Source organism: Halomonas terrestris (assembly GCF_049166755.1).
Lineage (GTDB): Bacteria > Pseudomonadota > Gammaproteobacteria > Pseudomonadales > Halomonadaceae > Halomonas.
Window position 1 is genome coordinate 55,914 of sequence record NZ_JBMHFZ010000019.1, and the last position, 47,912, is coordinate 103,825.

Below are 47,912 nucleotides of genomic sequence, written 5' to 3' on the forward strand. Positions count from 1 at the left end.
AGCTGTGGGCCATGGTGCCGTTGAGCGTCAGGTCGTGGCGCAGGCCCCCGAGCACGTTGCTGGTCCCGGCGAGTCCGGCGGTCCGATAGGCGCGTACCCCGCGCACCGCGGCGTCGACACCGTGCATGCGGCGCATGCCGAAGTCCACCACCGGCCGTCCCCGGGCCGCCATCACGATGCGCACCGCCTTGGAGGCCAGCACCGTCTCGAGCTGCACCATATTCATGATCAGGCTCTCCAGCAACTGAGCCTCGGCGATGGGGGCGTCCACCTCCAGCAGTGGTTCGTTCTCGAACACCGGCGTGCCCTCGGGCAGGGTCCAGATGTCGCCAGTGAAGCGCCAGCCGGCGAGCCAGTCGAGGAAGGCGTCGTCGAATTTCCCGGTGTCCGCCAGCCGCGCAAGCGCCGACGTCGTGAAGCGGAGCCGGCTGGCCAGGGCGGCGGCGTGCTGCTGGCCGCAGGCGAGCATGAAGCGCCGGGTCGGCGGCAGCTTGCGGAAGTAGAGGCTGAAAGTGGCCCGCTCCTGCATCTGCTCCTTCCAGTAGGCCTGGAGCATGGTGAGCTGGTAGAGGTCGGTGAGCAGTGCCAGGTCGCTATCATCCACCTGGACGGGAACCGGATCGCTCATGACTGGACCTCGATGCCGGCAGCCTCGAATTCCGCCCGGCAGTCCTCGGCGGCCCCGGGATCCACCGCCGCGCTCAGGTGTTCCAGCAGCAGGGTGTCGAAGCCGGCCTGGCGCGCCTCCAGTGCCGTGGCCCTGACGCAGACGTCCAGGGCCAGCCCGCAGACGATCACCCGCTGGATGTCCTTCTCCTTCAGGTACTCGGCCAGCCCGGTGTCGTCGAAGGCGGAGTAGGCATCGCGGTCGAAGGCCGTGGCCTTGCTGACCCGTATGGTGTCCTCGGGCAGGGTGAGGTCCGGATGGAAGGCGGCACCGCGGGTATCCTGCACGCAGTGGACCGGCCAGGGGCCCCCGCGGTGCTCGAAGCTGACATGGTCGATGGGGTGCCAGTCGCGGGAGGCGACGACCAGGGAACCGGCTCGCCGGGCCGCGTCGACCTCCGCGTTGATGCCCGGCACCAGGGCGGCACCACCGGCCACCGCCAGGGCGCCGCCCTCGCAGAAGTCATTCTGCAGGTCGATGACCAGCAGGGCGTCGTGGGGACCATAGTTGACTCGGGTCGTCATCATGCACCTCCAGGAGGTCGATGGGTCTCACTCCCAGCCTATAGCCTGCATTGCCTTTCTTGTAGGGATGCGATCAAGGTGGCGGAGATTCAATAGCCCGCGCCGGGATCGACGGTGTCCACCGGCTCGCCGGCCTCGAAGGCACGCAGTGTCTCGGCCACCTGGTCCAGGGCCTCCCCGAGCGGGGTGGGGCCGGCCATGTGAGGCGTGACCCAGACCCGTGGGTGAGACCACAGCGGGCTGTCGGCCGGCAGCGGCTCCGTGGGGAAGGCATCGAGGATGGCGCCGCGCAGGCGACCCTCGCTCTCGCCCTCGCCCAGGGCAGCCAGCAGGGCCTGCTCATCGATCAGGGTGCCGCGGCCGGGGTTGATCAGGCTGGCCCCCTCCGGCAGTGCGGCCAGTGCCCGCTCATCGATGAGGTGGCGGGTCTCGCGGGTATCGGGCAGCAGCAGCACCAGGGTTCGCACCCGACCCAGCAGGGCGTCGAGCCCGGCATCACCGTGGTGACAGCTGATGGTGTCGAGCGACTTGGGCGAGCGGCTCCAGCCATGCACCGGGAAGCCGTCGGCGGCGATCGTGGCAGCCACCCTGGCGCCGATGGCACCGAGCCCGAGGACGCCGACCGGCCAGTCGCGCTTGTCGGTCACGGCATGCTCGCGCCACGCCCGGTGCGCCTGCTGACGACGGTAGCGGTCGAAGTCGCGCTGGAAGTGCAGGATGCCGTAGCGCACGTAGTCGCCGATCAGTTCGGCCATGCCGGCATCACGCAGCTTGACGATGGGGACGCCCTCCGGCAGGCCGGGATTGCCCAGCAGGGCATCGACACCGGCCCCCAGGTTGACGATGCCCTTGAGCCGCGTCTGTTCGCGCAGCAACTCGGCGGGGGGCTTCCATGCCGCCAGGTAGTCCACATCTCGACGCGCCTCGGCCGGGGCATCGCTGGTGATGATCTCGGCCCCCGGCAGGCGTTCGGCCAGGGCGTCGCGCCACGTCTCGGCGTCGTCGATATGGAGCAATACGCGCATGTCGGGTCCTTCTGGTGGGTCGTTGCGTCAGTACACGATCTGCATCATGGGTGGTGGGGCCTCGTCGAGCAAGCCGGCCAGCCGGGTCAGCCCCTCGTCGAGCCGGGCGATGTCCGGCTCGGCCCCGAGGCTGACGCGAATGCGCCGCGGCGCCGGGGTCTGCTCCACCATGAAGGGGGCCGCCGTGGTGATGGCCAGCCCTTCCTGTTCGGCATGCTGCTGCAGTTCCTCGGCGCGCCAGGCGCCGGGCAGGGTGATCCACAGGTGCAGGCTGCTGGGGCGCGAGACGAAGGGGTGGTGGCCCAGCAGGCGGTGGGCGAGGCGCTGGCGCTCGCCGAGCAGTTCGCGTTGCTCGCCGGCGAGGGCTTCGACGCTGCCGTCGGCCAGCCACAGGTGGGCGAGCTCGAAGGTCAGCGGGGTGGCCATCCAGGTGGTGGCGCGCATCCGCGGCAGGGTGTGGTGAAGCTGGCCGCGGGGCACCGTCAGGTAGCCCGCTCGCAGCCCCGGCACCGTGACCTTGGTCAGGCTGGTGACATGGAAGCCGAAGTGGGGAATCCGCGCGGTCAGTGGGGTCAGCCCCGGCGCTTCCAGCAGGGCATGGACGTCATCCTCGATCAACCATACGCCATGTCGCTCGAGCACCTCGGCCACGGCATCGCGCCTGGCCTCGCCCATGGTGGCGCCCGTGGGGTTGAGCTGGGTGGGGGTCAGGCAGACGGCACGCGGCTTGAAGCGGCGGCAGGCTATGTCCAGCGCTTCGGGGATCACGCCTTCGTCGTCGATGGTCACGCCGCGCAGCTGGAAACCCAGGGTGCGCGACAGGGCGATCAGGCCATGGTCGGTGAGCGCCTCGGTCAGCACGAGGTCACCGTGCTGGACCACCGTGGAGATCGCCAGCATCAGACCGTGGGCGGCACCGTTGCAGAGGATCAGGTCGTCGACATCGCCCGGCACCCCGAGGCGAGTGGCGAGCCAGGTGCTGGCGCGTTCACGCTGGTGCGGCAGCCCGGCGATCGGCCTGTTGGCGGTGATCACCCCGGGGCTGGCATGCTCCGCCAGCTCGGCCAACGCCTGGCGGAAGCGGAGGTGATGGCCCGGCGGGCAGACCGGGTGGGCGATGGAAAGGTCGATCAGGGGGTGCTCCTGGCGTGGTTCATGACCACGCAGGTAGGCCGACTCCCGGGCATCGTCCAGGGCGTTGATCCAGGTGCCACTGCCGATGCGGGCCTGGACCAGACCCATCTTCTCGGCCTGGGCATAGGCTCGCGACACGGTCTGTACACTGACGCCCAGGGACTCGGCCAGCTGGCGATGGGGAGGCAGCCGAGTGCCAGGTGTGAGGTCTCCCTGGCGGATCGCTTCCGACAGCGCCCGTGCGATGGCCAGGTATTTGGGGCCTGCGTCGGTCAGGTAGGGAGTCAGATCGATTGTCATGATGCAATAAAGCCTTTGACCGCCAGCCAATGAGTGGTGCTAGTATCCGCTCTAGCGGCATTGACTGGCAATTGTCATGCATTGGATTGCAGCTAATCATGACAATTATCATGACGGCATAGCAAGTCTTGCCAGTGCCCGCCCCCCGCGGCCCGGCCCTTCTGGTGGAGACGGCCGGTTATTGGTGATGAGATTCGATGGCGAGTGGCCCATGATCCAGGTTTCCCTGCCTTTCACTCGTGAGGAGTATGCAAGTCGCCTGTGGAAGGTGCGTGCCGAGATGGCCAGCCGTGGCATCGACGTGTTGATCGTCAGCGACCCCTCCAACATGGCCTGGCTGACCGGCTACGACGGCTGGTCCTTCTACGTGCACCAGTGCGTGCTGGTCGGCCTGGAGGGTGAGCCGGTGTGGTACGGCCGACGGATGGATGCCAACGGAGCCCTGCGCACCTGCTGGATCGATCCGGACAACATCACCTACTACCCGGATTACTACGTGCAGAATCCGGACATGCATCCCATGGACTACCTCGCCCAGACCATCCTGCCCGATCGCGGCTGGCACGAGGGTGTGGTGGGCATGGAGATGGACAACTACTACTTCACGGCCAAGGCCTACCAGAGCCTGCTGCGCGAGTTGCCCCACGCGCGCTTCATGGACGCCAACTCCCTGGTCAACTGGTGCCGGGCCATCAAGTCCCCCCAGGAGATCGAGTACATGCGGGTGGCGGCGAAGATCGTCGAGGGCATGCACACGCGGATCCTTGAGGTGATCGAGCCGGGCCTGCCCAAGAGCAAGCTGGTCTCGGAGATCTACCGGGTCGGCATCGAGGGCTGGCGCGACGATCAGGGCAGGATCTACGGCGGCGACTATCCCGCCATCGTGCCCATGCTGCCCACCGGCAGTGATGCCGCCGCCCCCCACCTGACCTGGGATGACACGCCGTTCCGCGAGGGCGAGGGTACCTTCTTCGAGATCGCCGGGGTCTTCAAGCGCTACCATGCGCCGATGTCGCGGACGGTCTTCCTGGGCAGGCCGCCCCAGGAGTTCGTGCGCGCCGAGTCGGCGCTGCTCGAGGGCATCGAGAACGGCCTGGAGGTGGCCAGGCCCGGCAACCGTACCGCGGACATCGCCATGGCGTTGGGTGCGGCCATGGACAAGTACGGCTTCGACCGCGGCGGCGCCCGCTGTGGCTACCCCATCGGCATCAGCTACCCGCCGGACTGGGGCGAGCGCACCATGAGCCTGCGCCCCTCGGACGAGACCATCCTGCAGCCGGGCATGACCTTCCACTTCATGCCGGGCCTGTGGGAGGACGACTGGGGCCTGGAAATCACCGAGAGCATCCTGATCACCGAGACCGGTTGCGAGACCCTGGCCAACTTCCCGCGCCAGCTCTTCGTGCGCTGAGAGAAAGCGGCAACGGCCACAGCGAGGGGCGCCGGGGATAGGCCGGAAGGGAGGTCCTATGCCATGGATGGCATCGGTAGCGCCCAGGGATGGGTTCACAGCGCCTCCCTGATGGTCCGACACATCGGGGCCTATCGCCGGAACAGCCCCGAGCGTTTGTCGGCAAACACAGAACAAGGAGTTTCCAACCATGACCAAGCGTCCCAGCCCCATCAGCGCCACCGTCGATTTCGCCGCCGACGGCGTCCAGCACGGCTTCCTCAAGCTGCCCATCTCCACCGACGAGTCGGCCTGGGGGGCGGTGATGATCCCCGTCACCGTGGTGAAGAACGGCGAGGGGCCCACGGCCCTGCTCACCGGCGGCAACCATGGCGACGAGTACGAGGGCATCACCGCGCTGCTGAAGCTCTCGACCTCGCTCGAGGCCGAGGATGTGCAGGGCCGGGTGATCATCGTACCCATGATGAACGTGCCGGCGGCCATGGCCGGCAAGCGCACCTCGCCCATGGACGGCGGCAACCTCAACCGCAGCTTCCCCGGCGACCCGGACGGTACCGTGACAGAGAAGATCGCCGACTACTTCACGCGGGTGATGGTGCCGATGTGCGACGTGGTGCTCGACCTGCACTCCGGCGGGCGCACCCTGGACATCATCCCCTTCGCCGCCTCCCACGTGCTCGATGACCCGGAGCAGCAGCGCCAGGCCCTGGAGGGTGCCAAGGCCTTCGGCGCCCCCTATGCCATGATGATGTTCGAGCTCGACGCCGCGGCGCTGTTCGACACCGCGGTGGAGAGCCAGGGCAAGGTCTTCGTCGCCACCGAGCTGGGCGGCGGCGGTACCTCCACCCCGGAGAGCCTGGCCATCACCGAGCGCGGTATCCGCAACTTCCTGATCCACTACGGGCTGGTCGACGGCGAGGTGGAGATGCCCGAGGCGCCCCAGGTCTACCTCGACATGCCCGATGCCAGCTGCTACGTGCAGAGCGAGCACAGCGGCCTGCTCGAGCTGACCCTGGCACTCGGCGACAGGGTCGAGAAGGGGCAGGTGATTGCCCGGGTCCATGACATGACCCGCAGCGGCGCCGCGCCGGTGGAGTATCGCGCCGGGCGCGACGGGATCCTGGCCGCGCGGCGTTTCCCGGCGCAGGTCAACATGGGAGACACCATTGCGGTGATCGCCGAAGTCGTCGATTCGCTGGGCTGAACGGGCCCGCCACATTCAGGAACAGGAAACGCATGAAGCTCGATCGCTATGACCTGAAGATTCTCGAGATCCTCTCCCGGGATGGACGCATCACCAAGTCGAAGCTGGCCGAGGCGATCAATCTCTCGGTCAGTCCCTGCTGGGAGCGGGTACGGCGGCTGGAAAAGGCCGGTATCATCGAGGGGTACAGCGCCAGGATCAATGCCGATGTCCTCCTGCGGCGCACGCCGGTATGGGTGCAGATCGAACTCAAGGCTCACAACGCCGAGAGCTTCGCCCGTTTCGAGGCGCTGGTCCAGGAGACACCGGAAGTCACCGAATGCGTGGCGGTAGGGGGTGGGGTGGACTACCTGATCAAGGTCGAGGCAGAGTCCATCGACGCCTACCAGCGGCTCATCGATGCCTGGCTGACCGGTGATGTCGGCATCGAGCGCTACTTCACCTATATCGTCACCAAGTCGGTGAAACGCCCCTCGCCGGGTTTCGACCCCGGCGACTTCGCGTGAGGCCATGGGCCCACGGGGCCATCCCCGTGGTGGATCTGGCCAGCGAAACCCCAGCGTTGATTTCACGTCGACGGATTCTGTCTTAAGCTTGAGCGTGAGGGTTGAGCATCGGCTCACCCATGCCGGGCGATCCCGCCGGCGTGCTTCCCGATGGTGCCGGCCATGTTTGTTGGATAGTTGACAGCGCCCTGGAAGTGTTCGAGATCGCCTGACGCAGAGAGATGCCCATGTCCTATTTCACGATTGCCGGGGTTCAGATGTATGCGCTGCACCACGGCGACAATACCGAGGCCATGCGCCACCGGATCGACGTGCTGATGAGCCGTTTCCCCCAGGTGCAGATGGTCGTCTTCAGCGAGCTGATGCCCATGGGGGCCTCGCCGCACCATGCAGAGCCGATGCCCAGCAACGCCGAGGCGCTGTTCTGCCAGATCGCCGAGCAGCACCGCATCTGGCTGGTTCCGGGCTCGATGTTCGAGCAGGAGGGTGACCGGGTCTACAACACCCTCTCGGTGATCAATCCCCACGGCCAGGTCGTGGCCCGCTACCGCAAGATGTTCCCCTTCCGTCCCTACGAGGCCGGGGTGGAGAGCGGCAGCGAGTTCGTCGCCTTCGATGTGCCCAACGTGGGGCGCTTCGGGGTGTCGATCTGCTACGACATGTGGTTTCCCGAGACCACCCGGACCCTGGCCGCCATGGGGGCCGAGGTGATCCTGCACCCCACCATGACCGACACCATCGACCGCGACATCGAACTTTCCATCGCCCGTACCAATGCCGCGGTCAACCAGTGCTACTTCTTCGACATCAACGGCGCCGGCGCCATCGGCAACGGCCGTTCCATCGTGGTCGGCCCCTCGGGTGACGTCATTCACCAGGCCGGTACCGGCGAGGAGGTCATGCCCATCGAGGTCGACCTCAACCGGGTGCGTCGCGAGCGCGAGACCGGGCTACGCGGCCTCGGCCAGCCGTTGAAGAGTTTTCGTGACCGTCGTGTCGACTTCTCGGTGTACCGCCACGAGACCGGATCGACCCCCTTCCTCGATACCCTGGGGCCACTGGCCAAGCCGGTTCGCGCCGACGTCGAGGAGTACTGACCCCGCCGCGGGCGGCGCAGCCGACGAGGAGATCCCATGCTGGAGCGCTTGTTGCGGGCCCTGCGCCGCCTGATCCGCCCGCCCGGAACAGGAGACAGCCAAGAGGAGAGCTTGCGTGCCGCGCCCCGTGATGTGGTGCCGGCCCCAGTCGAGCCCGTTTCCGCCACCGATGGAGCGACCCCGATGAGCAGAATAACAACCATTGCCGATGTTCGCCGCCACTTCCGCAACAACAAGGAGCCCATCTACTTCATCTCGGCCACCAACTTCAATCTGCTGGGTATCGGCGATTGGGTGGGGACCTTCCGTCACATCAACTACATCGACTGCTTCGACGGCCAGCAGCGCAACGTCTTCGTGCCCAGGGAGAAGTTTCCCCGGGACTTCGAGAGCATCGAGGACATCAACAACTACCTGCTCGAGCACAAGGAGGTCATCGACTTCATCCAGTCGAGGGCCTCTGGCGACAACGCCGGCACCGCCGCCTTCCTGATGTTCGACGAGCACACCGAGGAGGTGTGCCGACAGCTGGGGCTCAAGGTCGCCTTCCCGCCGGCGGCCTTGAGAAACCGCATGGACAACAAGATCGAGACGGTGCGCATCGGCAACAAGGCCGGCGTGCCCAGCGTGCCCAACGTGCTGGCCAGGGTGGGCAGCTACCAGGAACTGCTGGAGGTGAGCCAGGAGCTCGGCAGCGACCTGGTGGTGCAGACCGCCTTCGGCGACTCCGGCCACACCACCTTCTTCATCGCCAGCGAGGACGACTACTACAAGCACGCCGAGGAGATCGAGGCCGAGCCCGAGGTCAAGATCATGAAGCGCATCAACTGCCGCGGCTCGGCCATCGAGGCTTGTGCTACCCGCTGCGGCACCGTGGTGGGGCCCTTGATGACCGAGCTGGTGGGCTTCAAGTCGTTGACCCCCTACAAGGGGGGCTGGTGCGGCAACGAGATGTTCGCCGGCGCCTTCACCCAGGAGATTCGCGACAAGGCCCGGGAGTACACCTTCAAGTTCGGCGAGGCGCTGCGCGAGGAGGGCTATCGCGGCTACTTCGAGCTCGACTTCCTGATCGACATGGACAACGGCGAGGTCTATCTCGGCGAGCTCAACCCCCGTGTCACCGGGGCCAGCTCGCTGACCAACGTGGCGGCCTTCGCCCACTCCGATATCCCACTGTTCCTCTTCCACCTGCTGGAGTTCTCCGACGTCGACTTCGAGCTGGACATCGAGGAGATCAACGAGCGCTGGTCGCACCCCGACAGCGTCGACAGCTGGAGCCAGCTGGTGATCAAGCACACCGACGAGAGCGTCGACCTGCTGACCCAGGCCCCGCGCACCGGGGTGTGGAAGATGGCCGCCGACGGCAGCGTTGCCTACGACCACTACAGTTACCACCCCCACGCCGCCGAGAACGAGCAGGAGGCCTTCTTCCTGCGCATCAGCGGTGCCGGCGACTTCCGCTACGAGGGCGCCGACCTCGGCATCCTGATCACCCGCGGCCGGCTGATGGACGACGACTTCCAGCTCACCGAACGCGCCAAGGCCTGGATCGAGGGCATTCACGGCCAGTATGCCGGGCAGTCGCTGCAGGACCCGGTGGTGGAAGAGGTCGCCGTCAGCCATGCCGTCGGTGGTGGCAACTTCAAGATTCTCTGAGCGGGGATGCAGCCCCGCCGGCCGATGGCGGCGGGGCGGAGTGTGCCATGGACAAGACACTGGTATTTCACACCGTGCGCGAGTCGGCGCCGGGGCCCAAGTGGCGGTCGCTGTTCGACTACCACTGGCCGGCCTACGAGCAGTGGTACCTGAGCGAGGGAGAGCGCGAGCGGCCGGCGTATCTCGCCTGCTACAACGCCCTGCGTCGCCACATGCCGGAGCTGGTGGACACCTACAAGGCGCTCTGCGAGCTGGCCGGTGGCGGCGACCTGGCGGCGCGCCTGCTCAGCCTCTATCGGCCGCCGCCCTACATCACCGGCTGTTCCCAGGCGGTGCTGGCGCGGCCTTCGTCCACCGTGCTGGCGCGCAACTACGACTACCCGCCGGAGCTGTGCGAGGGCACCATCCTCTACAGCCACTGGAACGAGCGCCGCGTGATCGCCATGTCCGACTGCCTGTGGGGCGTGCTCGACGGCCTGAACGACCGGGGGCTCGCCGTCTCGCTGGCCTTCGGGGGGCGCAAGGTGGTGGGCGACGGCTTCGGCGCGCCGATCATCCTGCGCTATATCCTGGAGTTCTGCGACACGGTGCCCGAGGCCGCCGAGGTGCTGGCCCGGGTGCCGACCCACATGGCCTACAACATCACCGTGGCCGACTCGGCCGGGCGCTACATCACGGCGATGATCGCCCCGGATCGTCGCGCCAGCATCCGCCGGGTGGCGGTGGCTACCAATCACCAGAAGAAGATCGAGTGGTATGCCCACGCCCTGGCCTCCGAGACCCTGATCCGCGAGCGCCAGCTGTCGATCCTGGTGGACGACGAGGCCACCACCGAGGGACGGCTGATCTCGGCGTTCCTCTCGCCGCCGCTGTTCCGCCACGACTACCAGCGCGGCCTGGGCACCGTCTACACCGCGGTCTATCGCCCCCGGTCCGGCCGCGCCCAGTTCCATTGGCCCTGCAAGTGGCTGGACCTTTCCTTCGACGACTTTCCCGAGGAGCGACTGGCGATCCGTTACGGTTCGCGACATCTGACTACCGGCTGAGGACGGTGACGCCGTGGCAGGGCACCGACCACCAGCATCATCGAGAACAACACCAGGAGGCGGGTGTCGTCATGCAAGAGACAAGCTATACGGAAACTCCCTACACGGCGCTGGGTTTCTACCACAAGATCTCCCAGTTGCGCGCCGACACCTGGAACGCGTTGAAGCGTGACCTCGGCATCCTGGTGCGACTGGGTGACGAGGGCCGGGCCAAGAACCTGGTCAAGGCCATCGACGTCAAGCTGACCCGGCTGGAGATCATCGAGGACTACCACGCCTTTCCCTCCAAGGAGGACTTTCGACACCTCTGGTCGCTGTTCGACCGCGAGGAGTACGTGCTGCTGGAGAAGGTGGTCAAGCGCCTGGTGCGGGCACTGATCAGCGAGTCCTATCGCCGCCGCCACGTCGACCTGAGCGAGACCGATGCCGATGCCGAGGACCTGGAGACCCTCGATGCCCTGGCCCAGCTCAGGCGCGGCCACCCGGCCTCCAACAGCTCGGCCCAGCCCTACTTCGAGCTGTTGATCGTCGACAACCTCTCGGCCCAGGAGGAGGAGGTCGTCCGCGAGGCCTTCCACAACATGCGGCGTCCCGAGGACCGCTTCGTCTACGACGTGGTCACGGTCAGGAGCTTCGAGGATGCCCTGATCGCGGTGCTGGTCAATCCCAATATCCAGGCCTGCCTGATCCGCTACGAGTTCCCCTACAAGTCGAAGTACAACCTGAGTGCCCTGCGCAACTACCTCGAGGGGCTGTCGGAGAAGGAGCTCGAGAACCAGACCGAGGCAGAGCGCAGTATCCTGCTGAGCTCGATGATCCACGAGCTGCGCCCCGAGATCGACCAGTTCCTGGTCACCAGCGGCGACGTCGAGGCCACGGCGAGCCGCGACATCCGCTACTTCAACCGCATCTTCTACCGCGAGACCGACTACATCGAGCAGCACCACACCATCCTGCGGGCCATCGACAACCGCTACCGCACCCCCTTCATCGATGCCCTGCGGGAGTACAGCAAGAAGCCCACCGGCGTCTTCCACGCCATGCCGATCTCCCGGGGCAAGTCGGTGACCCGCTCGCACTGGGCGGGACAGATGATCGACTTCTACGGCATCAACATCTTCCTCGCCGAGACCTCGGCCACCTCCGGCGGGCTCGACTCCCTGCTGCAGCCTTACGGGCCGATCAAGAAGGCCCAGGAGTATGCCGCCCGTGCCTTCGGCGCCCGCCAGAGCTTCTTCGTCACCAACGGCACCTCGACGGCCAACAAGATCGTGGTGCAGGCGCTGGTCAAGCCGCGGGACATCGTGCTGATCGACCGCGACTGCCACAAGTCGCACCACTACGGCATGGTGCTGGCCGGGGCCCATGTCAGCTACCTCGACTCCTACCCGCTGAACGATTACTCGATGTATGGGGCGGTGCCGCTGAGGGAGATCAAGAAGACGCTGCTCGAGTACAGGCGGGCTGGCCAGTTGCACAAGGTCAAGATGCTGCTGCTGACCAACTGTACCTTCGACGGTGTGGTCTACAACGTGCGGCGGGTGATGGAGGAGTGCCTGGCGATCAAGCCCGACCTGGTGTTCCTGTGGGACGAGGCGTGGTTCGCCTTCGCTTCCTTCAACCCCACCTACCGGCCGCGGACCGCCATGCATGCCGCCCGTACGCTGCGGGACCGCTACCGTAGCGAGGCCTACCGCGAGGAGTACGATGCCTGGAAGGCCGAGTTCGACGCACTGGACCCGGACGACGATGCCACCTGGCTCGACCGTCGCCTGCTGCCCGACCCCGACGCGGTGCGCATCCGCACCTACGCCACCCACTCCACCCACAAGACCCTGACCTCGCTGCGCCAGGGCTCGATGATCCATGTCTGGGATCAGGACTTCCGTCAGCGGGTGGAGGCGCCGTTCCACGAGGCCTACATGACCCACACCTCCACCTCGCCCAACTACCAGATCGTCGCTTCGCTGGACGTGGGCCGCATGCAGGCCGAGATGGAGGGCTTCGAGCTGGTGCATGCCCAGGTCGAGGCGGCGCTGTCGCTGCGCGAGCAGCTTTACAGCCACCCGCTGCTGCAGAAATACTTCCGGGTGTTGAAGAACAAGGACATGGTGCCGGCGGAGTACCGCGAATCCGGCGTCGAGTCCTACTACGACTCGGTCACGGGCTGGAACAAGATGGAGGAAGCCTGGGCCCGGGACGAGTTCGTGGTCGACCCCAGCCGCATCACCATTGCCATCGGCACCACCGGAATCGATGGCGATACCTTCAAGAACGAATACCTGATGAACAAGTACGGTATCCAGATCAACAAGACCTCGCGCAACACCGTACTGTTCATGACCAACATCGGTACCACCCGGGGCTCCATCGCCTATCTGCTGGATGTGCTGATCAAGCTGGCCAAGGAGTTCGATAACCTCTGGGAGGACAGCAGCCGGCCGGAGCGCAAGATCATCGAGAACCGCGTCCACTCCCTGACCCAGGAGCTGCCGCCGCTGCCCGATTTCAGCCGCTTTCACGATGCGTTTCGCCCCGATGTAGAGAGCGCCACGCCGGAGGGGGACATTCGCCGGGCCTATTTCCTCAGCTACGACGAGGAGAATACCGAGTACCTGCGCTTTGACAACGGCGAACTGCAGGCGCAGATGCGTGGCGGGCGCGAGGCGGTCTCGGCGAGCTTCGTGATTCCCTATCCGCCGGGCTTCCCGGTGCTGGTGCCTGGGCAGGTGGTCAGCGAGCAGATCCTCGCCTTCCTGCAGGCGCTGGACGTCACCGAGATCCACGGCTACCGACCGGAGCTGGGGCTGCTGGTGTTCACCGAGGCGGCCCTGGCCAGCCAGGATGAGGGCTGACCCCGCTCCGGCGGCCCTGGCGGCGGTGCCGCAGAAAAAACGGCAACTTCCCGGACGAGGACAAAAATTCCTGCCGCCGACGGCGGCGTTATCGGAAAGTCCCGACCCACGACCTCCCTTACCATGATGCCATCGAGCGGCCTTCGGGCCGCCGGTCGTTTTCGTCATCACCGGCACGCATCGATGCCGGTGTGCAAGGGGAGGTCCCGCATGAAACTGTCCAAGACACTGACCAAGGCCCTGGATGATCCGCGTCTGTTCCGCCAGTACGCCTATGTCGACGGCAAGTGGACACATGGCGACGGTGGCCGCGAGGAGACCGTGTTCGACCCGGCCACCGGTGAGGCGATCGGGCATATCCCCTGGCTCGAACCCGGGCAGATCCTCGAGGCCGTGGACGCCGCCGAGGCGGCCTTCGTGCACTGGCGGGCCCTGCGTGTCGACGAGCGCTGCGAGCGCCTGCTGGCCTGGTACGACCTGCTGCAGGCCAACCGCGAGGACCTGGCCACGATCATGACCCTGGAGCAGGGCAAGCCGCTGCCCGACGCCCGCGGCGAGGTGGAGTACGGCGCCAGCTTCGTGCGCTGGTTCGCCGAGGAGGGCAAGCGCACCTTCGGCGAGACCATCCCCAGCCATATTCCCAATGCGGCGCTGGGCACCATCAAGGAGCCGGTGGGCATCGCCGCCCTGATCACCCCGTGGAACTTCCCGCTGGCGATGATCACCCGCAAGGCCGCCGCCGCCATGGCGGCCGGCTGCACGGTGATCGTCAAGCCCGCCGGCGAGACCCCCTTCTCGGCCCTGGCGCTGGCCGAACTGGCCGAGCGTGCCGGGATCCCGGCGGGGGTGTTCAACGTGGTACTGGGCGACCCCCCGGAGGTGTCGCGCATCCTGTGCGGCGAGGACCGGGTCAAGGCGCTCTCCTTCACCGGCTCCACCCGGGTGGGCCGCCTGCTGCTGGAGCAGTGCGCCAACACGGTGAAGCGTGTTTCCCTCGAATTGGGCGGGAATGCCCCCTTCATCGTCGGGCCGGACATGGACCCCCGGGAGGCGGCCTTCGCCGCGGTGGCGGCCAAGTTCCAGACCGCCGGACAGGACTGCCTGGCCGCGGACCGCATCCTGGTCCACGAGTCGATCCACGACGAGTTCGTCGGGCACTTCGCCGAGCGCATGGCGGCGCTCACCGTGGGCAACGGCCTGGAGAGCGAGATCGACCTGGGGCCACTGATCCACCGCCAGGCGGTGGAGAAGGCCGCGGCCATCGTCGACGATGCCATCTCCAAGGGCGCCACCCTGGTGGCCGGCGACCAGACCCTGGCGCCGGGCCCGAACTTCTTCATGCCCACCCTGCTCACCGGGGTGACCCACGACATGAAGATCTGGCACGAGGAGAGCTTCGCCCCGGTGGCCGGCATCACCGCCTATGCGGACGATGACCAGGTCATCGAGATGGCCAACGACACCGAGTACGGCCTGGCGGCCTATATCTACACCCACGACATCCGCCGCATCTGGAAGATCATGCGGGCGCTGGAGTTCGGCATGGTCAGCGTCAACTCGGTGAAGATGACCGGCCCGCCGGTGCCCTTCGGCGGCGTCAAGCACTCCGGCCTCGGCCGCGAGGGCGGGGTGACCGGCATCGACGAGTATCTGGAGACGAAGTACTACTGCCTGGGGGCCCTGGGCTCCGTATCGGGTAGTTGAGCTTGCTGCGCTCCGGCCTGGCAGCCGCGGGGCCGGGATGGGCCATCGAGCGATATCTACCCAAGGGCGCTGGGGCAAGCGTAGCGGCGCGCGGCGATCGACAGGGATGTCGATCGAGGACCGGCAAGAGGGACCTTGTTCCGGTCCGACGCGCAAGCCGCAAGCGTGGCCCCAGGGTTTCGTCCTTGGGCATCGCGAGAGGGCTCATACCGGCTCCAGGCAGCGACATACGAATTTGAATATCTTCCCGCTGCGGCGGGGTCCTGGAGAAGAGAGAACACGATGAGCCAGCAGCACAAGGAATTGATCGACCGCGACCGCAAGGTCACCTTCCACGCCTCCACCCACCTGCGTGACTTCGCCCATGGCGATGCGCCGGGCCGCGTGATCACCGGCGGCAAGGGCATCACCATCCGTGACAAGGACGGCCGCGAGTTCATCGACGGCTTCGCCGGGCTCTACTGCGTCAATATCGGCTACGGACGTACCGAGGTGGCCGAGGCCATCTACCAGCAGGCCCTGGAGCTCTCCTACTACCACACCTATGTGGGCCACTCCAACGAGCCGCAGATCGCGCTCTCCGAGAGGATCCTCGAGCTCGCCGGCCCCGGCATGTCCAAGGTCTACTACGGCCTGGGCGGCAGTGACGCCAACGAGACCCAGCTCAAGATCGTGCGCTACTACAACAACGTGCTGGGGCGTCCGCAGAAGAAGAAGGTGATCTCGCGCATGCGCGGCTACCACGGCTCGGGCCTGGCCACCGGCTCGCTGACCGGGCTCAAGGCATTCCACGACCAGTTCGACCTGCCCATGGCCGGCATCCTGCATACCGAGGCGCCGTACTACTACCACCGCGCCGCCGAGCAGGAGGGCATGACCGAGCGGGAGTTCTCGCAGCATTGCGCCGGCAAGCTCGAGGAGATGATCCTGGCCGAGGGCCCGGAGACCGTGGCCGCCTTCATCGGGGAGCCGGTGCTGGGCACCGGCGGCATCGTGCCGCCCCCGGAGGGTTACTGGGAGGCGATCCAGGCGGTGCTGGCGAGGTACGACGTGCTGCTGATCGCCGACGAGGTGGTGTGCGGCTTCGGTCGCATCGGCGCCGACTTCGGCAGCCACTTCTACGGCATCAAGCCTGACCTGATCACCGTGGCCAAGGGCCTGACCAGCGCCTACCAGCCGCTCTCCGGCGTGATCGTCGGCGACCGCGTCTGGCAGGTGCTGGAGCAGGGCACCGGCGAGTACGGCCCCATCGGCCACGGCTGGACCTACTCCGGCCACGCCCTGGGCTGCGCAGCGGCCCTGGCCAACCTGGCGATCATCGAGCGCGAGGGGCTGACCGGGAATGCCGCCCAGACCGGCGCCTACCTCCAGCAGGCCATGGCCAAGGCGTTCGGCGACCACCCCATCGTCGGCAACGTGCGCGGCGTGGGGATGCTGGCGGCCCTGGAGTTCTCCGCCGACCCGGAGAGGCGCGAGCACTTCGACCCGGCCCTGAAGGTCGGCCCGCGCATCGCGGCCGCGTTGCTGGAGGAGAACCTGATCGCCCGGGCCATGCCCCAGGGCGACATCCTCGGCTTCGCGCCGCCGCTGATCACCACCCGCGACGAGGTGGACGAGATCGTCGCCAGGGCCCGCCGTGGGGTGGACAAGGTGGCCGACGCGCTGGTGCGCGAGGGCGCCATCCAGGTCGCCTGAAACGCTTGACAGGCATGACCATCGCCGCGGGCCAGTCCCGCGGCGATGCCGTTTGACGGGAGGTGCCGATGTCGGATCCCGAACATGGCGTTTCGCTGAACGCCATCTACCAGGCCCGCCGGCGTATTGCCGGCCAGGTGGTGCGTACGCCGCTCGTCCGCTCGCCTGCACTGTCACGGCGCTTCGAGGCCGAGATTCTCCTCAAGCTGGAGACCTGCCAGCCCACCGGCGCCTTCAAGCTGCGCGGTGCCACCAACATGATCGCCGCGCTGATCGAGCGGCATGGCCGGGAATCCCTGGCCGCCGGTGTGACCACGGCCTCCACCGGCAACCATGGCCGGGCGGTGGCCTATGCGGCCGCACGCCTCGGCGTGCCGGCGGTGATCTGCCTCTCGCGGCTGGTGCCGCAGAACAAGGTGGCCGCGATCGAAGCCCTGGGGGCCGAGGTCAGGCGCGTCGGCCGGAGCCAGGACGAGGCCTTCAGCGAGGTGGAGCGGCTGGTGGGCGAGCAGGGCATGACGCCCATCCCGCCCTTCGACGACCCCTGGATCGCCGCGGGCCAGGGCACCATCGGCCTGGAACTGATGGAGGAGGAACCGGAGCTGGACAGGGTCATCGTCGGGCTCTCGGGGGGCGGGCTGCTCGGCGGCATCGGCGCGGCGGTGAAGGCGATCCGCCCGGCGACCCGCGTCACCGGGGTGAGCCTGTCGCAGGGGGCGGCCATGTCGGCGAGCCTGCAGGCCGGCCGCCCGGTCGAAGTGGAGGAGGTCGAGAGCCTCGCCGACTCGCTGGGGGGCGGCATCGGGCGCGGCAACCGTTGTACCCTGGCCCTGGTGCGCGAGGTGATGGACGATCACCTGCAGGTCTCGGAAGCCGCCATCGCCCGTGCCATGGTCGACATCCTCGAGCACGAGAAGTTGCTGGTGGAAGGGGCCGCGGCGGTGGGCCTCGCCGCCCTGGCCGAGCATGGCCTCGACGTGCGTGGTCAGACGATTGCCCTCATCCTGTCTGGCAACGGGGTGTCCCTGGCGACCTTTGACCAGGCGCGCCGTCTGGCAGGACGATAAGCTGCGGGCCCTGTTCTTCCCTCTTCCGTCTGGAGGTTCTCATGCAGCTCTATCATCGGGACGTCATCTCGCAGGCCGTGAAGATCGATCATGACGCCATGGCCGCGGTGGAGGCGGGGTTCGTCGCCCTGGGGCGCGGCGAGGTCGTCCAGCCGCCGATCCTCTCCATGGCCATCGAGGAGTCCAACGGCGAGGTGGACGTCAAGACCGCCCATATCCGCGGCGCCGAGCGCTTCGCCATCAAGATCAGCCCCGGCTTCTTCGACAACCCGAAGCTCGGCCTGCCCAGCCTCGGTGGCCTGATGCTGGTGTTCTCGGCGAAGACCGGCCAGCTCGATGCCCTGTTCCTCGACGAGGGGTATCTCACCATGGTGCGCACGGCGCTGGCCGGTGCCATTGCCGCCAGGTATCTCGCCCGGCAGGACAGTCGACGCGTGACGGTGCTGGGGGCGGGCGAACAGGCCGAGTGTCAGGTCGAGGCGCTGTGCCTGGTATGCGATATCGATACTATCGATGTCTGGGCGCGTCGCCCGGTCGCCGCCGAGGCCTATGCCGAGCGCATGCGCACTCGTGGCTTCAGGGTCGAGGTGCACGGTAGCGTCCATGCGGCCTGTGAACGAGCCGACATCATCGTCACCACCACGCCATCGCGACATCCCATCCTGCATGCCCGCGATCTTCCCGAGGGCGTCCACGTGACCGCCATAGGCTCCGACAGCCCCGAGAAGCGCGAGCTCGACGAGTCGGTGCTGACCCGTGCCGACGCCTTCGTCTGCGACACCCGCGCCCAGAGCGAGAGCAACGGCGAACTCAAGGCGCTGGGCGGCAAGGAGGCCCCCTTCAAGGTGCACGAGCTGGGCCGCGTGATCGCCGAAGGCCAGCGACTGCGCCTGTCGGATGCCACCATCACGGTGTGCGACCTGACCGGCACCGGGGTGCAGGATACCGCGATTGCCGGCTTTGCCTTGTCGCGGCTGGCGGACGACTGAGGGACCGCGGGCAAGGGATCCAGTGGTCAAGGGGCCTTCGGTCCCCGTGCGGTGCGGGTCGACTGGCCACCGTTTCCCTGCCTTTCGGACGGCGTCGAAGGGCTGCCCGCCGGCTGCGGAGAAGCGCTCGGTCGGAACCACACGGCGGCCAGGGCCACCAGCAGGACGGCCGGCAGCATGGCGAGGTTGAGGGCCTCCCAGCCGAGGCGGTGCAGCAGTGCCCCCGACATCAGCGAACCCAGGGCCACCAGGGAGAAGATGATCAGGTCATTGATGCCCTGAACCTTGCCGCGTTCGGCTTCGGAGTGGACGGTGGAGAGCAGGGCGCTGCCGCCCACGAACAGGAAGTTCCAGCCGATGCCCAGCAGCACCAGCGCCACCCAGAAGTGCGCCAGGTCGGTGCCGAGGTTGGCCACCAGGGCCGTGCCGGTGAACAGCAGGGCGCCGGTCAGCAGGATGCGCGGGACGCCGAAGCGGACGATCAGGCTGCCGGTGACGAAGGAGGGGGCGAACATGCCCAGCACGTGCCACTGCATGATGAAGGCGACCTGGCCCATGTCGAAGCCCCGGGCGCGCATGGCCAGCGGGGTGGCGGTCATTACCAGCACCATGATGGCGTAGCCCATCGCGCCGGCCAGCACCGCCACCACGAAGCCCGGCCGTGCGGCGATGGTGGCCATGGGGCGAGCGCTGTCGCCGGGCCGGGGCTCGCCGCTGGCGGGCACCCTGAGCCGGCTCAGCAGGGCGATGGCCAGCAGGGCCAGCAGCGCGATCACCAGGTAGGGGCCGCCGGATGGCACCCCGGCGATCAGGCCGGTGGCGGCGCTGGCGTTCCAGGGGCCTAGGAAGGCGGCGGCCACGCCGCCGGCCATGACGAAGGAGATGGCCCGGCTGCGAAAGGCAGGGCTCGCCACGTCCGCGGCGGCGAAGCGGTAGTACATGGCGAAGCCCTGGTAGAGCCCCAGCAGCAGGTTGCCGGCGCAGAACAGCCAGAAGGACCCCAGCGCCACGGCGCCGAAGCTCAGCAGGCCACCGGCCACGCCACCCAGGCTCGCGCCGGTGATGAAGCCGCGGCGCCGGCCCACGCGCTTCATGTAGAGCGAGGCCGGCAGGGTGGAGACCACCGTGCCCAGCATCATCATGGCGATCGGCAGCGTGGCCAGGCCCGGGTCGGGGCTCAGCTGCTGGCCGACCACGCCGCTCAGCGTCATGACGGTGATCGAGGCCACCATGAACAGCACCTGGCTGGTCACCAGGATGGCCACGTTGCGTCTTTCCCGGCGTGCCGGCTCCATGGGCAAGTCTCTCCTTGGGGGATGGGGGCCACAGGGGTACAGGGTTCAGGATACCAGCATCTTGCCGGCCTGCCCGGCGGCGCCAGCCCCGCCACACCGAGCGCTGGAGGGAAGCAGCTCAGCGCGACCGGCAGCGGGCCGATGACCCGATGCGCAGCAGGGGCCCCGCTGCCGCTCTGGTTCGAGCCGGGAACCGGCAGGATGGCAGGCCAGCGAGATCATCCGGTTGCCATCGTCATGTCTAGCCGATCTGCAGCTCTGCCTTCATCGAGTCCCGGGAGGAAACGAAGGCGGAGCCGACCAGATAGGCCACCGTCAGCGGGCATACGCGTCCTACGATCATCATCATCATGACGATCACCTGGCCCCAGCCGGAAAGCTCCGTCGTCAAGCCCCGTGTCAGGCCAACGGTGCCCAGGGCGGATGTGGCTTCGAAGGCGATCGTCAGCAGATCGGCGTCCTCGGTGATGGACAGGGCCAGGGTGCCCATGAAGATGCCGAGGACGGCCATCACCGTGACCGCAAGCGCCTTGAGCAGGGTGGTCGTATCGATGGCATGCGAGAAGAGCGTGGGTTCGCGCCGGCGCCGAATGTAGGTCCAGGTGGCGGCGAGCAGGACGAACAGGGTGGCGACCTTGATGCCGCTGCCGGTGCCGTTGGCCCCCGCCCCGATGAACATCAGCAGCATCAGCACCAGGCTGGTGGGCTGGGTGAGGTCGCCGATGTCGAGGCTGTGGAAACCCGCGGTTCTCGGTGTCGTCGCCTGGAGCCAGGAGGCCCAGAGCCGATCGGGAAGGCCGGGCAGTGCTGCCAGGGTGGCCGGATTATCCGACTCCAGCATGTAGATCATGGCAGCGCCCATGAGGCTCAACACGGCGGTGCCGAGGAGCACGACCTTGGCATTGATGTCCAGTCGCCGGCTGTGGCGATAGTCGAGAATCCCCATGATCACGATGAACCCCAGGCCTCCGATGAGGTAGAGGGCGGGAATCACCGTATTGATGACCGGGTTTCCGGTGTATGCCATGAGGCTGTCGGGGGAAAGGGTGAAACCGGCATTGTTGAAGGCGGAAACGGTGTGAAAGATGGACCACCAGAGCCCCTGGAGCCAGCCATGCTCGGGCACCCAGACCAGCGCCAGGGGGATCAGGGCGATGCCCTCCACGACCAGCGCCATCCTGACCACCACCTTGGCGGTGCGCATGACGTCCCGAGGGTGGGTCTCGTTGTAGGCGCCGCTGGCGACCAGGGCCCGTCGGCTCCCGATGCGCCCGCCGAGTGACAGCAATGCCAGTACGGCGAAGGTCATGAGTCCCAGGCCGCCCGCCTGCATCAATACGAGAATGACGGCCTCGCCCCAGATGCTGAAGGAGGGGCCGGTCTCGATGACGACCAGGCCGGTGACGGTTACCGCCGAGGTGGCCGTGAACAGGGCCTCGCCCCACGAGATGGGGGCGGTTACGGAGAGCGGCAGCTTGAGCAGTGCCGTTCCCGCGAGGATCAGGACCACGAACCCAGCGGCCAGCAGGAACGGCGGACTGATTCGCCAGGAGTGCCGCAGGATGCGGGAGCCGGCGGCGAGCCTGACGCGAAGCCTGGTGAAGGTGGCCATTGGCCAGCCGGTGGCGATTCCGCGTCGCAGCCGGAAGATGCTCGACCTGGATCCGTGACGACCTCGGCGTGCCATGTGAGCGTCTCCCGGTGGGTAAGGGATACGAGAGTCTTCCCCGCCCTCGGGCGTACAGGCAGTGACGTGCCGGCCCCCGACGGCGCCTGGAATGCCGACTGAACGGGACCGGATCATCGGTGCGTGCCGTTTCCAGCCGGTCCCCCGGCGTCAGTGGCGTCCCGAAGCATCGATCGCGCCTGTCTTCTCTCGATCACTGAGTCGACCCTCTCGACCGGTTCCTTACAGCCGATCCACGGCACCCGTCAGGGAGAGCGCATCACTCCGGGAGGTCGTGGCCACCCGTCGCATCGATCGCTTGCCGTACTTCCCCCGGGGGCGACGCCGGTGCCGAGGTTCTCGCTTTCCCCTTGAGTCCGCTCCCTTCAGGCGCCATGCTGCTGGCATCGCAATGCGTCAATCCAAGGAGCTGAGCGGATGGCAACGGTGCTGGCCTTCGATGTCTACGGGACCCTGATCGACACCCATGGCGTGGTCACCGAACTGGAGGAGCGGCTCGCCGCCTCCGGCAAGGGGGAGCTGGCCGCCGAGTTCTCGCGGCGCTGGCGCGACAAGCAGCTCGAATACAGCTTCCGGCGGGGCCTGATGGGGGCCTATGTGGCCTTCTCGCAATGTACCCGGGAGGCCCTGGAGTTCACCGACCGCGCCCTGCAGACCCGGCTGGCCGATGTCGACAAGGACCACCTGATGGCCACCTATGCCCGGCTGCCGGCCTTCCCCGAAGCGGCCGCGGCGCTGTCACGGCTCTCCGCGGCCGGGGTGCGTTGCGTGGCCTTCTCCAACGGTACGGGCGAGGCGGTCACCGGGCTGCTCGACCAGGCCGGGTTGCTCGAGCACTTCGAGACGGTGATCAGTGTCGACGAGGTCAAGCGTTTCAAGCCCGACCCGGCGGTCTACGCGCACCTGCGCAACCGGCTCGAGGTCAGCCCCGGGGATACCTGGCTGATCTCGAGCAACCCCTTCGACGTCATCGGCGCCCGGCATGCCGGCCTGCACGCCGCCTGGGTACGCCGCAGCCTGGATGCACCCTTCGACCCCTGGGCCATCGAGCCGGACATGACCGTGGCGGATCTCGATGCCCTGGCCGAGCGACTGGGCTAGACGACAGCAACGCCCCGCGACCGTCAGGTCGCGGGGCGTTCTCGGGGCTTGAAGGGGCTTTCGTGCCTACTCGGCCAGCTCGCCCACGGTGACGAGACCTCGGTCGGCCAGGTGCATGGGGCGCGCGTCGTCCCGGGTCCACTCGGCCATGGAGCCGTCGTACATGGTGGCGTTCTCGAAGCCGCCGATCTCGCTGAGCTGGAACCAGCCGCTGGCGGCCCAGTGGCCGGTGTTGCAGAAGGCAACGGTGGGTGCCCCGCGGTCCAGTTCCGACTCGTCGATATTCGCCTGCAGCCGCTCGGGCTCCAGGTAGTAGGCCCCGTCACGCTCCGTCAGGGCGCCGTCATGGGGCAGGTTGGCCGATTCCGGGATGGTGCCGGGAACCCGGGTGGCGGGGGACTGGGTCTCGCCGGTGAAGAAGGCCGGCGGCCGGGCATCGACCAGCTGCTCGCCGGCCTGGCGGGCCGCTTCGACCTCCTCGGTGGTGGCCAGCAGCGATTCTTGCAGGCTGCCCTCGAAGCTGGCCGCCTGGGTGTCGCCCACCGGGCCGCTGGCGATCTCGTAGCCCTGCTGCTCCCAGCCGGAGAAGCCGCCGTTGAGGATCGTCACCTCGTCGTGTCCCAGCACCTTGAAGGTCCAGTAGACGCGTGCGGCGCTGCCGAAATCGGTGGGGCCGGTGCCCGCCGGGACGATGACCACGGTGTCGTCGTTGCCGATACCCAGGCCGCCGATCAGCTTCTCCAGGTCGGCGACGTCCGGCAGCAGACCGGCCACGTCGTCGCGGCCCTCGCGCCAGCCGGCGTCGGTATAGTTGCTGTAGCGGCTGCCGGGGATGCGGGCGGCCTCGAAGGTGTCGCGATCGCCGCCGTCGTCGATGCGGGAGCGAACGTCCAGCACCACCAGGCCATCGCTGCCCAGTTGCTCGTCCAGCCACTCGGCCTCGACCAGTGGAGAGGGATGCAGGGCGTGGGCCGGGCCGGCGATGGCCAGGGCGCCGGCGGCCAGGATCAGTGGGGATCGCATGGCGGATCCTCCTCGTCAGGGATGGTGTCAGGCTTCCATGCTGCAACGGGATGGCGGTCCCTCGCCAAGAATGCTTCCTGACACATCTAGTGCATTCGGTTATATAAAAACCTTTTCTTATCTTCCGTTTTGCCGTTCGGCGGCGTCTTCAGCCCTGCCAGGCGTGGCCGGAGAAGGCCTCGTCGAGCTCCGGGTGGTTGACGTGGTTGGCGTAGTTGGACAGCGTCTTCACCGCCAGGGCCAGCACGATCTGGAGAACATGCTGCTCCTCGAAGCCGGCGTCCAGGAAGGCCTTGACGTCGGCCTCGCGGGGCATGCCCCGGGTCTCGAACATCACCCTGGTGAACTCGCTCAGGGCCGCCAGTCGCGGATCGGGAATCTCACGGTCCTCGCGGATCGCCTCGAGCACGTCGGCCGGCACCTGTGACATCTTGTCGGCCAGCATGCTGTGGGCCGACATGCAGTAGCTGCAGCCGTTGAGCCGGCTGATGGTCAGGAAGACCACCTCCTGCTCGGGCGGGGCGAAGCCGGAATCGTTGCGGAACAGCTCGTAGCCGTGCAGGTAGGTGTCCAGCACGCCGGGGGCCTTGGCCATGCCCTCGTACATCCTGGGCACGAACCCCAGCTTGGCGTTGGCCTGCTCGAGCAGGGGCCTGGCCTTGGCGTCGGCGTTGTCCAGGGTCTGGGGTGCCAGTTGGATCTGGTAGTCGGCTGACATGGGGAGTCCTCCTTCGTCGTCATGGGTGTTGCGTGTTGCGCCAAATATGGATTGATCGTTCCATAAATGGCAAAAAAAGAGATCAGCGGCGCAGCCCGGCGAGAAGCAGTTCCACCGCCTGCCCGGCCTGCTCGGCGTCCGCGCCACTTTTCAGCAGGGTCCGCAGGCCGGCCATGCCCATCGTCAGGTAGGTGGCGAGGGCCAGGGGGTCGCGATCCGCGGCGATGTCGCCCTCGGCCTGGGCCTGGGTGACGGCCTGGTGAAACAGTGCGGTGATGGCCTCGACACTGCGCCTTGCCTCGATGGCCGCAAGATCATCGCGTTGACCGAGTTCGCTGGCAGAGTTGAAGATCAGGCAACCCAGGGCGGCACGCTCGCTCCCGGCATCCCGCGCGGTTTCGCGGAACAGCCCTTCGAGGAAGCCCAGCGGCGTCGCCGCCTCTGCAAGGCGGCGGCCGAGACGGTCGACCAGGGTCTCGCGATAGCGTCGCAGGGCCTCGAGGAACAGCTGTTCCTTGTTGCCGAAGGCCTGGTAGAGGCTGCTGCGCGAGAGGCGCATGGCCGCCAGCAGGTCGCGGGTCGAGGCACTGTCGTAGCCACGAGCCCAGAAGACCTGCATGGCGGCGTTGGCAGCCTCGTCCGGGTTGAATGCGATGGGGCGTCCACGTGTCATGCCCCGAAATTTAGTACTGATCAGTCCATAAATCAAATCCGAGACAGATCGCGTCTCGGTTGCTATCGCTGTAAGGACCGGGTGGATGCGACGACAGAGTCATCACGGCACACCACACGACAACAGCGACGGCCGAACAGGAGATCGCGGGAATGACGGAGCAGCATTCGCCGACACGGCACTTCTGGCTGGGTGGCAAGCGCGCCGCCGAACAGGATCGATTCTTCCGGGAGGCCCTGGAACCGCTGGGCTGGAAGCCTGGGGACGAGACCCGATGGGACACCGGCTGGGTCACCGGCATGCCCGATGCCGAACAGTTCCGCCGGGTCTCGCCGCAGCGCCGGCTCAACCACTTTCCCGGCAATGCGGCACTCACCGTCAAGAGCCGGCTGCACGACAGCCTGGCGACGCTGCGTGAGCGCATTCACGAGAGCCACGGTGCCGACAGTGAACTGGCGGCGCGGCTGGCGTTCTTCCCCCGGGCCTACGTGATGCCCCATGACTATCACGCCCTCCAGGAGGCGGCACTGGCGCAGCCGGACCAACGCTGGATACTCAAGCCCACCAATGCCTCCAAGGGCAAGGGGGTCAGGGTACTGCGTGACGTGGCCGAGGCGCCTCTGCAGCCCGACTGGATGGTCCAGGAGTACCTCGCCAATCCCCATACCATCCGCGGCCACAAGTATGTATTGAGGCTCTACGTGCTGATCTCCGCCATCGAGCCCCTGCGTGTCTATCTCTACCGCCAGGGTTTCGCCAAGCTGGCCTCTGAGCCCTGGGATCCCGAGGATGCCGACAACCCCTACAGCCAGCTGACCAATCCGGACATCAACGCCCTCAACACCGGGGCGGAGGTGCCGGTGGAGTTCATCGACCTCGAGCGTTACCGGCAGTGGCTGCGTGACCAGGGCCATGACGACGCCCGTCTCTTCGAGCGGATCCAGGACCTTGTCGCCCTGACGGTCATTTCCGCGGTGGATGCCATACGCCAACGCACCTCCCGGGTCGGCGCCGACCCCCGCGGCTGCTACGAGCTACTGGGCCTGGACTGCCTGGTCGACGACACGCTCAAGCCCTGGATCCTCGAGTGCAACCTGAGTCCGTCGCTCGGCATCTGTGCCGCACCGGAGAGCGGGGGGCGGATCGAGGAGGCCGTCAAGGGGGGGCTGGTCCGGGACATGATCTCGCTGCTGGACATCGATGGTGCCGCGCCGCCGGCAGACGAGTCGTTCGCTGCCGACGTCAGCGCCCGCCTGGTTGCCGAGGCCGAGGCCGAGCTGGCCCGCGGGGGAGCCTTCCAGCGCCTGCTCCCGTCGGCGGAGCCGTCGCGCTATCTGCCGTACTTCTCGCTTCCCGGGCTGGCCGACATCGAGCTGGCCGATGGCGTGGCGGGCGGCAAGGTACCGCGCCCGGTCCTGCGGCACCGCCATGTGGCGGAACTGCTGGTTGACGACCAGCTTGCGCTCTATGCCACCCATACCGGTCGCTACTACCGGCCCAACGACTCGGCGGCACTGATCTGGCTGCTGGCGACGGAGGGGCTGGATCCCGACGCTATCGCCCTCGAGCTGACCCGTGCGGCGGCCGCCGATGCTGATACCCCTCCGGACCCTCAGTCACTGCGCCGCGAAGTGTGGGCAACGCTGGGCGAATGGTGCCGCACCGGCCTGCTGTGTCAGCTGGGTGACCCGGCCGCATCCGCGTCGCCGGCGACCGTCCTCGGGGAGTCGCGCCCGACGCCATCGGCCGTGTCCTCGTCAGGGCGGGCTCTGCAACTGGCCTTCGACGGCAAACGCTGGGCCCTGCAGGTCGACAGCGCTCCCGCCATCGCCCGGTTGTCGGAGCTCCTCGGGGAGCGGCTCATGCCGCTGGGCGACGAGGCGGCGAGCGAATTGCCGCGGCTGGAGGTCCTGCGTGACCCGGCGGGCTATACCCTGGCGGCCGATGGCGAGGTGCTGGCGGCGCGACTGACCCTGGCGCAACTCGGCTCGGCGCTGCTGGCCCACCTGGTGCGCCAGGCCGCCATGGCGGATCACCTGGTGATCGATGCCGGACTGCTGGTCACCCCCCGGGGCTCGGGGGTGCTCTGCCTGATCCCTGCCGGGGAACAGCCAGGCGAAGCCTGGCAACGGCTGGTGTCGACGTCGGGTGGTGTCGTGACCCGGGGGCTGCGGCTGGCCATGGCCGGGGGGCCGAGTGTCGAGTCGCTGGGCCTGCCCATGCCGGAAGTGACCGCCGCCAGTCCGGCAGGGGAGGCCGAGCCCGTCGAGATCCGTGGCGTGCTGTCCATGCATCCCGATGGGGGCCCGGGCGATGCCCTGGATCCGGCCTCAACGCTGGACGTCCTGGGGGCGCTGCTGCCGTGCTGCGTCTCCGCCACCGGCGAGCCACCGGACGCGCACACGGTGACGGCGCTCGGCGAGTGGCTCGCCGGGCTCGACCGTCGCTCGGTGTCGCCCGGCGCGGGGGTGCCCTCCTCGGTGGCGGTTTCCGCCTGGCTGGATACGCTCGGCGAGCCAGGACCCAGGGTGGCCGCGGCCAATGGTTGAGAGCTGTCGGAAGATTCACGAGCAGAGGGTGGCACCGCTTGAAGGCGGTGACACCGAGGAGAAGCCAGCCGCGACGGCTGCCTTCATTGCATGACGACATGCTGTCGCATGTCGCCCATTCGTCATCACGGAGGTCATGATCATGACACTGCACGACGAGAAGCGTAGAAGCCTGCTGAGTCGGCTCAGCCGCCAGTTCGGTTATGCGGCCCCGGCAATGGTGCTGGTGGCCAGTGGCGCGGCCTTCCAGGCCGTGGCCAGCGAGACGTCGACCGAGCCGGCCTTCACCAGCGGCCAGGAAGCCCCCCTGATGCTGGCGGAGGCTCATGAGGCAGAAGCCGAGGCCGAGGCAGAGGGTGAAGCCGAAGGTGAAGGTGAAGGCGAAGCCGAGGGTGAGGCCGAAGCCGAAGCCGAGGGGTAACCGATCCTCGGGCCCCTGAGCGGGTGGCCGGGCCGGACGCCACAGGCGCCGGCCGCGGCTTCCCAGGTTGCGATCAACAGGTGAACCGCCATGTCGCACATAGCACACAGGTCAATTCCGCCACGGGAGGGGCTCATCGAGGAGAACCTCCTGGCATTGTCGCAGTTGAGGAGTATCGTCGGCGATCTGGCGCCGGAGCACTACCGACAGGCCTTCGGCCCTCACGGTCACCATACGCTCGGCAAGCACGTTCGCCATATCATCGACCATTACGACGCCCTGCTGGGTGGGCTGGAAGTCGGCGGTGAGGTCATCGACTACGAGCACCGCCGCCGCGACGAGGTCCTCGAGCAATGGCCGCATCAGGCGGCTGGTCGACTGGGCGCCATCGAGGCCGCGTTGACCGCGCTGGTCGAGCGTGGCGTGCCGGAGCGCCAGGGACTCGACTACCCCGTCGGCGAGGCGTCGTTGACGCTCGAGACCAGCCTGGGTCGTGAACTCGCCTTCCTGACCAGCCACACCATCCACCATATGGCGATCATCGGCCTGCTGGCCGAGCAGCTCGGCATCACCCTGCCCGAGACGTTCGGGGTCCATCCTTCCACCCTGCGACACTGGCAACGTGAGCAGGGCCCGCTATCGGCAAGGAGCGCCTGAGATGACCCGGATGATACTGGCGACATGGCTCATGGCACTCTGGCTGGCCGCACCCGTGACGGCGGACACCCCTTGGCCCGAGCAGGGCTGGAAGGTGATCCCCACGTCATTCGCCTATGCCGAGCTGCTGGACGCCCTGCATGCGGCCGTGGAGGCCGAGGGCATGTTCGTCGTCACGGAAGCCGGGCCCACCGAGGCCGCGGCCAGGCGTGGCGAGTCGATTCCCGGTAATCGGGTGGTCGGCGTCTTTCGCAACGATTTCGCCGTGCGCACCCTGCGCCTCAGCGTCCCCGCCATGATCGAGGCGCCCATCCGCTTCTACGTCACCGAGAACGAGGACGGGAGCGCAACCCTGTCCTGGAAGGCCCCGAGCCATGTCCTGGCCCCCTATGTCGAGGAGGGCGGCGAGGAGCTGGCGGAAATCGGCCGCGAGCTCGATGTCGTGTTCGAGGCCATCGCGAGGCGGGCGGTGGAGGATGAAGAGTAGCTCGCCACCGTTGCAGTGCCCGCGACACCCGGAGAGGGGATGATGGCCCGGAATGAGGTCGTCAGTTGCCCGCCCGTCGAAACGCCATCGTTATCGGTATCTTGATCCGAAGCTATGGCGATCTGCTGTTCGCTTGACCACATGCGGTCGTCGGAGTCGCCCCCAGGGCCTCTCCATGTGATCGATACGGTCACCCGGGAATATATCGAGATAATTAGTCATGAGCTTGATGATCAAGATCTCCATTGAGCCATCAGGCCATGTGATGATGCATGCTGATCGAATTATTGGTGTCTTGTTTTCCAATAGTAAAGGGGTTGTCTTGTCATATTTATGGAGGGTTGTTTCTTAATAAAGTTTGCATCGTTCCTGTAAGAGCGGGCTCCCTTTTCTGACTCAGTAGTGTGACCTCCTTGCATGAAGGAGGCGCGGGAATTGTCGAGATCAAGTGATTCTCGGCAAGACAGCTATACCGACAGGAAAAGGGAGACCATCATGGATAATTCACACGAAAACAAGCGCGCGTCAGTCCTGCGGTTCTCGACGGGTGCCACTGCCCTGATGCTTGCCGCCATGAGCGTGCCTGCCGTGGCCCAGGATGCGACCATCGACCAGTTACGCAGCCAGATGCTGGAGATGCAGCGTCAGATCGAGCGACTCGAGAGCCAGCAGGCGCAAGCCCGACAAGCACAACAGCAGGAAGCCGAGGAACGAGAGGCCTTGGCATCGAACGTGGTCACGGGAGGGGATACACCAGGCAGCTTCAAGGTGCCGGGCACCGATACCTCGGTCCAGATCGGCGGCTATATCAAGCTGGATGCGATCTATGACCTCGACCAGGACCTGGGTGACAGCCTGTTCGTTGACGGTATCGATACCTCGGATGACTCGAGCGATGCCTCCTTTCGCGCCCATGCCCGCCAGTCACGACTGTTCGTCAAGACCTCGACACCGACCGCATTCGGGCCGGCCACTACCCATCTGGAAGGGGACTTCTTCGGCGGGGGCGGCAACGAGGTGTTCTCCAACTCTCGCGGCTTTCGCCTGCGACATGCCTATGGCGAGTGGAACGGCCTGCTGGCCGGCCAGACCTGGAGCAACTTCATGCATTTCACCGCTTACCCCACTACCGTGGACTTCGATGGTCCGGTGGGGGTGAGCTTCGTTCGCCAGGCTCAGCTCCGTTACACGCTGCCACTGGGAGCCAGTGCCCTGTCCTTCTCTGCCGAGAACCCCGAAGCGACGGGCTTTGCCGGGCCTCGTGACACCGCCCCGGACCTGACGGCCCGTTATCACTGGAACGGGGATAATGCAGAGGTGGAGACCGCGGCGCTGGTCCGTCGGCTCAAGGTGGATGATGACGCCGCCAATGACTCGACGACGGGATACGGCCTGATGCTGGCCGGCAATATCGGTGTCGGTCCGGATACCACCTTGATGGCTGGTGCCATCTATGGAGACGGTATCGGCCGCTACCTGTACACGGCCAGTGGCAACGCTGACGGCACTGAAGGGATCGGCGAGGCTTTCGTCGATGCCGATGGCAACCTGGAGACGATCGAGGCCTACGGCTTCAACGTGGCCGCGCAGCAGCAGTGGACCGACAAGTTCACTTCTGTCCTCTCCTATGGCCAGGTCAGGGGGGACCGTCCCGGTGATCTCTTCCCGAACTCGACTCGCAAGCTGGAGAGTATCCACTTCGGTCACTTCTACCAGGTGACGGATCCGGTCACGCTGATGTTCGAGGTATCACACGGACGGAAGGAGATCCAGAGCCGGGATTCGGAGGATAATACCCGGCTGCAGTTCGCGGCCCAGTACAACTTCTGATCATCAGTGGTAAGGTGCCATGACTGTCATGGGCGAGGAGATCTCGCCCATGTCGACCGTGTCACCTGATCACCAGGGATTGCCCGGGATCGATCCCCGGCCACCTTCCCTTGGGGTGATCCAGGGGGAGTCATTCGATACGCTTTCATGACCTGTCGTCTCCCCCGTGTTCTGTATCGTCGAGCTGCCTTTCGAGCGATATCTCGAAATGTCTTCCGGTCTGATGAAGCAGCCTGAACTGCTGGTTGCACTGGCTACAGGCACTGCACATGGCGAGATGCAGCTTGAGGGAGAGTTTCTCCTGGAATGTCAGTGAGGTGTCGAGCTGCCTGGACATCAAGCGAGTCGCCTCTTTGCACATCATCATCTTGAACATCATGCGTTCTCCTTGAGCCAGTCCCGTTCGATGCAGGCGCGAAGGCGTAATCTTGCACGGTGAAGAATCACCCAGCAATTGCCCTGCTTCAGGCCCGTTTCACGACAGATATCCTCGGCCGACAGCCCCATCAGTTCACGCAGGGAAAATACCCGTGCCGCCGTTTCGGGAAGGGCGGTCATGCAGAGGTCGAAGACCTGCCAGAACCTCTCGCTATGCAGCGTCGTCTCCGGGTTTCCCCAGTCCGACGGCCTTGCCTCCTGTTCCCAGCGGCCGTTCTGCTGGAACTGTCGATCGATGGCCGCCTCGTCCAGCTCGTTGTCCAGCGGTTGCCACCAGCCATCACGTCGCTGGGCTCTCAGGGCATCGAGGATCTTGTACTTGAGGATACCGAATACCCAGGTTTCGTACCCGGAACGCCCGGCGAAGGTGTCGTCCTTCTCGATGGCCGCTGCAATCGCTTCCTGCACCGCATCCTCGGCCTGTGCCAGGTCGCGAAGCTGCAGGCGGGCGAAAGATACCAGCCGGGGCCTGACTGCCACCAATCGCTGAATGCGGTCCTGGGTCCCCTCCAGAGTGATCTGGTTCATGTCGTCTTTCCTGTCTCGGCTGGTGTCCGCGGGAGCGAACCAGCGTGGAACGGAATCCGTGGGGGTTCAGTCGTCAGGCCTGTCCCCTCCTTACATCCCCTTCCTCATCGACGACCGACGTCTGCCGGTGATCCCCCGTCAGATGTAATGAAGCTGGCGATTCTCCCACCAAGTCATGAGGGGCCAGGGTGGCAATGGACACCCGGATGGCCCGCCTGCCGCTGCTGGATGCAGTGATGACGGAGGATCTCAGTGATGATCGAGGTACTGGTGATGTATCCGAATCGGGATGGCATGCGCTTTGACGATGACTATTACCTTGGCGAGCATGCCGCCCTGGTGAAACGCTTGTTGCAAGGGTACGGATTGAAATTCATGCGTGTGGACCAGGGAAGTGACCCCAAGTCCCCTTACTGCTTCGTGACCCATCTCGGGTTCGAGTTTCTCGGCGCCTTCCAGTCCGCCATCGATGCCGTGGGGAGTACCCTCTTCGAGGATATTCCCCGCTTCACCGATACGGAACCACTGATTCAAGTCAGTCATGTGGTAACGGAACAGTATCTGGAATGATGTATTGCGCCCGTGACAAGGTCGCCTGGTGGCGGGAGGAGGAGAATGCCATGCCAGCCTGTGAACTGCGCCTTTCCGTGTTGAGTCTCGCCCTGGGGCTCGCGTCGCTGTCACCCGCACTCGCGGCGCCGCCCGGCCTGGATCCACCATCGGTGCCGGTGGCGTACTCCTTCGAGGCGTTCCGGGAGGCAGTACGCTCGGGAGGGCCCGGCAAGGACGGAATCCCGTCCATCGATCGCCCCCGCTTTCAGCCAGCCGGAGAGGCGACGCTGGAGGAGGGCGACAGGGTCATCGGTGTCTACTACCGTGGCCAGGCCAGGGCCTATCCCCAGCGTATCCTGGTGTGGCACGAGATCGTCAACGACGAACTGGGCGGCGAGGCTCTGAGCATCACCTACTGTCCCCTGACGGGCACCGCGCTGGGCTTCAAGCGTGGCGAGACCGACCTCGGCGTCTCCGGCAAGCTGGTCAACAGCAACCTGGTGATGTACGACCGCGCCACCGACAGTGAATGGCCGCAGATCCTGGGAGTGGCCATCGACGGGCCCCTGGAGGGCCAGGGGCTGGAGGAGTTCCGGGTGTTCTGGACCACCTGGGGGGCCTGGCAGGCGCGCCATCCCGAAACCGAGGTGCTGACCGACGAGACCGGCTTCGTGCGCAACTATCGACGCGACCCCTACGGGAGCTACAACCCGCTCGGCGGTTATTATGCCCCCGACAGCCGGCGGCTCTTCCCGGTGATGAACCGCGATGATCGTTTTCCGCCCAAGACCGAGGTCTTCGGCCTGCGTGGTCCGGAGGGCGCCCTGGCCATCACCCGTGAATCGCTGCGCGAGGAGGGCGTGGTGGATGTCGCGCTGGGCGAGCGTCGCTACACCGTCATTCATGATCCGGAGCTGGACACCGGCTGGGCCTTCCACAATCCCGGGGGCGTCGAGATCCAGCCGGCAGGGCTCGATTATACCGCCGAGGGCGTTTCCGGGCCTGGCATCGACTCGCTCGAGGCCGTGAATGGCTTCGAGGCCATGTGGTTCGCCTGGGCTGCCTTCTACCCGGACACCCATCTGTACGAGGGGCGGGAGGTGCCATGAGACCGCTGGCCCGGCTCATCCTCAGGATGCTGTCGCGTCCCGCCACGTTCGTCGCCGTGAGCGGGTTAATGGCCGCCTACATGCTGCTCTACCTGTGGTTGACCGGCGACATCGCCGGGGGAGGCTCGGGGGGCTGGCAGGCGGACTTTCCCGCCTGGCCGCGGGCCTTCCAGACGCGGGGTCCGTTCCAGTTCGAACCGGTGGGGCTGATCGGCCTGGGGGCACTGGTGTGGACCTTCAGCCCGCTCAATACCCTGATCGCCGCTGGCCTGGGATTCCTGGTGGGATCGAGCGTGGTGGCCGGCTGGTGGCTCTGGCGAACACCCCGGCAGTGCGGTCTGGGCGGGACGGGCACCGGCCTGCTGGGCGCCGTTCCGGCGTTGCTGGCCGGCGGGGCCTGCTGTGCCCCACTGGTACTCATCTGGCTCGGGCTGCCGATCGCCGGCACCCTGGCGAGCCTCGCCCCGATGCTGATCCCCGTGGCCGCCCTGTTGCTGCTGGGTGGCCTGTGGGGCATGGCTCGGCGACTCGAGGCGTTGAACCTGATGTCGTGACTTGCCGGTCGTTCCATGCTTGACGACGCTTGAGATTCATCCGAAGGAGGCAATCGCATGTTCAAGACACCATTTCGGCTGGCGCTCCTGATCCTGCCCAGCTGGCCTCCGGCGATCAGCGGGCATCGTTCTCCTGCACCTCCGGCGTGTGGCGTCGCCCCGCCTCATGCAGCAGGTCGAACTGCCGGTCGCATTGCCGGCAGGCGCCGCACATCGACAGGTGCAGGTGCAGCGAGAGTCGCTCCCGGAACGTCAGGTGGCGATCCTGCTTGAGCGACATCAGGCGGGTCGCCCCCTTGCACATCATCATCATGCGGGCTCCTCTCTCAGCCAGCCCTTCTCCAGGCAGGCGCGCAGGCGCAGCCGGGCCCGGTGCAGGATCACCCAGCAGTTGTTCTCCTTGATGCCGATCTCCCGGCAGATCTCCTCGGTGGAGAGCCCCATCAGCTCACGCAGCGAGAAGACCCGGGCCACGTTGTCCGGCAGCGCGATCATGCAGGCATCGAAGACCTGCCAGAAGAGCTCGTTCTCGAAGATGGTCTCCGGCTCCCCCCAGCTGGCGGGGCGGGCTGCGTCCTGCCAGCGGCCGTTCCGCTGGAACTGGCGATCGATGGCATCGTCGTCACTCTCCTCTTCCAGCGGCTGCCACTTGCCCTGGCGCTTCTGGGCGCGCAGCGTGTCGAGAATCTTGTACTTGAGGATGCCGAAGACCCAGGTCTCGTAGCCGGAGCGTCCGGCAAAGGCGTCATCCTTCTCGATGGCGGCCATCAGTGCCTCCTGGACGGCATCCTCCGCCAGGGCGTTGTCACGCAAGTGCAGGCGAGCGAAGGAGAGCAGCCGAGGTCGTACGGCCGTCAGGCGTTCCATGCGTGTGACCGGTTCGGTCATGCCGTCGTCCCCCTGGAGGATCGTCTCGTCCGTCATGTGGTGTTCGCTCCCGAGTCATGCTGTCAGGGGTCGTGCCGGTTCGTCCATTATGGCAAGACACCCCGTCTTTGTCGTTGCATTCCCTCTCCGGATTACACTCCATCGAAGATGATTCTGGAAAATGCATAGTGCCAAACCATCTTCATGGTGATGAACTACCGAGTAAGAAAATGTCCCTTTCCTCTACCAATAACCAAGGAATCACAATACGTGATCCTGAACATGAACCATCCATGAGGGAGAGGAAAAATGAAACGCACAACCACTATCGCAACAGTCGTAATGACGGGAATCCTGACCCTTGGGCTGACCGGCCAGGCTTCCGCCATGCTCAACAATGGCTCCTTCGATCTGGTGGAGGGCAATACGCCTTCTCAACGGTTTACCGGTGTCGATCATTACCGGGTAAAGTTGGATGACCCATCCCATATCACGGTCAGAAGCCGTGGAATGAACAGCGGGGGGGCTCCCCATAGTGGCCTGAGGGCAGTGCTGCGTGATGGCAACGGTAATATCGTCACTCAGACCCATAGAAGGGGTGGAGATTTCATCATCAACGAGCGTCTCGATGCGGGTGAGTATGTGCTGGAAGTCCACCCCAACATGTTCGGTGGGCGCGCCGATACCAGTGACCACTACTACCTCAATACCCGTATCGAGTGAGCGTGAAGGGGGTGTCAGTTGGCCATCGCCAGGCGGCATGCCTGGCGATGTTCCGTGTGGCGTCGGTTCTCGCGGATCGCTCATCGTTGAAGGCTTCATCAGTGGACGGCGGCCCCGGCGAGGAGCGGAAAAGCGTGCATTAGCCTGTCGAGATCCGCGGGGCGGTCCACGTCCCACACCTCGGCAGGGCAGGTCAGTTGCCAGCCCATTGCGGCGGCACGCTGTCGGGTCTGGGCCATCACCCGTTGCGTGCCCCAGTCGATGGCGGCGAAGAGTCGAGGGGAGGGGCGTCGGGTACCGACCAGCGCATAACCGCCGTCCTCGGCCGCCAGGAAGACGGCATCCGCCTGATCCAGGGCCTCTCGGCAGCGGTGCAGCAGCGCCGGCGTGAGCACGGGGCAATCGCTGCCGATCAACAGGCCCGGCCCGGGCGTGGCGCTCAGGGCATGGTGCATGCGCGCCCCCAGGTCACCCTGCGGCTGCGCGCGCAGCTCGATACCGTGCTGGCTGGCCAGCTCGAGGAACAGCGGATGGGCATGATCCAATGCCGTCCACAGGGTGATCCGGTGGGCGGCGGTGGCATCGGTGGCGACCTCGAGGGTATGACGCAGCAGGGCAGCATGCAGCCGGGCGGCGCCTTCGGCACCGAGCACCGGGATCAGCCGGGTCTTCGTCTCGCCGGGGATCGGTGCCTTGGCGAGAATCGCCAGGGGGAAGTCAGCGGACATGGCGGTACTCACGGGCCAGCGTCTCCGGTGACTCGCCTCGCCAGTAGCGCCAGCGCAGCTCCCACATGAGTCGCATCGTCGCCCAGGCACCCTGCTGTTCCCAGCGGCGGCCACTGCTCACCACCCGGTGGCGCAGGCAGGCGGGGGAAGAGAGCCGTTTGAGTCGACGTGACATTTCGATGTCCTCCATCAGGGGTTGCTCGGGAAAGCCGCCGACACGGGAGAATGCCTCGCGGGTCATGAAGAGTGCCTGGTCACCGGTCGCGATACCGGTGAGCCGTGACCGGACATTCATGGCCATGGCGATGACGGGCAGCATGGGGTGTTGTCCGTCGAGACGGATATCGAAGCGTCCCCAGCAGTGAGTGCCCGCCAGCGCCCTGTCGATCATGAGATCGGCGCGCTGCGGCAGCTGCGTGTCCGCATGCAGGAAGAGCAACTGGCTGCCCCTGGCAGCGTGGGCCCCGATGTTCATCTGCACGGCCCGCCCGGGCGGGGCCTCGATGACGCGAGTGGCTACGGGACAGGCCCTGGCGAGGGTGTCGTCTCGGCTGCCGCCGTCCACCACGATGATCTCGACACCACACAACCACAGGCCCAGCAGCCGATCGAGCCGGGCCTCGATGGTGGCGGCCTCGTTCAGGGTCGGAATGATCAGGCTCAGCCGGGGCTGGCGCATGGCATGTCTCCCCACAGTCATCGGATTCCCTTGGTCGCTGTATCCATGCCGTGCCTTACGCGGATACCGCCGCCGGCACTACAGCCTGTCAACGCCCCGTGACTTCGATCTCTCGCCCTGTTTCGAGATCGTCAAGCCCCGGCTGGTCGAAGGCTTCGACCCCTATCGCCTGCGCTGGCACGCGTCGCCCGGGGTGTCGGTCGACAGGCTCAATGGCTGAGTTCGATCACCCGGCCGCCGGCATCCTCGGCGTCTTCCCGGTCGTGGGTGACCAGCAGGCTCGGCAGGCCGGCCTCGTGCAGTCGGGAGAACACCAGCTGGCGCATCTCGTGGCGCAGGTGGGTGTCGAGCTTGGAGAAGGGCTCGTCGAGCAGCACGGCGCAGGGCTGCGACAGCAGCAGGCGCATCAGCGCCACCCGGGACTTCTGGCCACCGGAGAGCGTCGCGGGATCGCGCTGGCCGAAGCCCGTCAGGCCGATCTGCGCCAGGGCTTTTTCGACCCGCCCGGACTTGTCGGTGGCCGACCTCGGCAGCCCGAAACGCAGGTTGCCGGCGACCGAGAGATGGGGAAACAGCAGCGGGTCCTGGAACAGCAGGCCGATGCCGCGCCGCTCCGCCGGGAGGGAGGTGATGTCTCGGCCGTCGAGCAGCACCCGTCCGCTGGCCTCGAAGTCCGGAGCCAGGAAGCCGGCCAGGAAGGCGAGCAGGGTCGACTTGCCGGAGCCCGAGGGGCCCATCACGGTGAGCACCTCGCCGGGACCCACCTCGGCGTCGAGCTCGAGCAGCGTTACCCCGTCCAGGGCGATGCGGACCCGTTCCAGGGTCAGGGCGTAGTGGTGGTTCATGGTGCGCCTCGCATGCCGCGGCGGTGGGACCACAGCAGTCGCGGCAGGCCCACGGCGATGATGAAGCCCACCAGCGGCAGGCTGGCCTGGACCAGGGCCCAGACGCCGATCAGCCGGCGGTTCCCCCCGGTGGCCAGCGACACCGCCTCGGTGGTCACGGTGGGCACCCGGCCGGCGCCCAGCAGCTGGGTGGGCAGGTACTGGCCGATACTGACGGCGAGCCCCACGGCAGCGGCGGTGAGCATCGGTGCCAGCAGCATGGGCAGCCGTACCCGCCAGAAGGCGCCGTTGCGTGAGCCGCCCAGGCTGAGGGCCAGCTGCGACCAGCGCGGGTCGAAGCGCCGATAGGCCTCCGAGAGCGACAGGAACACATAGGGCAGCACGAACAGCAGGTGGCCGAAGATCACCAGGCCATGGGTCGGGCGCATGCCCAGGGACTCCATCACCACCACCAGGCCGAACAGGAAGGCGATCTGCGGCACGATCAGCGGCAGGTAGAGCAGCCCCAGCGTCGAGACCACCCGCCCCTGGGCCGGGTGGTGGCCGGTGCGCTGCTCGTTCTCCAGCGCCGCCAGCACCAGGACCAGGGCGATCAGGGTCGCGGCGATGGCGATCAGCACCGTCGAGGCCAGCGGTCCCGACAGGGCGGGCAGGGCGCGCAGCCAGTGGACGAGGGTAAAGCCCTGGGGCAGGGCATCGGGAAATCGCCAGAAGCCGGCCACGGAATGGAGCGCCAGGCTGCCGATGCCGACGAAGGCGGTGAGGGTGGTCAGCAGGATCAGCCCCTTGCCGGCCAGGCGCAGCGGCCGCTCGCCGCGCCGGCGCCCGCCGTGCGCGATCCAGCGCCGCCCCAGGCGGGCGACCAGGCACTCCAGGCACCACCAGGACACGAGCGCCGCGGTGGTGACGCCGAGCTGCAGCACGGCACCGGCCGAGGCCATGAAGCGCCCCGACAGGTCGGGGTCGTGGAACCAGGTGAGGATCGACACGGCCAGCGTCGGCGGCAGGGTGGGGCCGAGGATCAGCGCCACGTCCACCACCGAGGTGGCGTAGGCGATCACCGCGTAGACCGGCAGGCGGATCAGCGGATAGAGCGCCGGCAGCACCACCTTGAGCCAGGCGATGGCCGGGCGGTAGCCCAGCGAGCGGGCCATGGCCAGGCGCCGCTCGGGATCGAGCTGGGGCAGGGCGGCGAGGCTCATCAGCAGCAGGAAGGGGATCTCCTTGATGACCAGGCCGGCCATCAGCGACAGCCCCCAGGGGTCCTGGACGATCAGCGCATCCGGCGGGCGCTCCCAGCCGGTGAGCCCCGGCGAGAGCAGCCGCGCCACCAGACCGGAAGGGGCGATCAGGAAGGCCAGGCCGAAGGCGGCGGCGGCGTGGGGAATCGACAGCAGCGGCGAGACCATGCGCCGGATCCAGCGGTCCAGCCGGCTGCCCGAGGCGCCGGCCAGGAACAGCAGCACCACGGCAAGCGACAGCGCGGTGGTGGCCAGGCCGCTGGTGAAGCTCACCGCCACCGAGCGCGCCAGGCCGGGCTGGGCGAACAGCTCTTGCCAGGGCGCCAGGCCGAACTCGCGGCCGCCCAGCGCCGGCAGGTAGCCGAAGGCGGGCAGTACCGCCATGGCCAGCCCGGCGAGGATGGGGCCGACCAGCAGGGTGACGATCAGGACCGGAACGGCGCGCAGGATCATCCCGGTCGTCCCTCGTCACCGCCTGTGGTGCAGCGAGCCATCGTCATCAGTTACGTACATAGCGCTCGAGCCAGGCCTTCTGCAGGGCCGTCATCCAGCTCGGGTGAGGTTCGGGAAGTGTCTGCCTCAGGGCGCCGGGAGGCAGCATGGCCGGGTTCTCCTCGTCCAGGGCGAAGAGCGCTCGTGACTGCTCATCGAGGCGCGTCACGTCGAGCACGGTACGGTCACCCCACACCGACAGGTCCTGCTTGTGGGCCTGGGCCTCCGGGGAGAGCAGGAAATCGGCGACCACCATGGCGCCGGCCTTGTGGGGCGAGTTGAAGGGGATGGCGACGAAGTGCACGTTGCCGAGGGTGCCGCCCTTCAGCACATAGCTGCGAGTGGAGGGGGGCAGCTCGAAGTCGGCCACCGCGGCGGCCGGCTCCGAGGGGATGAAGGTGAAGGCCAGCGCCAGTTCGCCGTCGCCCATCAGGTTGCGCAGTTCCGGTCCGGTGGCGGGGAACTGCCGCCCGCTGCGCCACAGGTGGGGGTGCAGGGCGTCCAGGTAGTCCCACAGGGGGGCGGTGACGTCCGCGAAGTCGCGCTCCTCCACCGGCGCGTAGAGCGCCTCGTCGGCATCGGTCAGGGCGATCAATGCCTGCTTGAGGAAGGTGCTGCCGGTGAAGTCGGGGATGCGGGGATAGGTGAAGCGGCCGGGGTTGGCCTCGGCCCACGCGAGCAGCGCCTCGATGTCACGGGGCGGGGCCTCGAGCTCCGCACTGTCATGGTAGAAGGTGATCTGGGCCTTTCCCCAGGGCGACTCGTAGCCCTCGGTGGGCAGGGTGAAGTCGGTGACCACCTCGGGGTTGTGCTCGGGGTGGGTGAGCGCGAAGTTCGGCAGCCGCTCGGCGAAGGGGCCGAACAGCAGGTCGGCCGCCTGCATGGCGGCGAAGTTCTCGCCATTGATCCAGATCAGGTCGATGCTACCGTCCTCGCGGTTGCCGGCGGACTTCTCGGCCAGCACCCGGGACACCGCGGAACTGGTGTCGTCGAGCTTCACATGCACCACCGTCACCCCGTACTCGTCCTGCATGCGCCGGTCGACCCACTCGATATAGCGATTGGTGCGGGTGTCGCCCGCCCAGGCGTTCCAGTAGACGGTCTGGCCGCGGGCCTCGTCGAGCACGGCGTCCCAGTCGGCGGGATCGGGGGCGGCGTGCAGAGGAGCGGCCAGCAACAGGGCGAGGGAGGAAGTGGCGAGGGTGCGACTCAACATCGAAGGGGATCCTCGTTGAATGGTTGATCCGTCGTGGTCTTCAGCGCGTCCTCGAGGGCGCGGAATTCCTGCTGCACATGGGCGATGGTCGACAGGGAAAGGTAGTGGTCGACCCGGTCACGGACGTGGGCGATCAGGGCATCGTCGCTGAGCTCGGCAGACCAGTCCTCGCCGCGGGCGGCGGCATCGCGCTCGCGGCGGTGGCTGGCGCGCCATTTGGCGCACCAGGTCAGCGACCACAGCCACATGGCCCGGCGGCAGGCCAGCAGGGTTGCCGGGTCGCCGTCGAAGCCGGTGGCCGAGATCCAGCACCGATAGAACCCGGCGACATCGGCCGGCGTGAGTACTGCCCGGCTGTTCAGGTCCCAGGTGGTCGAGGTGTAGAGGCTGGCGTGGGCCAGGTCGAAGCCGGGCAGGCCATAGCGGCACTTCTCCAGGTCCACCAGCACTGCGCGGCCGGAACGGGTGACCAGGAAATTTCCCGGGTGCGCGTCGAAACTGATCAGTCGGGGAGCGGCGCCGGGCAGCCGTCGCGGCAGCGCGGCGAGTTCGACCTCGATGCATCGGCGCGTTGCCGGCGAGAGTTCGGCAGCCTCCAGATAGCGTGCCTGGGTGGCGATCTCCTCGAGCGTGGCGGCCCAGGGGTCGCCCGGGCTCTTCAGGGGCTTGCGTTGCTCGGCCGGTGGCACTTCCAGGGCATGCAGGCCGGCCAAGGCCTCGGCGATGGCCGGAAGGTCGTCCGGCAGGCGTGCCGGGCGGCCGCGAATGGCACTGACCAGCAGGCCGCCGCGGGGCAGTTCGGCGCACGGGGCGAGCACGCCGTGCAGCGCTGGGGTATGTCCGCTCTCGCTCGCCCGGGCGAAGCAGGCCGCCTGGTAGTCGAGGTTGGCCCGGGCACCCAGGCCCAGCTGGCTCTGCTTGGGCAGGCGGGCGACCCAGTCGATGGTATCGCGCACCAGCCAGACATGGTGATGGGCGAGGCCGGTGTCGGCCATCAGCTGCATCGAGTGGATCGCGGCATGGTGGCCGGACCGGGTCAGCGCCGCTGCCAGCCGGTCGCACAGGTCGTGTCGTGTCTCCTGGGAGGTGGCAGGGAAAACATTGTCCGGCATGGCCTTCCTCGCAATCTGGATGGTCGGTGAATGGGTGGTCGGACGAGTGCCGGCTTCCTTACACCCCAGGAGGGCGACACGGCGATGACGCTTCGGGATGGTCTCCTGCCATGCCGTGATTCCCGGTGCTGTAAGTAATCGTTGCCGGTGCCTACCAAACCAGACCGTCAGGCAAGAGGCGGTGCGACATGCCCCTTGGGTCGCCAGGGGAATGGCGCGATAAACAGGAACCCGACATGACATGTCATCATGGAGGTAGTAACCATGTCACAGCATGACGACAAACGCCGCAGACTGCTAGGTCGCCTGAGCCGGCGCTTCGCTTACACGGCGCCGGTACTGGCGCTGGTGGCGGGCGGCGCGGCCCTGCAGGCGAATACCTCGACCGATGCCGGCTTCTCCTCCGTTGCCGAATCATCCTTCCTGCTCGCCAGTAATCACGCCGAGGCAGAGGGAGAAGCCGCAGCCGAGGCCCAGGGAGAGGCTGAAGCCGAGGCCGAAGGGGAAGCCGAAGCCGAGGGAGAAGCCGAGGGCGAGGGGGAAGCCGAGGCCGAGGGGGAAGCCGAGGGCGAGGGAGAAGCGGAGGTCGACACCAGCGCAGTCCAGCGCCCGGACGACTATATCCCCGGCTACAGCGAGACGGACGAGAACCCGCAGGAGTTGCTGGCACAGGGCGAGGAGCTCTATTACGACACGTCGTTGAGCACCAACGGCCTGTCCTGCGCCAGCTGCCACGGAAGCGATGGCAACGACATTGGCTACAATGCCACGTTCGAGCAATCCTTCCCCCATCAGGTGGCCATGGCCAGCAACCAGTTCGGCATGGACCAGGTGCATGCCGACGAAATGACCCAGGTCTGCATGGTCGCGCCCATGGAGGCCGAGCCGCTGGAGTGGGGGGGCGAGGCCCTGACATCGCTCGCGGCCTACATGGTGGAGGTACAGCGTCGTTTCGCCGGTGAACCCCACGATCTCTGACCCCGGGAAGGGATGTTCGCCCCCACCGGTGCCGCCCCGCGGCACCGGTGTTCCCCCTGTCCCCGGTTCCTGTCGAACGCTTCGCTCACTGCATGCCGTCGAGTGATGGCTGTTGCGGTAACGATCCTCTTCTGCCTACGCTGATATCGGCAAAGGCTGAACCAGGGCGCGCCATCGCGACTCTCAAGGGCAGAAGACGCAGGGCAGGGCATGACATGACGAGCGGACTCCACAGGGCCATGGCCAGGCGCATCCTGCTGCTGTTCAGCCTGCTGTGCCTGGTGCTCGGCGGCCTGCTGGCCTGGCAGGCCCAGGCCCAGCAGGAGGAGCGGACGGCCCTGGTGATGACCATCGACGGGGCCATCGGTCCGGCCATCGGCGACTACTTTCAGCGTGGACTGCGCAAGGCCGACGAGGGCAACACCGAACTGGTGGTGGTGCAGATGGACACCCCCGGCGGCCTGGATGCCTCCATGCGCAGCATGATCCGCAGCATGCTCAACTCCCCGGTACCGGTGGCCATCTATGTCTCACCCAGCGGCGCGCGGGCGGCCAGCGCCGGTACCTACCTGCTCTATGGCAGCCATGTGGCGGCGATGGCGCCGGCCACTCACCTCGGCTCGGCGACACCGGTGCAGATCGGTGGTGGTGGCCTGCCGGGACTGGGTGACGACGATGACGACAACGGCGATGGCAGCGGCGTCCGCGCGGACGAGAGCGACGAGGAGGGTTCCGCCAGCGGTGACGATGATGCCGCCACCAACGGCGACGCCGCCGACGTGCCCGAAGATGACGAGACCAGCGGGCAGGCCGAGGACGGGCCACGCCGCGGCGAGTCGGCCATGGAGCGCAAGGTGCTCGAGGATGCCGTCTACTACATCCGCAGCCTCGCCGAGCGCCACGGCCGCAACGCCGACTGGGCCGAGGAGGCGGTGCGCGAGGCGGTCAACCTGACCTCGCGCGAGGCCCTGGAACTGAACGTCATCGATGTGGTGGCTCGCGACATCGACGATCTGCTGGCGCAGATCGACGGCCGCACGGTGGTGATGGAACATGGCGAGCGGACGCTGGACACGGCGGACCTGGTCATCGAGCGCTTCGATCCGGACTGGCGTACCGAACTGCTCTCGGTGATCACCAACCCCAATGTCGCCTACTTCCTGATGATCATCGGCTTCTATGGCCTGATCTTCGAACTGTCCAACCCGGGCAGCCTGGTGCCGGGCACCATCGGTATCATCTGCCTGCTGCTGGCGCTTTTCGCCTTCCAGGTGCTGCCGGTCAACTACGCCGGCCTGGCGCTGATCCTGGTGGGAATGGGGCTGATCGTGGGCGAAGCCTTGATGCCCAGTTTCGGCATATTGGGAATGGGCGGCATCGTCGCCTTCGTGATCGGATCGGTGATGCTGATGGATGCAGAGAACCTGAGGATCTCGCTGCCGATGATCGGTGGCATCGCCCTGCTGGCGTCGGTGCTGATGCTGTGGGTCATGACCCGTTTCGTGGGCCTGCGACGGCGTCCGGCCAAGACCGGCCAGGAAGAGCTGGTGGGCAGCGAGGCCAGGGTGCTGGAGGACTTCGATGGCAGGGGCCATGTGAGGCTGATGGGCGAACGGTGGCGTGCCAGCAGCGCGGTACCGCTGCGCAAGGGGCAGGTCGTGCGCGTGGTCGGAGTCGAGGGGCTGACCGTCGAGGTCGAGCCCCTGGAGCAGGGTGTCTGAGCCTCATCCACCGGGTCCGGTTGGAGAGGGTCGCAAGCTAGCCAAGGAGACAGACCATGATGATTTCCTATCTCGTTCCGGTAGTGCTGCTGTTCATGCTGATCGCGGCCTCGATCCGCATCCTGCCGGAGTACAAGCGCGGCGTGGTGTTCTTCCTCGGCCGTTTCCAGGCCGTCAAGGGGCCTGGCCTGATCATCGTCATTCCCGGCATCCAGAAGATGGACGTGGTCGACCTGCGGGTGATCACCATGGACGTGCCGGAACAGGACGTGATCTCCCAGGACAACGTCACCGTCAAGGTCAATGCCGTGCTCTACTTCCGCGTGGTGGACCCCGAGAAGGCGATCATCCAGGTGGAGAACTTCGTCAACGCCACCAGCCAGCTGGCCCAGACCACCCTGCGTTCGGTACTCGGCAAGCACGACCTGGACGAGATGCTCTCCGAGCGCGACAAGCTCAACGACGACATCCAGGAGATCATCGACAGCTCGGCCGAGAGCTGGGGCATCAAGGTGGCCAACGTCGAGATCAAGCATGTCGACCTCGACGACAGCATGATCCGCGCCATCGCCCGCCAGGCCGAGGCCGAGCGCGAGCGGCGAGCCAAGGTGATCCATGCCGAGGGCGAGCTGCAGGCCTCCAAGAAGCTCGTCGAGGCCGCCAACGTGATGTCGGAGAACTCGGGGGCCCTGCAGCTGCGCTACCTGCAGACCATGAGCGACATGAGCAACAAGAACGCCTCGACCATTGTGGTGCCGCTCCCCATCGATCTGGTGGAAGCCTTTCGGGAGATGAAGGCCTCCCCCGCGGCCCGGACACGCACCGGCAAGGCGGCACCGGATGGCGGTGACGACGCCTGACCCGGCCTGTGCCGCGCCCACGCGGTCGTGGCATCCCTCCCCATGGCGGCCCAGGGATGCGGCGCAGCATGAACTCTGCTAGAATTCGCGCTCCTTTTTCGGGAGCGCTCGCTGAATAGCTCCCCGTTGATGCAGAGCAAGGGAAACGACTGCACGTGATGACTCCCCTGGCAGGGCTGGCCACGCCGCCCTAGCGTCCCCTCCTGATTCGCGCCTCGGTGCCGCCGTCACGGCGGTGTCACGGCCGGGCATCACGCTGATGCTCCGGGCGCCCTGCGCCCATCCGGCGAGTTCTTGCCCTTCCCCGTCGTACCCTGTGTGGCCCCTGCCGGGGGAACGGGGAAGCCTTGCGGTCGCTGCACCTCCTGGCGCCTGACGGCATGACAATCACCCCCGACTGGATCCAAGCATGTACGAAAAAATGAAACTGAGTTGGTTTTCCAACTTGAAGGGCGACACCCTGGCCGGCATCGTCGTGGCCCTGGCACTGATTCCCGAGGCGATCGCCTTCTCGATCATCGCCGGTGTCGACCCCAAGGTGGGTCTCTACGCCTCCTTCGCCATCTGCGTGATCATCGCCTTCACCGGCGGGCGCTCCGGCATGATCTCCGCGGCCACCGGCGCCATGGCGCTGCTGATGATCACCCTGGTCAAGGAGCACGGCCTCGAGTACCTGCTGGCGGCCACCCTGCTCACCGGGGTGCTGCAGATCCTGGCGGGGTATCTCAAGCTCGCGGAGTTGATGCGCTTCGTCTCGCGCTCGGTGGTCACGGGCTTCGTCAACGCCCTGGCGATCCTGATCTTCATGGCCCAGCTGCCGGAGCTGACCGGCGTGACCTGGCACGTCTACGCCATGACGCTGGCCGGCCTGGCGATCATCTACGGCTTCCCCCTGGTGCCGGTGATCGGCAAGGCGATCCCCTCGCCGCTGGTCTGCATCGTGGTGCTCACCGCCGTCTACATGATAACCGGCATGGAGATCCGCAGCGTGGGTGACATGGGCGAACTGCCGGACAGCCTGCCGGTCTTCCTGTGGCCTGAGGTGCCGCTCAACCTCGAGACCCTGATGATCATCCTGCCCTACTCGCTGATGCTGACCGTGGTGGGCCTGCTGGAGTCGATGATGACCGCCACCATCATCGACGACCTGACCGACACCCGGAGCGACAAGAACCGCGAGTGCAAGGGGCAGGGCATCGCCAATATCGGTGCCGGCCTGCTCGGCGGCATGGCGGGCTGCGCGATGATCGGCCAGTCGGTGATCAACATCAAGTCCGGCGGTCGTCGCCGCATGTCGACCCTGATCGCCGGCGTGGCGCTACTGCTGATGGTGGTATTCCTGGCCGACTGGGTATCGCAGATCCCCATGGCCGCCCTGGTGGCGGTGATGATCATGGTGGCCATCGGCACCTTCAGCTGGAGCTCCATCAAGGATCTCAGGAAGCATCCGATGAGCACCAACTTCGTCATGGTCGCCACCGTGGTCGTCACCGTGGGGACTCACAATCTGGCCATCGGCGTCTTCGTCGGCGTGCTGCTCGCCGCCATGTTCTTCGCCAACAAGGTGGGCAATATCCTCTACATCGGCAGCGAAGAGGCCGACGAGGGCAGCCGCCGCATCTACAAGGTGGTGGGCCAGGTGTTCTTTGCCTCCTCCGAGCGCTTCGGCGACGCCTTCGACTTCAAGGAGACCGTGGAGAAGGTCACCATCGATCTCTCCCGCGCCCACTTCTGGGATATCACCGCCGTGCAGACCCTGGACCGCGTGGTGATCAAGTTCCGCCGCGAGGGCACCGAGGTCGAGCTGATCGGCCTCAACGAGGCGAGCGCCACCATCGTCGACCGCTACGCGGTGCATGACGACCCCGAAGCCGTCGAGAAACTGATGGGAGGTCACTGAGATGACCGAACAGGTAATGGCCGCCATCGACGGCTCGAAGTTCTCGGA

General features: G+C 66.7%; 44 protein-coding genes (1 of these 44 only partly in view). 25 read left to right on the plus strand and 19 right to left on the minus strand.

What is annotated here, in order from left to right:
* The 4 genes from ACOMD9_RS16350 to ehuR all read right to left on the minus strand — a co-directional run.
* A protein-coding gene (locus ACOMD9_RS16350) for a nicotinate phosphoribosyltransferase (RefSeq protein ID WP_421417009.1) crosses the window boundary here: on the minus strand, nucleotides 1-628 show its 5' end (the start). It extends 719 nt beyond the left edge of the window; the window shows 628 of its 1,347 coding nt (coding positions 1-628); its start codon is at nucleotides 626-628; the stop codon falls past the left edge of the window.
* The gene (locus tag ACOMD9_RS16355) at nucleotides 625-1,194 is read right to left on the minus strand and encodes an isochorismatase family protein (RefSeq protein WP_421417011.1); all 570 of its coding nucleotides are present in this window, start codon (nucleotides 1,192-1,194) and stop codon (nucleotides 625-627) included. Before ACOMD9_RS16355 ends, ACOMD9_RS16350 begins: the two co-directional genes overlap by 4 nt.
* Nucleotides 1,195-1,280: 86 nt before the next feature.
* On the minus strand, nucleotides 1,281-2,216 hold the full coding sequence (locus ACOMD9_RS16360; RefSeq protein WP_421417013.1) for a 2-hydroxyacid dehydrogenase: 936 nt from the start codon (nucleotides 2,214-2,216) through the stop codon (nucleotides 1,281-1,283).
* A 27-nt stretch (nucleotides 2,217-2,243) separates the two neighbouring features.
* Nucleotides 2,244-3,650, minus strand: coding sequence for a MocR-like ectoine utilization transcription factor EhuR (ehuR, locus tag ACOMD9_RS16365; protein WP_421417014.1), 1,407 nt, complete (start codon nucleotides 3,648-3,650; stop codon nucleotides 2,244-2,246).
* Between the two features lie 211 nt (nucleotides 3,651-3,861).
* Between ehuR and doeA the strand changes: the two genes are divergently transcribed.
* From doeA to ACOMD9_RS16420, 11 genes are all read left to right on the plus strand, one after another.
* The gene (gene doeA, locus ACOMD9_RS16370; protein WP_421417016.1) at nucleotides 3,862-5,061 is read left to right on the plus strand and encodes an ectoine hydrolase DoeA; all 1,200 of its coding nucleotides are present in this window, start codon (nucleotides 3,862-3,864) and stop codon (nucleotides 5,059-5,061) included.
* A 190-nt stretch (nucleotides 5,062-5,251) separates the two neighbouring features.
* Nucleotides 5,252-6,265: a N(2)-acetyl-L-2,4-diaminobutanoate deacetylase DoeB gene (doeB, locus tag ACOMD9_RS16375; protein ID WP_421417017.1), complete on the plus strand. Its 1,014-nt coding sequence runs from the start codon at nucleotides 5,252-5,254 to the stop codon at nucleotides 6,263-6,265.
* A gap of 32 nt (nucleotides 6,266-6,297) precedes the next feature.
* Nucleotides 6,298-6,771 (plus strand): Lrp/AsnC family transcriptional regulator, encoded by a 474-nt coding sequence (locus tag ACOMD9_RS16380; RefSeq protein WP_421417018.1) that lies wholly within the window; start codon nucleotides 6,298-6,300, stop codon nucleotides 6,769-6,771.
* 227 nt (nucleotides 6,772-6,998) lie between these two features.
* Complete coding sequence (locus ACOMD9_RS16385; protein WP_421417019.1) at nucleotides 6,999-7,868, plus strand: carbon-nitrogen hydrolase family protein; 870 nt, start codon at nucleotides 6,999-7,001, stop codon at nucleotides 7,866-7,868.
* Between the two features lie 183 nt (nucleotides 7,869-8,051).
* Nucleotides 8,052-9,524 (plus strand): biotin carboxylase, encoded by a 1,473-nt coding sequence (locus ACOMD9_RS16390; protein ID WP_421417020.1) that lies wholly within the window; start codon nucleotides 8,052-8,054, stop codon nucleotides 9,522-9,524.
* Nucleotides 9,525-9,571: 47 nt separating this feature from the next.
* Nucleotides 9,572-10,570, plus strand: coding sequence for a C45 family autoproteolytic acyltransferase/hydolase (locus ACOMD9_RS16395; RefSeq protein WP_421417022.1), 999 nt, complete (start codon nucleotides 9,572-9,574; stop codon nucleotides 10,568-10,570).
* Nucleotides 10,571-10,641: 71 nt separating this feature from the next.
* The gene (locus ACOMD9_RS16400; RefSeq protein ID WP_421417023.1) at nucleotides 10,642-13,425 is read left to right on the plus strand and encodes an aminotransferase class I/II-fold pyridoxal phosphate-dependent enzyme; all 2,784 of its coding nucleotides are present in this window, start codon (nucleotides 10,642-10,644) and stop codon (nucleotides 13,423-13,425) included.
* A gap of 210 nt (nucleotides 13,426-13,635) precedes the next feature.
* A complete protein-coding gene (locus tag ACOMD9_RS16405) occupies nucleotides 13,636-15,129 on the plus strand; it encodes an NAD-dependent succinate-semialdehyde dehydrogenase (RefSeq protein ID WP_421417024.1) in 1,494 nt (497 codons plus the stop codon).
* Nucleotides 15,130-15,411: 282 nt separating this feature from the next.
* Nucleotides 15,412-16,824, plus strand: coding sequence for an aminotransferase (locus ACOMD9_RS16410; protein WP_421417026.1), 1,413 nt, complete (start codon nucleotides 15,412-15,414; stop codon nucleotides 16,822-16,824).
* A 68-nt stretch (nucleotides 16,825-16,892) separates the two neighbouring features.
* The gene (gene eutB, locus ACOMD9_RS16415; protein WP_421417027.1) at nucleotides 16,893-17,891 is read left to right on the plus strand and encodes a hydroxyectoine utilization dehydratase EutB; all 999 of its coding nucleotides are present in this window, start codon (nucleotides 16,893-16,895) and stop codon (nucleotides 17,889-17,891) included.
* Between the two features lie 41 nt (nucleotides 17,892-17,932).
* Nucleotides 17,933-18,880: a cyclodeaminase gene (locus ACOMD9_RS16420; protein ID WP_421417028.1), complete on the plus strand. Its 948-nt coding sequence runs from the start codon at nucleotides 17,933-17,935 to the stop codon at nucleotides 18,878-18,880.
* A gap of 26 nt (nucleotides 18,881-18,906) precedes the next feature.
* On the opposite strand, the gene ACOMD9_RS16425 is transcribed toward ACOMD9_RS16420, so the two are convergent.
* Both ACOMD9_RS16425 and ACOMD9_RS16430 read right to left on the minus strand, forming a co-directional pair.
* Nucleotides 18,907-20,175, minus strand: a complete 1,269-nt coding sequence (locus ACOMD9_RS16425; RefSeq protein WP_421417029.1) for an MFS transporter — start codon at nucleotides 20,173-20,175, stop codon at nucleotides 18,907-18,909.
* 241 nt (nucleotides 20,176-20,416) lie between these two features.
* Nucleotides 20,417-21,862: a TrkH family potassium uptake protein gene (locus ACOMD9_RS16430; protein ID WP_421417031.1), complete on the minus strand. Its 1,446-nt coding sequence runs from the start codon at nucleotides 21,860-21,862 to the stop codon at nucleotides 20,417-20,419.
* A gap of 417 nt (nucleotides 21,863-22,279) precedes the next feature.
* Here ACOMD9_RS16430 and ACOMD9_RS16435 point away from each other — a divergent pair, with 417 nt between their 5' ends.
* Nucleotides 22,280-22,963 (plus strand): haloacid dehalogenase type II, encoded by a 684-nt coding sequence (locus tag ACOMD9_RS16435; protein WP_421417033.1) that lies wholly within the window; start codon nucleotides 22,280-22,282, stop codon nucleotides 22,961-22,963.
* Nucleotides 22,964-23,029: 66 nt separating this feature from the next.
* Here ACOMD9_RS16435 and ACOMD9_RS16440 read toward each other — a convergent pair whose 3' ends face one another.
* From ACOMD9_RS16440 to ACOMD9_RS16450, 3 genes are all read right to left on the minus strand, one after another.
* Complete coding sequence (locus ACOMD9_RS16440; protein WP_421417034.1) at nucleotides 23,030-23,986, minus strand: sulfurtransferase; 957 nt, start codon at nucleotides 23,984-23,986, stop codon at nucleotides 23,030-23,032.
* A 148-nt stretch (nucleotides 23,987-24,134) separates the two neighbouring features.
* Entirely contained in the window at nucleotides 24,135-24,704 is a 570-nt protein-coding gene (locus tag ACOMD9_RS16445) for a carboxymuconolactone decarboxylase family protein (RefSeq protein WP_421417036.1), read from the minus strand.
* 82 nt (nucleotides 24,705-24,786) lie between these two features.
* A complete protein-coding gene (locus tag ACOMD9_RS16450; protein WP_421417037.1) occupies nucleotides 24,787-25,377 on the minus strand; it encodes a TetR/AcrR family transcriptional regulator in 591 nt (196 codons plus the stop codon).
* A gap of 152 nt (nucleotides 25,378-25,529) precedes the next feature.
* Here ACOMD9_RS16450 and ACOMD9_RS16455 point away from each other — a divergent pair, with 152 nt between their 5' ends.
* The 5 genes from ACOMD9_RS16455 to ACOMD9_RS16475 all read left to right on the plus strand — a co-directional run bounded on the left by ACOMD9_RS16455 (nucleotide 25,530) and on the right by ACOMD9_RS16475 (nucleotide 31,321).
* A complete protein-coding gene (locus ACOMD9_RS16455; RefSeq protein ID WP_421417039.1) occupies nucleotides 25,530-27,926 on the plus strand; it encodes a PqqD family peptide modification chaperone in 2,397 nt (798 codons plus the stop codon).
* A gap of 142 nt (nucleotides 27,927-28,068) precedes the next feature.
* Nucleotides 28,069-28,347, plus strand: coding sequence for a hypothetical protein (locus ACOMD9_RS16460; RefSeq protein WP_421417041.1), 279 nt, complete (start codon nucleotides 28,069-28,071; stop codon nucleotides 28,345-28,347).
* 90 nt (nucleotides 28,348-28,437) lie between these two features.
* Nucleotides 28,438-29,004 carry a DinB family protein gene (locus tag ACOMD9_RS16465; RefSeq protein WP_421417042.1) on the plus strand — a complete coding sequence of 189 codons (567 nt, stop codon included), beginning with the start codon at nucleotides 28,438-28,440 and terminating at the stop codon, nucleotides 29,002-29,004.
* A 1-nt stretch (nucleotide 29,005) separates the two neighbouring features.
* Entirely contained in the window at nucleotides 29,006-29,491 is a 486-nt protein-coding gene (locus ACOMD9_RS16470; RefSeq protein ID WP_421417043.1) for a DUF302 domain-containing protein, read from the plus strand.
* Nucleotides 29,492-29,908: 417 nt separating this feature from the next.
* Nucleotides 29,909-31,321, plus strand: a complete 1,413-nt coding sequence (locus ACOMD9_RS16475; protein ID WP_421417044.1) for a DcaP family trimeric outer membrane transporter — start codon at nucleotides 29,909-29,911, stop codon at nucleotides 31,319-31,321.
* Between the two features lie 145 nt (nucleotides 31,322-31,466).
* Here the strand turns inward: ACOMD9_RS16475 and ACOMD9_RS16480 are convergent, their stop codons facing one another.
* On the minus strand, nucleotides 31,467-31,700 hold the full coding sequence (locus ACOMD9_RS16480) for a zf-HC2 domain-containing protein (protein ID WP_421417046.1): 234 nt from the start codon (nucleotides 31,698-31,700) through the stop codon (nucleotides 31,467-31,469).
* Complete coding sequence (locus ACOMD9_RS16485; protein ID WP_421417047.1) at nucleotides 31,697-32,287, minus strand: sigma-70 family RNA polymerase sigma factor; 591 nt, start codon at nucleotides 32,285-32,287, stop codon at nucleotides 31,697-31,699. Before ACOMD9_RS16485 ends, ACOMD9_RS16480 begins: the two co-directional genes overlap by 4 nt.
* A gap of 255 nt (nucleotides 32,288-32,542) precedes the next feature.
* Between ACOMD9_RS16485 and ACOMD9_RS16490 the strand changes: the two genes are divergently transcribed.
* Genes ACOMD9_RS16490 through ACOMD9_RS16500 form a run of 3 tightly spaced genes read left to right on the plus strand, consistent with a single transcriptional unit; the run spans nucleotide 32,543 to nucleotide 34,502 of the window.
* Entirely contained in the window at nucleotides 32,543-32,857 is a 315-nt protein-coding gene (locus tag ACOMD9_RS16490; protein ID WP_421417049.1) for an EthD family reductase, read from the plus strand.
* 50 nt (nucleotides 32,858-32,907) lie between these two features.
* Nucleotides 32,908-33,948, plus strand: coding sequence for a DUF3179 domain-containing protein (locus ACOMD9_RS16495; protein ID WP_421417050.1), 1,041 nt, complete (start codon nucleotides 32,908-32,910; stop codon nucleotides 33,946-33,948).
* Complete coding sequence (locus tag ACOMD9_RS16500; protein WP_421417052.1) at nucleotides 33,945-34,502, plus strand: hypothetical protein; 558 nt, start codon at nucleotides 33,945-33,947, stop codon at nucleotides 34,500-34,502. The genes ACOMD9_RS16495 and ACOMD9_RS16500 overlap by 4 nt, the downstream gene beginning before the upstream one ends.
* Before the next feature lie 115 nt (nucleotides 34,503-34,617).
* On the opposite strand, the gene ACOMD9_RS16505 is transcribed toward ACOMD9_RS16500, so the two are convergent.
* Nucleotides 34,618-34,815: a zf-HC2 domain-containing protein gene (locus ACOMD9_RS16505; RefSeq protein ID WP_421417054.1), complete on the minus strand. Its 198-nt coding sequence runs from the start codon at nucleotides 34,813-34,815 to the stop codon at nucleotides 34,618-34,620.
* Nucleotides 34,812-35,426 carry a sigma-70 family RNA polymerase sigma factor gene (locus ACOMD9_RS16510; protein WP_421417055.1) on the minus strand — a complete coding sequence of 205 codons (615 nt, stop codon included), beginning with the start codon at nucleotides 35,424-35,426 and terminating at the stop codon, nucleotides 34,812-34,814. Before ACOMD9_RS16510 ends, ACOMD9_RS16505 begins: the two co-directional genes overlap by 4 nt.
* A 252-nt stretch (nucleotides 35,427-35,678) precedes the next feature.
* Between ACOMD9_RS16510 and ACOMD9_RS16515 the strand changes: the two genes are divergently transcribed.
* Nucleotides 35,679-36,092, plus strand: a complete 414-nt coding sequence (locus tag ACOMD9_RS16515; RefSeq protein WP_421417057.1) for a hypothetical protein — start codon at nucleotides 35,679-35,681, stop codon at nucleotides 36,090-36,092.
* A gap of 98 nt (nucleotides 36,093-36,190) precedes the next feature.
* On the opposite strand, the gene ACOMD9_RS16520 is transcribed toward ACOMD9_RS16515, so the two are convergent.
* From ACOMD9_RS16520 to ACOMD9_RS16545, 6 genes are all read right to left on the minus strand, one after another.
* Nucleotides 36,191-36,820, minus strand: a complete 630-nt coding sequence (locus ACOMD9_RS16520; RefSeq protein ID WP_421417058.1) for a TIGR04282 family arsenosugar biosynthesis glycosyltransferase — start codon at nucleotides 36,818-36,820, stop codon at nucleotides 36,191-36,193.
* Nucleotides 36,810-37,499, minus strand: a complete 690-nt coding sequence (locus tag ACOMD9_RS16525) for a TIGR04283 family arsenosugar biosynthesis glycosyltransferase (RefSeq protein ID WP_421417059.1) — start codon at nucleotides 37,497-37,499, stop codon at nucleotides 36,810-36,812. The genes ACOMD9_RS16520 and ACOMD9_RS16525 overlap by 11 nt, the downstream gene beginning before the upstream one ends.
* Nucleotides 37,500-37,708: 209 nt before the next feature.
* Nucleotides 37,709-38,344: an ATP-binding cassette domain-containing protein gene (locus ACOMD9_RS16530; RefSeq protein ID WP_421417060.1), complete on the minus strand. Its 636-nt coding sequence runs from the start codon at nucleotides 38,342-38,344 to the stop codon at nucleotides 37,709-37,711.
* Nucleotides 38,341-40,038 carry an ABC transporter permease gene (locus tag ACOMD9_RS16535; protein WP_421417061.1) on the minus strand — a complete coding sequence of 566 codons (1,698 nt, stop codon included), beginning with the start codon at nucleotides 40,036-40,038 and terminating at the stop codon, nucleotides 38,341-38,343. Before ACOMD9_RS16535 ends, ACOMD9_RS16530 begins: the two co-directional genes overlap by 4 nt.
* A 46-nt stretch (nucleotides 40,039-40,084) precedes the next feature.
* Nucleotides 40,085-41,293, minus strand: coding sequence for an ABC transporter substrate-binding protein (locus ACOMD9_RS16540; RefSeq protein ID WP_421417063.1), 1,209 nt, complete (start codon nucleotides 41,291-41,293; stop codon nucleotides 40,085-40,087).
* Complete coding sequence (locus ACOMD9_RS16545) at nucleotides 41,287-42,405, minus strand: aminoglycoside phosphotransferase family protein (protein WP_421417065.1); 1,119 nt, start codon at nucleotides 42,403-42,405, stop codon at nucleotides 41,287-41,289. Before ACOMD9_RS16545 ends, ACOMD9_RS16540 begins: the two co-directional genes overlap by 7 nt.
* A 264-nt stretch (nucleotides 42,406-42,669) precedes the next feature.
* On the opposite strand from ACOMD9_RS16545, the gene ACOMD9_RS16550 reads away from it, so the two are divergent.
* The 4 genes from ACOMD9_RS16550 to ACOMD9_RS16565 all read left to right on the plus strand — a co-directional run bounded on the left by ACOMD9_RS16550 (nucleotide 42,670) and on the right by ACOMD9_RS16565 (nucleotide 47,864).
* Nucleotides 42,670-43,383, plus strand: a complete 714-nt coding sequence (locus ACOMD9_RS16550) for a hypothetical protein (protein WP_421417067.1) — start codon at nucleotides 42,670-42,672, stop codon at nucleotides 43,381-43,383.
* Between the two features lie 215 nt (nucleotides 43,384-43,598).
* Nucleotides 43,599-45,104, plus strand: coding sequence for an NfeD family protein (locus ACOMD9_RS16555; protein WP_421417068.1), 1,506 nt, complete (start codon nucleotides 43,599-43,601; stop codon nucleotides 45,102-45,104).
* A 56-nt stretch (nucleotides 45,105-45,160) separates the two neighbouring features.
* Complete coding sequence (locus ACOMD9_RS16560; protein WP_421417069.1) at nucleotides 45,161-45,964, plus strand: slipin family protein; 804 nt, start codon at nucleotides 45,161-45,163, stop codon at nucleotides 45,962-45,964.
* A 409-nt stretch (nucleotides 45,965-46,373) separates the two neighbouring features.
* A complete protein-coding gene (locus ACOMD9_RS16565) occupies nucleotides 46,374-47,864 on the plus strand; it encodes a SulP family inorganic anion transporter (RefSeq protein ID WP_421417071.1) in 1,491 nt (496 codons plus the stop codon).
* Nucleotides 47,865-47,912: the final 48 nt, after the last annotated feature.

Bases quoted from the DNA above. Each gene is read 5' to 3' on its own strand.
- ACOMD9_RS16560 (WP_421417069.1), top strand. From the start codon at position 45,161: ATGATGATTTCCTATCTCGTTCCGGTAGTGCTGCTGTTCATGCTGATC.
- ACOMD9_RS16495 (WP_421417050.1), top strand. From the start codon at position 32,908: ATGCCAGCCTGTGAACTGCGCCTTTCCGTGTTGAGTCTCGCCCTGGGG.
- doeB (WP_421417017.1), top strand. From the start codon at position 5,252: ATGACCAAGCGTCCCAGCCCCATCAGCGCCACCGTCGATTTCGCCGCC.
- ACOMD9_RS16455 (WP_421417039.1), top strand. From the start codon at position 25,530: ATGACGGAGCAGCATTCGCCGACACGGCACTTCTGGCTGGGTGGCAAG.
- ACOMD9_RS16460 (WP_421417041.1), top strand. From the start codon at position 28,069: ATGACACTGCACGACGAGAAGCGTAGAAGCCTGCTGAGTCGGCTCAGC.
- ACOMD9_RS16395 (WP_421417022.1), top strand. From the start codon at position 9,572: ATGGACAAGACACTGGTATTTCACACCGTGCGCGAGTCGGCGCCGGGG.
- ACOMD9_RS16400 (WP_421417023.1), top strand. From the start codon at position 10,642: ATGCAAGAGACAAGCTATACGGAAACTCCCTACACGGCGCTGGGTTTC.
- ACOMD9_RS16475 (WP_421417044.1), top strand. From the start codon at position 29,909: ATGAAGGAGGCGCGGGAATTGTCGAGATCAAGTGATTCTCGGCAAGAC.
- ACOMD9_RS16410 (WP_421417026.1), top strand. From the start codon at position 15,412: ATGAGCCAGCAGCACAAGGAATTGATCGACCGCGACCGCAAGGTCACC.
- ACOMD9_RS16565 (WP_421417071.1), top strand. From the start codon at position 46,374: ATGTACGAAAAAATGAAACTGAGTTGGTTTTCCAACTTGAAGGGCGAC.
- ACOMD9_RS16535 (WP_421417061.1), bottom strand. From the start codon at position 40,038: ATGATCCTGCGCGCCGTTCCGGTCCTGATCGTCACCCTGCTGGTCGGC.
- ACOMD9_RS16525 (WP_421417059.1), bottom strand. From the start codon at position 37,499: ATGCGCCAGCCCCGGCTGAGCCTGATCATTCCGACCCTGAACGAGGCC.
- ACOMD9_RS16425 (WP_421417029.1), bottom strand. From the start codon at position 20,175: ATGGAGCCGGCACGCCGGGAAAGACGCAACGTGGCCATCCTGGTGACC.
- ACOMD9_RS16505 (WP_421417054.1), bottom strand. From the start codon at position 34,815: ATGATGATGATGTGCAAGGGGGCGACCCGCCTGATGTCGCTCAAGCAG.
- doeA (WP_421417016.1), top strand. From the start codon at position 3,862: ATGATCCAGGTTTCCCTGCCTTTCACTCGTGAGGAGTATGCAAGTCGC.
- ACOMD9_RS16470 (WP_421417043.1), top strand. From the start codon at position 29,006: ATGACCCGGATGATACTGGCGACATGGCTCATGGCACTCTGGCTGGCC.
- ACOMD9_RS16440 (WP_421417034.1), bottom strand. From the start codon at position 23,986: ATGCGATCCCCACTGATCCTGGCCGCCGGCGCCCTGGCCATCGCCGGC.
- ACOMD9_RS16390 (WP_421417020.1), top strand. From the start codon at position 8,052: ATGAGCAGAATAACAACCATTGCCGATGTTCGCCGCCACTTCCGCAAC.
- ACOMD9_RS16380 (WP_421417018.1), top strand. From the start codon at position 6,298: ATGAAGCTCGATCGCTATGACCTGAAGATTCTCGAGATCCTCTCCCGG.
- ACOMD9_RS16500 (WP_421417052.1), top strand. From the start codon at position 33,945: ATGAGACCGCTGGCCCGGCTCATCCTCAGGATGCTGTCGCGTCCCGCC.
- eutB (WP_421417027.1), top strand. From the start codon at position 16,893: ATGTCGGATCCCGAACATGGCGTTTCGCTGAACGCCATCTACCAGGCC.
- ACOMD9_RS16430 (WP_421417031.1), bottom strand. From the start codon at position 21,862: ATGGCACGCCGAGGTCGTCACGGATCCAGGTCGAGCATCTTCCGGCTG.
- ACOMD9_RS16450 (WP_421417037.1), bottom strand. From the start codon at position 25,377: ATGACACGTGGACGCCCCATCGCATTCAACCCGGACGAGGCTGCCAAC.
- ACOMD9_RS16490 (WP_421417049.1), top strand. From the start codon at position 32,543: ATGATCGAGGTACTGGTGATGTATCCGAATCGGGATGGCATGCGCTTT.
- ACOMD9_RS16510 (WP_421417055.1), bottom strand. From the start codon at position 35,426: ATGACGGACGAGACGATCCTCCAGGGGGACGACGGCATGACCGAACCG.
- ACOMD9_RS16420 (WP_421417028.1), top strand. From the start codon at position 17,933: ATGCAGCTCTATCATCGGGACGTCATCTCGCAGGCCGTGAAGATCGAT.
- ACOMD9_RS16445 (WP_421417036.1), bottom strand. From the start codon at position 24,704: ATGTCAGCCGACTACCAGATCCAACTGGCACCCCAGACCCTGGACAAC.
- ACOMD9_RS16515 (WP_421417057.1), top strand. From the start codon at position 35,679: ATGAAACGCACAACCACTATCGCAACAGTCGTAATGACGGGAATCCTG.
- ACOMD9_RS16520 (WP_421417058.1), bottom strand. From the start codon at position 36,820: ATGTCCGCTGACTTCCCCCTGGCGATTCTCGCCAAGGCACCGATCCCC.
- ACOMD9_RS16530 (WP_421417060.1), bottom strand. From the start codon at position 38,344: ATGAACCACCACTACGCCCTGACCCTGGAACGGGTCCGCATCGCCCTG.
- ACOMD9_RS16385 (WP_421417019.1), top strand. From the start codon at position 6,999: ATGTCCTATTTCACGATTGCCGGGGTTCAGATGTATGCGCTGCACCAC.
- ACOMD9_RS16355 (WP_421417011.1), bottom strand. From the start codon at position 1,194: ATGATGACGACCCGAGTCAACTATGGTCCCCACGACGCCCTGCTGGTC.
- ACOMD9_RS16480 (WP_421417046.1), bottom strand. From the start codon at position 31,700: ATGATGTTCAAGATGATGATGTGCAAAGAGGCGACTCGCTTGATGTCC.
- ehuR (WP_421417014.1), bottom strand. From the start codon at position 3,650: ATGACAATCGATCTGACTCCCTACCTGACCGACGCAGGCCCCAAATAC.
- ACOMD9_RS16405 (WP_421417024.1), top strand. From the start codon at position 13,636: ATGAAACTGTCCAAGACACTGACCAAGGCCCTGGATGATCCGCGTCTG.
- ACOMD9_RS16485 (WP_421417047.1), bottom strand. From the start codon at position 32,287: ATGAACCAGATCACTCTGGAGGGGACCCAGGACCGCATTCAGCGATTG.
- ACOMD9_RS16545 (WP_421417065.1), bottom strand. From the start codon at position 42,405: ATGCCGGACAATGTTTTCCCTGCCACCTCCCAGGAGACACGACACGAC.
- ACOMD9_RS16550 (WP_421417067.1), top strand. From the start codon at position 42,670: ATGTCACAGCATGACGACAAACGCCGCAGACTGCTAGGTCGCCTGAGC.
- ACOMD9_RS16435 (WP_421417033.1), top strand. From the start codon at position 22,280: ATGGCAACGGTGCTGGCCTTCGATGTCTACGGGACCCTGATCGACACC.
- ACOMD9_RS16360 (WP_421417013.1), bottom strand. From the start codon at position 2,216: ATGCGCGTATTGCTCCATATCGACGACGCCGAGACGTGGCGCGACGCC.
- ACOMD9_RS16555 (WP_421417068.1), top strand. From the start codon at position 43,599: ATGACGAGCGGACTCCACAGGGCCATGGCCAGGCGCATCCTGCTGCTG.
- ACOMD9_RS16540 (WP_421417063.1), bottom strand. From the start codon at position 41,293: ATGTTGAGTCGCACCCTCGCCACTTCCTCCCTCGCCCTGTTGCTGGCC.
- ACOMD9_RS16465 (WP_421417042.1), top strand. From the start codon at position 28,438: ATGTCGCACATAGCACACAGGTCAATTCCGCCACGGGAGGGGCTCATC.